The organism is Modestobacter roseus (genome assembly GCF_007994135.1).
Classification (GTDB): Bacteria; Actinomycetota; Actinomycetes; order Mycobacteriales; family Geodermatophilaceae; genus Modestobacter; species Modestobacter roseus.
In genome coordinates, this window is the sequence record NZ_VLKF01000001.1 from 1,832,450 (window position 1) to 1,890,120 (window position 57,671).

The following is a 57,671-nucleotide window of genomic DNA, read 5'->3' on the forward strand; positions in this document are numbered from 1 at the left end:
GGTCGACGTGGCCGCCGTCGCCGACTTCGTCGCCCGCTACGGCCGGGAACCGGTGCGGGTGGACGCCATCGACGCGGGCTCGGTGACCGCGCTGTCGCCCTCCGGTGTGGAGCTGCTGCTGGACCACCTGACGGTCGCGGAGCTGGCCGGACGCCGGGTGCCGCTACGCGGCTCGACGCCGGTCGACCGGGCGCTGACCGCCGCGGGGACTGCCGGCCGGTGGTGAGCCGGCCCGCCGTCGGCCACGATGGGCCGGCCCGACCGACTACCGAGCCCGACCCGCAGGAGGCCCCGTGACCGACCGCCCACCGCTCCCGCCGTTCACCCGGGAGACCGCGCTGCAGAAGGTGCAGGCCGCCGAGGACGCGTGGAACTCCCGGGACCCGGAGCGGGTGTCGCTGGCCTACACGGAGGACTCGCAGTGGCGGAACCGCGACACGTTCCTCACCGGCCGCGCGGAGATCGTCACCTTCCTCACCGACAAGTGGGCGCGGGAACTGGACTACGTGCTGCGCAAGTCGCTGTGGGCCTTCACCGACGACCGGATCGCCGTCCGGTTCCAGTACGAGTGGCACGACGCGTCCGGGCAGTGGTGGCGCAGCCACGGCAACGAGAACTGGGAGTTCGACGCGCACGGGCTGATGCGCCGCCGGGAGGCGAGCATCAACGACGTCGCGATCAGCGTCGACGACCGTCGCTGGACCGGCCCGCGCACCGACGCCGAGCGCGGTGTGGAGATCCCGTTGCGCTGACCACCCGAGGGCGTGCCCGCCGGTCGCCCGGGTACGGGCCGGTCCGTGGAAGAACTGCTCGCGGACGCCGTCAACGTGCTGGTCGTCATCGTCGAGGCCTGCGCCGCCCTCGTGATCATCGTCGGCGCGCTCTGGGCGTTCGGACGGTTCGTCTGGGTCGCGGTGCGTCAGCGCGACGACCGGTCGTTCGTGTCGGTCCGGCTCACGCTGGGCCGCTTCCTGCTGCTCGGACTGGAGTTCCAGCTGGCCAGTGACGTGCTCCGGACGGCGGTCGCGCCCAGTTTCGAGGAGCTCGGCAAGCTCGCCATCGTGGCGACCATCCGGACCGCGCTGAACTGGTTCCTCGGCAAGGAGATCGCCGAGGAGCGACAGCAGGTCGCCGAGCGGCACGAGGAGTCGGACGGTTCCCCCGACGGCGACCGGCGGGAACGGGCCACGTGAGCCTGACCGCGGTGACCCTCCCGGCGGCGCAGCTGCTCTCGGCGCTCGCCCTCGTCACCGGTGCGCTCACCCTCGCCGTCACCCACCGCCCGGCACTGGCCCTGGGGGTGCTGCTGGACCTGCTGCTCGCCGCCGGGCTGCTCCGCCTCGCCGGCGACCCGGACTGGCAGGGCATCGCGACGGCGGCGGCCATCGTCGCGCTGCGCCACCTCGCCGGCGCCGGGCTGCGGGTGGGTGCGCGGTCCTGGCGGCCCGGGCCCGCGCGTCCCGGCCACCGACCGTCGGCGGGCCGGCTGGCCCGGCTGCTCCGGCCGCAGTGGCGCACCTGACCTGACCACCGCCGCCCGCCACCTCGGAGGCACCCACGCGGGGCCACCGCGTGGTCAGGACAGGATGCCCAGCAACGACCTGATCGTCGGCGGGCGTGTCCTCGCCACCCCGGCCAGCGCCTCGTCCAGCCGCGGCAGCTCACCCGGGGGCACCAGGTCGGGCCGGACCAGGGAGATGGTGCGCGGTGAGTGCGACCGTCGTGCGCCCACGATGGGCGGCACACCGGCGAACACCCCGGCTCGGTCGGCCTCCCACAGGTCGAGGAGCCCCGCGCAGTGGCGGTCCACGACCTCCCTCGCCGTCGCGTCGGCAGCGAGGTCGGCCATCGACGCGTCGACGCTCCAGCGCTCGCCGCGGCGGTCGGTGGCGGCCCAGTCGCCCCACGGGCTGTCCACCACCCCGAGTGGCTCGTTCACCTCGTAGTAGTGGGCCACCTCGTGGACCTCCAGCAGGCGGTCGCCGGACGGGAAGTCGTCGCCCGTGCGCTGCAGCCACGCGTCGAGCTCCTCCTCGGCCCACGCCTGCACGTCCGCGTACGCCGGGTCGCCGCACCGGTTGCTCAGCTGAAAGGGATCTGTCTCCAGGTCGTACAGCAACCACGGTCCGGCGGAGCTGCGCACGTAGACGTAACGGGCGTTCCGGACGCCGCGGTACGCGGCGAACCCGTGCGACCGCATGGTGGAGAACGGGATGGGAGCGGTCAGCAGCGCGGTCGCCGGCCGGTCAGCGGCCGGCGAGGAGAAGTCGATGCCCTGCAGGCCGGCGGGCACCGGCACCCCGGCCAGGCCGAGCAGGGTGGGCATCAGGTCGGGCGAGTTCACCAGCGCTGAGTCCGTGCCGGTGCGCCGGCGGTCGGGGAACCGGACGAACAGTGGGACCCGCACGGCCTCCTCCCAGGGGCAGAGCTTGTGCTCGAGCCCCTGCGAGCCGGCCATGTCGCCGTGGTCGGAGGTGAAGACGACGATCGTGTCGTCGGCCAGGCCGGTGCGCGCCAGGCAGCTGAGCAGCTCCGCGACGCAGTCGTCGACGGCGGCGATCTGTGCGTGGTAGCCGCGCAGCTCCGCGAGAGCCGCCTCCCGGAGATCGTCGGGCACGTTCGGCCGCACCTCGAGTTCGGCGTCCCGGTACATCGCCTTGTACCGCTCGGGCACCCCTCGGTAGGGGAAGTGCGGTGGCCCGTAGGCCACGGTCAGGAAGAACGGCTCGGATCGATCGACCCGGTCCCGGAGGTACCCGCAGGCGTGCTCGGTCTGGGCGAACGCGTCGTACCCCGCCCACTGCCGCGGGGTGGGGTCGTCGCCCTGGTAGTAGGTCGAGGAGTTGTACTCGTGGGTGCACTCCCCCGCCGCCCAGTACTGGTAGCCGAGGCGCGCCTCGGGCGGGACGAAGTCCTCGCGCCGCTCGCACAGGCCCTGCGGACTGCCGTACAGGTGCCACTTGCCGATGTACCCGGTGGCGTACCCGGCCTCCGCGAAGGTGCCCGCGAGAGTGGGCCCTGCGGTGCGCACCGGGACGTCGTTGACGACCACCCCGTGCGTCGGCGAGTACTGCCCGGTCATGATGCTGGCGCGCGCCGGGCAGCAGATCGGGTGGCCGGAGACGGCTTGGTCGTACACCACGCTCTCGGCGGCCAGCGCGTCCAGCGCCGGGGTCCGGGCGTTGGGGTCGCCGGTGCTGCCGAGCGCCTGGTGGCGCAGCTCGTCGACCAGGACCAGCAGGACGTTCGGACGGTCCGGCATGCGTGCTCCAGTGGTCGGGAGGATGGTGGTCTCGTCCCGCCCTGACAGGTCGGACCAGCTCATCCGGGGTGGTCGACCCGGAAGCCGTGCCGACCGGGGCCCACGACGACCGGCGCCCAGCCGGCCACGGGGAGGGTGACCCGCGCCGAGCAGCCCACCGGGACGAGGACCTCCACCCCGAGCACGCCGTCGTCGATGCGCCAGGCGACCTCCGCCAGCCCGTACGGCGTCTCGTGCCCGGTGCGCGCCCAGGTGATGCCGCCACCCGGCCGCGGATGCACCTCCAGGTGCCGGTAGCCCGGGGACGCGGGCGCCAGGCCGCCCAGCACCCGGTGCACCCAGTCGGCCACCGCACCGAGGGCGTAGTGGTTGAAGGAGGTCATGGTGCCCGGGTTGATCCGGCCGTCGGGCAGCATGCTGTCCCACCGCTCCCAGATGGTGGTCGCCCCCATCGTCACCGGGTAGAGCCAGGACGGGCACTCGGTCTGCCGCAGCAGGGCGTAGGCGTCCTCGAGGGCACCGGCCTCGGTGAGGGCGTCCAGCACCAGGGGCGTGCCGAGGAACCCCGTGGCGATCCGGTGGCGCCGCTCCCGGACGACCCCGACCAGCCGCTCCCCTGCCCGCTCTCGGTGAACCGGGTCGGGGAGGAGGCCGAAGATCAGGGCCAGGGCGTGCCCGGTCTGCGTGTCGCCCGCCACCTCACCATCCGCGCCGACGAACTCCCGCTGCCACGCGCCGGTGACCCGGTCGGCGAGGTCGCCGTAGCGGGCGGCGTCGTCGCGCTCCCCCAGCAGCCCGGCGATCCGGGCCAGCAGGCGGGCGCTGTGCGCCCGGTACGCGGTGGCGACCAGCACCGTGTCGGTGGCGGCCAGCGCGGGCCGGTCCGGCGGCGCGGTGGGGTCCAGCCAGTCGCCGAGCTGCTGCTCGGGCAGGTCCCACAGCAGCTGGTCGCCCAGCCGGACGGTGACCCCGTCGACCCAGCGGCACATGCTGCCGTACTGCCGCCGCAGCACCGCCAGGTCATCGAACCGCTGGTAGAGCACCCAGGGGACGATCACCGCGGCGTCGCCCCAGCCCGCCTGGGCACGCGCGTACTTGGCCAGGAAGCTGCCCGGCTCGAGCTCGACGTACGGGACGAACACCGGCACCGTGCCGTCCGGCTCCTGGTCCGCGGCGAGGTCCTGCAGCCAGGAGGTGAGCAGTCCGGCACAGTCGTGGAGGTGGGCGGCCGTCGGGGCGAAGACCTGGACGTCGCCGGTCCAGCCCAGCCGCTCGTCCCGCTGGGGGCAGTCGGTGGGGACGTCGACGAAGTTGCCGCGCATGCTCCACACGACGTTCTCGTGCAACCGGTCGAGCAGCGGGTCCGAACAGCTGAACCAGCCGGTGCGGGCCAGGTCGCTGGAGTGGACGACCGCGGTGACGGCCGTCGGGTCGAACGCCCCCGGCCAGCCCTGCACCTCGGCGTAGCGGAACCCGTGCAGGGTGAACCGGGGCTCCCACACCTCCTCGCCGCCACCGCGCAGCACGTAGGTGTCGGTGGCGCGCGCGGTGTTCAGCGGCCGTACCCCCAGCTCGCCGTCCTCCAGCACCTCCGCGTGCCGCAGCTGCACCCGCGTGCCGGCCGGTCCGGTCACCCGGATCCGCAGTCGGCCGGCGACGTTCTGCCCGAAGTCGAGCAACAGCGCACCGGACGGCGAGCGCAGCACCTCGGCGACCGGCAGCTCCGCGACTGCGCGCACCGGCGGCCCCTCGGGCGCCACCAGGGTCGCCGGGTCGCGGACGCCCACCCCGCACGGCACCCAGCCGTCGTCGTCCCCGCCCGGGCTCGACCAGCCGGCGCGCTCCGCGGTGGCGTCGTGCCACTCCCCCTCGTAGAGGTCGGCCGCGCGCACCGGCCCGGGCGCCGTCGACCAGGTCCCGTCGGTCGCCACGACGACGCTCCGTCCGCCGGCCAGCGTCACCTCCAACTGCGCGAGCAGCCCCAGCCGGTCGCCGTACACGGCCCGGCGGCCGGGGTGGGGGGTCAGCCGGCCGCGGTACCACCCGTCGGCGACCGTCGCCCCGATCACGTTGTCCCCGGCCCGGAGCAGGGAGGTGACGTCGTGCGTCCGGTAGCGCAGCCGCGTGCCGTAGCTGGTCCAGCCGGGCGCCAGCGTCTCGTCGGCGACCCGGACCCCGTTGAGCTCGGCCTCGTGCACCCCGTGGGACGTGATGTGCAGACGGGCGGACTCCACCGGTCCCGGCAGGGTGAACCCCCGGCGGAACAGCGGGGCGCCACCCTCGGCGTCGAACGGTGAGGTGATCAGCCGGGCCGACCAGTCGGCGGGGTCCAGCAACCCGGTCTCCACCCGCACCGGGTCACTCCAGCCCGAGACGCCGCCGTCGGCCCCCGTCACGCGCACCTGCACCGACCGCGCCTCGCGGGAGTCGAGCGGTGCGCCCGGCCACGGCACCAGGACCGATTCGGCCGAGTCGACCCGATCGATCGTGGCCCGGCCCGCCTGGTCGACGACGCGCAGCTCGTACCCGGCCTGCACCCACCCGTCGGGCGCACGGACCACCTGCCAGGACAGTCGCGGTCGCCGCTCCCCCACCCCGAGCGCGTCGCGGTGGTGCTCGAACCGCACGGCCGACACCTCCACGGCGCCGTCCGCTCCCGGGTGCTGCTGCCCCGCCGTCACGGGGCGGCCTGGTCCAGCGCCGGCCAGTCGTCCTGCTGGAGCAGGCGCCGCCGCTCGTCGCGGCGGGCGGCCTGCCGCACCGGGTCGGCCACCGGAGCCGCCATCTGCAGCCGCTGGGTGTACGGGTGGTGCGGTGCGTCGGAGACCTGGGCGGCGGTTCCGACCTCCACCAGCTCGCCGTGCCAGAGCACCGCGATGCGGTGGCTCACCGCCCGGACCACCGCCAGGTCGTGGGTGATGAAGAGGTAGGAGACCTCCGTCCGCTGCTGGATCTCCAGCAGCAGGTCGAGGATGCGTGCCTGGGTCGACAGGTCCAGCGCGCTGGTCGGCTCGTCGCAGATGATCAGCTTGGGCGACAGCGCCAGGGCCCGGGCGATCGCGATCCGCTGCCGCTGGCCACCGGAGAACTCCCGGGCCAGCCGGGAGCCGGCGTCGGCGGGCAGGTGCACCGCGTCCAGCAGCTCACGCACCGTCTCCCGGCCCGTCCTGACCCCGTTGGCCAGCAACGGCTCGGACAGCACGTCCTCGATCGTCATCGCCGGGTTGAGCGAGGAGTACGGGTCCTGGAAGACCACCTGCACGTCCCGCGCCATCGAGCGCCGCTGGGCGCGGCTGAGCCGACCGATGTCCCTGCCCTCGAACAGCACCTGCCCCGCGGAGACCGGGGCGAGCCCGAGGACGGCCCGGCCCAGCGTGGTCTTGCCCGAGCCGGACTCACCCACCAGCCCCACGGTCTCGCCGCGGGCCACGTCGAGCGACACGCCCTTGATGACCTGCGCCGGCGGGCGGCGGAACCCGCGCACCGGGTAGCTCACGTGCAGGTCGCGCACGGACAGCAGGGGTTCGGCTCCCGCGCCGGGAGCGGGCCCGGCGTTCACCGGCCGCCCGTCGCCGGCGCCAGGGGCGCACGCAGCTGGCCGCGGTCGAGCGTGGAGCCCAGCAGCATCTGCGTGTACTCGTGCTCCGGAGCCGCGAACAGCTCCCGCACGGGCCTGGTCTCCACGATCCGCCCCTCCTTCATCACGCTCACCCGGTCGCAGATGTCCGCGACGACGCCCAGGTTGTGGGTCACCAGCACCATCCCGAGGTCCCGTTCCCGTTGCAGTTCCCGCAGCAGCTCGAGGACGTCGGCCTGCACGGTCACGTCCAGCGCCGTCGTCGGCTCGTCGGCGATGATCAGCTCCGGCTCACCGGCCAGGGCGCCGGCGATGAGCACCCGCTGGGCCATGCCCCCGGACACCTGGTGCGGGTACAGGTCGAAGGCGCCACGCGGGTCCCGGATGCCGACCCGGTCCAGCAGGGCCACCAGCTCCTCCTTCGCCTGCCGCCGGCTGACGTCGGTGACCGCCCGGAGGCCGTGGGTGAGCTGCTGGCCGATGGTGAACGTCGGGTCGAGGTTGGTCATCGGCTCCTGCGGCACGTAGCCGATGCGCCTGCCCCGGGCGTCCCGCAGCGCGGCGGGGTCACCGACGAGGTCCCGTCCGGCGAACTCGATCCGCCCGGCCAGGACCACCGCCTCCCGCGGCAGGATGCCGAGGATCGAGTAGGCGATCTGGGACTTGCCCGAGCCGGACTCCCCCACCAGCCCGTGCACCTCGCCACGCTCGACCGCCAGGTCCACCCCGTGCACCACCTCGCGCACCGAGGTGGCCGAGTCCGGGTAACCGACGACCAGGCCGCGGACCTGCAGCAGCGGTGCGGGTGCCGCGGGGCCGGCTGCCGTCTGCGCGTCCGGGCCCGGGGCGGCCGGGGGCGTCTGGCGGGCGGCGCGCAGCCGCCGGACGACGTCCTCGGGCAGCGGTCCGGGGCGGGAGGCGGACGCCTGCAGCGTGTCGCGCAGCACGTTGCCCAGCAGGACCAGAGCGATCGTGGTGACGCCGATCAGCAGCGCGGGCCAGAGCACGTTGGACCGGGCCACGTAGATGTTGTTGAAGGCGGCCTCGAGCATGCCGCCCCAGGACGGCTCCCCCGGGCTGCCCAGGCCCAGGAACTCCAGCATCGCCTGGATGGAGATGCCGATGGCCAGCACGAAGGCGCTCTGCACGACGATCGGCCCGCGGACGGCGCGCAGGACGTGGCGCGAGATGATCCGGGTGTCGGAGAGCCCGGCCACCTGCGCCGCGTCGACGTACAGCTCCTTGCGGACGTTGCGGACCAGCGAGCGGACCAGCCGGAAGAAGCCCGGCGCCACGAGCACCCCGAAGGCGGCCATGGCGAGCAGGATCGACGGGCCGATCACGGTGTACAGCGCGATGAGCAGGACCAGTCCCGGCGCGGCCAGGACGATGTCGGACACCCAGTTGGCGACCGCGTCCACCTTGCCGCCGAAGTAGCCGGCGAGCAGCCCACCGGTCACCCCCAGCAGCAGGGAGACCAAGAGCACGACCGAGATCGCCTGCAGGGTCCCCGTCGTCGCGACCAGCAGGCGGGAGAGCACGTCGCGCCCGGACTGGTCACCGCCGAGCAGGAAGTCGCTGGTGAACGGCGGGGCGTTGGTCAGCTCCAGCCGGCTGGCGTTCGGGTCGAACGGCGCCAGCCAGGGGGCGAGCAGGCCGGCCAGCACGACCAGCAGGAGGACCACCGAGCAGACCAGGCCGACGGGGTTGGTCAGCACGCGGCGCAGCAGTCCCCGCGGGGTCGGCTCGGCGGGGGCGGTCTCCTGGGGTTCCAGGACCGGGACCGTGCTCATGACACCCTCGCTCGCGGGTTGATCCAGCCGTTGACCACGTCGACCGCCGTGTTGACGACGACGACGACCAGGACGAAGAAGAGGACGACCCCCATCACCGTGGGGATGTCGCGTTGCAGGGCCGACGTCTGCGACAGCAGGCCCATGCCGGGCAGCGCGAAGATGCGCTCGATCACCACGACGCCACCCATCAGCTGGATGACCTGCAGCGAGAGGATCGTCAGCCCCGGACTGCCCGCGCTGCGCAGCGCGTGCCGGAAGACGACCATCCGCTCCGGGATGCCGCGGGCCCGGAGGGTGCGGACGAAGTCCTGGCCCATCACGTCGATCATCGCGCCGCGGAACTGCTGGGCGGACTGGGCGACCGCACCGACCAGCACGGCGGTCACCGGGAGCACGAGCGACGAGGCCCACCCGCCCACGCTCTGGTCGGGCGAGACGTAACCGGTCGCGGGGAAGACCCCAAGCCAGATGGCGAAGAGGAACACCAGGGCGATCGCCACGATGAACCCGGGCACGGCCGTGCCGAGCACACCGGCGACCTGCAGGAACCGGTCGACCCAACCGCCCCGCACCGCGGCGGCCACGCCCATCAGCACGCTGAGGCCGGCGGTGAGCAGCATCGCGATGAGCACCAGAGCCAGGGTCACCGGGATCCGGGTGAGCAGCAGGTCGAGCACGGGCTCACCGGTGTAGTAGCTGGTGCCCAGGTCACCGGTGAGGGCGTCGCCCAGCCACTCGAGGTACTGCAGGACCACCGGCTGGTCCAGCCCCAGCGCGGCCACCCGGTCGGCGACCTGCTCCGGGGTGGCGTCCGCGCCGAGGACCTGCCGGGCGATCTCGGTGCCGTTGGCGAAGATGGCGCAGAAGACCAGCGCCGTCACCACGAGGGTCAGGACGACGCCGGCGAGCAGCTTGCGCCCGAGGTACTTGAACATGCCAGCTCCGGCTGTCGGGGACGTCGATCGGCAGCGGCACCGCGGCGCTGCGGCGGCGCCCCCAGGGGCACCGCCGCAGCGACCGGGTCACCGGAAGGTGTGCAGGTACGGCGTCGAGCTGCCGACGACCGGCTCAGCCGTCGTGCCGTCGGTGGTGGCCCAGGTGCTGGTCACCAGGGCCCACGGAGCGAACCACGCGTTCTCGACGACCCACTCGTTGACCGCCTGGTAGGCCTCGGCCGCGTCGTCACCGGTGGCCTGGTCCGCCGCCGCGATCAGTGCGGAGAGCTCCGGGTCCTCGGTGCGGTCGGTGTTCCAGTTGGACTGGGGCCGCAAGCTCTGCTCGACGTCGAAGGGCGGGGTGATCGCCGGCAGCGCGAAGTAGAACACCGGGAACTCGTTGCCCAGGATCGCGGGGACGACCTGCTGCGGCGGGACGCTGACCAGGTTGACCCGGATGCCGATCTCGCCCAGCTGCTGCACGACGATCGGCGTGGCGAAGCCGAACCGGGCGATGTCGGGGTAGGGCAGGTCGAAGCCGTCGGCGTACCCGGCCTCGGCCATCAGGGCCCGGGCCGCCTCGACGTCGAACGGGTAGCGGTCGGCCAGCTCCGGCACGAAGGCGTCGCCGTCCGGACGGAAGATCTGCTCGGTCACCTCACCCTGCCCCTGGTACAGGGCCTGCAGGATCGCCGGACGGTCGAACACCATGTTCATCGCCTGGCGCACCCGCGGGTCGGCCAGCGCCGGGACGGTGCTGCCGTCCCGGTCGGCGATGTGGAGTCCGGCCCACAGCGCATCGCTCTGGACCAGGCCCAGCCCGGCGGCCTCGGCCTCCGCGACCGTGGTGGCGGTGATCGGCGCCGCGTTGACCTGCCCGGACCGCAGGGCGTTGAGCCGCGCGGTGACGTCGTCCATCAGCCGCATCCGCACCGTGTCGTACGGGTAGCCGTCAGCGTTCCAGTAGTCCTCGTTGCGGGTGAACGCCCAGGTGTCACCACTGGTCGAGTTCGCCGCGTCGTAGACGTAGGGCCCCGAGCCGACCGGGGCGGTCGCGGCGTCGGGCGCCCCCAGGGACGCCGGCGCGGCGAGCGCCCCCTGGCTCTGGGTCATCAGGAACGGGAGCAGCGGCTGCGGCGTCGCGGAGGTGACGGTCAGCGTCAGGTCGTCGACCACCTCCACCGTCATCCCCTGCAACCGGGCGGCGGCAGCCCCGCCACCGTCCCGGACGTACTCGATGCTCGCCTTGGCCGCCTCGGCGTCGACCGGGCTGCCGTCGGTGAAGGTCATGCCCTCGCGCAGGGTCATGGTCAGGGAGGTGTTGTCCTCACTGAGCTCGAAGTCCTCGGCGGCGTTGGGCACCGCCTCGCTGTCGGCGTCCAGCTTCAGCAGGGTGTCGTAGACCGCCTGCCACGGGAGGCCGGCGGCGCTCCCCCCGACCAGCGCGGCCGGGTCGAACGAGGTCGGCGGCGTGTCCAGGGCCAGCGTCAGCGTGCGCGCCCCCTCCCCGCCGTCACCGCCCCCTGAGGAGGTGCCGGCGCTGGTGCACCCGGCCACGGCAACGGCGACCGCCGCCGTGGCGGCCACGAGGGCACCGCGCCGGCACCGGCGTCGCCACGGTGAAGCCGTCGGTGATCCGCCCGGCGTCGGATGGGTCGAGAACTGCACGCGGGCCACTGGCCGCACCTCCACGAGTCGTGTCCACACTTCGTTGTGAAACGTTCAAAACTCTTGACGCAGCTTATGTGTCCGCGACCACAGTGCGCAATCCCGTTCGGCTTCGTTGCTGACTCGTGATCGAGCAGTCACCTCTTGGTACGTTCCAGTGCCGCGCCGCACCGGGCTCAGTCGTCCACCGCACCGTGCACGCGGCGTTCGGCCGCGTCCCAGCCGGCCGGGTCACCGGTGGGGCGGTAGGTCCGGGTCGCCTGGGTCTCCCGCAACAGTGCCCGCAGCTCGGGCAGCCCCCCGGCCAGCACGCCCGCGGCACGGGCCTGCACCAGCACGTTGCCCAGCGCCGCCGCCTCGACGGGGCCGGCGACCACCGGCAGCCCGCAGGCGTCGGCGGTCAGCTGGCAGAGCAGGGTGTTCCGCGCGCCACCACCCACCACGTGGACCACGTCGACGTCGCGGCCGGTCAGCCGCACCGCCTGTCGCACGGTGCGCCGGTGGGCCAACGCGAGACTGTCCAGGATGCAGCGCACGGTCTCGGCCTGGCTCGACGGCGGCGCCTGCCCGGTCTCGGCGCAGACCTCGGCGATCCGGGCCGGCACGTCTCCCGGCGGCAGGAAGCGTGCGTCGTCCGGGTCGACGACGGCGGTGAAGGCGGGCACCTGCGCGGCCGCGGCCAACAGCTCCGCCAGGTCGGCGGGCAGCCCGGCGGCGGCCCAGGTGCGCAGCGACTCCTGCAGCAGCCACAGTCCCATCACGTTGCGCAGGTACCGGACCGTGCCGTCGACGCCGAGCTCGTTGGTGAACCCGGCGACCCGGCTCGCGTCGGTGAGCACCGGCCGGATCAGCTCGACCCCGACCAGCGACCACGTGCCGCAGGAGACGTAGGCGAACCGGGCGCCGTGGGCGGGCACGCCGACGACCGCCGACGCGGTGTCGTGCGAGCCGACCGCGGTCACCGGCACCGGCCCGGTCAGCCCGGTCTCGGCCAACACCTCGGGGGAGAGCTCGCCGATCCGGTCCCCCGGGCGCACGAGCGGCGGGAAGAGGTGGCGGGGGAGCTCCAGCCGGTCGATCAGCCCCCAGGCCCACTCCCCCGTCGTGCTGTCCAGCAGCCCCGTCGTCGAGGCGTTGGTGACCTCGGCGCCGACCGAGCCGGTGAGCCAGTACGCCAGCAGATCAGGGACCAGCAGCGCGTGCCGAGCTCGCCCGAACCCGGCCCGCCGGCGCATCGCGGCCAGCTGGAACACCGTGTTGAACGGCAGGTGCTGCAGGCCGTTGACCCGGTACAGCTCCCCCGGGCCGGCAACCGCGTGCACGGTCGGCACCGCCGTGGCGTGCCGGGCGTCCCGGTAGTGCACCGGGTTGCCCAACAGCTCGCCGTCGGCGTCGAGCAGGCCGATGTCGACCGCCCAGCTGTCGATGCCCACGCCGTCCAGCCTGCCCGCGGCGCGCAGCCCGTCCAGCACCCCTGCGTAGAGGCCGAGGACGTCCCAGTGCAGCGTGCCCGCGGCGCGCACCGGCCGGTTGGGGAACCGGTGCACCTCGCGCAGGTCCAGCTGCCCGGGCGCGACCCGCGCGACCATGACCCGGCCGCTGGAGGCGCCCAGGTCGACGGCGGCCAGGGTCAGCTCGCCCGCGGTCACCGCAGGAAGGCGGCGGCCACGCCGGAGTCGACCGGGACGTGCAGCCCCGTCGTCCGGGTGAGCTCGCCGCCGGTCAGCGCGAAGACGGCGTCGGCGACGTGGTCGGGCAGCACCTCGCGCTTGAGCAGGGTGCGCTGGGCGTAGAACTGGCCCAGCTCCTCCTCCGGGACGCCGTAGACCGCGGCCCGCTTGGCGCCCCAGCCACCGGCGAAGATCCCCGAGCCACGGACGACGCCGTCGGGGTTGATGCCGTTGACCCGGATCTGGTGCTCGCCGAGCTCGGCCGCCAGCAGCCGCACCTGGTGGGCCTGGTCGGCCTTGGTCGAGGAGTAGGCGATGTTGCTCGGGCCGGCGAAGACCGCGTTCTTGCTGGAGATGTAGACGACGTCGCCGCCCATGCCCTGCTCGATCATGATCCGGGCCGCCTCGCGGGAGACCAGGAACGAGCCCTTGGCCATCACGTCGTGCTGCAGGTCCCAGTCGGCCTCGGTGGTCTCCAGGAGCGGCTTGGAGATCGACAGCCCGGCGTTGTTGACCACCAGGTCGACCCCGCCGAAGGCGAGCACGGCCGCCCGGAACGCCGCGGCCACCGCCTCGGCGTCGCTGACGTCGGCCGCCACGCCCACCGCGACGTCGGCCGAGCCGATCTCCGCCGCGGCCTCGGTGGCCTTGCCCAGGTCCAGGTCGGCGACGACGACGCACGCGCCCTCGGCGGCCAGCCGCTGGGCGATCGCCTTGCCGATCCCGCTCGCCGCACCGGTGACCAGCGCGACCCGGGTGGCCAGCGGCTCGGGCTTCGGCATCCGGGCGAGCTTGGCCTCCTCCAGCGCCCAGTACTCGATCCGGAACTTCTCGCTCTCGTCTATCGGCGCGTAGGTGGAGACCGCCTCGGCACCGCGCATCACGTTGATCGCGTTGACGTAGAACTCCCCCGCCACGCGGGCGGTCTGCTTGTTCGCGCCGAAGCTGAACATGCCGACGCCGGGCACGAGCACGATCGCCGGGTCCGCCCCGCGCATCGGTGGGGAGTCCGGGCTCGCGTGCCGCTCGTAGTAGGCCGCGTAGTCGGCGCGGTAGGCCTCGTGCAGCTCCCGCAGCCGGGCGACGACGTCCTCGACCGGCGCGGACGCCGGCAGGTCGACCACCAGTGGGCGGACCTTGGTGCGCAGGAAGTGGTCGGGGCAGGAGGTGCCCAGCGCGGCCAGCCGCGGGTGCTCGGCCGACGCCAGGAAGTCCAGCACGACGTCGGAGTCGGTGAGGTGCCCGACCTGCGGCTTGTCGGTGCTCGCCAGCCCGCGCACGACGGGGAACAGCGCGGCCGCCTTGGCCCGGCGCTCGGCTTCCGGCAGCGCCTCGTAGCCGGGCAGCGGCGCACCGAAGGGCTGCGGGCGGCCGCGCTCGGCGAGGAACTGCTCCGCCGTCCGGATGATCTCCAGCGAGTTGGCCTCGCACTCCTCGCTGGTGTCGGCCCAGGCGGTGATGCCGTGGCCGCCCAGGACGGCCCCGATGGCCTGCGGGTTCTGCTCCGCGATCTCCGCGATGTCCAGGCCGAGCTGGAAGCCGGGACGGCGCCACGGCACCCAGACCACGCGGTCGCCGAAGCACTCCCGGGTCAGCGCCTCACCGTCGGCGGCGGTGGCCAGCGCGATGCCGGAGTCGGGGTGCAGGTGGTCGACGTGCGCGGCGCGGACCAGCCCGTGCATCGCGGTGTCGATGGACGGCGCAGCGCCGCCCCGGCCGAACGCGCAGTGGTCGAACGCGGCGACCATCTCGTCCTCGCGGTCGACGCCGGGGTAGACCGCGACCAGCGAACGCAGCCGGTCCAGCCGGAGCACGGCCAGGCCGCCCTCCTGCAGCGTGCCGAGGTCACCGCCGGAGCCCTTCACCCAGAGCAGCTCGACCGGCTGCCCGGTCACCGGGTCGATGTCGGTGCCGACTGCGGAGGTGTTGCCGCCGGCGTAGTTGGTGTTCCGCGGGTCCGCGCCGAGGCGGTTCGAGCGGGCGAGCAGGTCACTGACCACGGGGTTCGTCATCTCGTCGTCCTCCAGTTGTTCACGCGCCCCAGGAGGCCTGCTGGCCTCCGACGCGCTCGGTGGCGATCTGCTCCTGGTGCCCGGACGCGGCGTAGGCGCGGTAGGGGTCACCGGCCAGGCCCTGCGACTCGCGCAGCTCGGCGAGCAGCGGGCGGACGTCGGTGTTGTAGGCGTCCATCAGCGCCGCGTTGGCGCCGAGCACGTCACCGGACTGCTGGGCGGCCCGCAGCGCCTCACGGTCGACCAGCAGCGCCTTGGCGGTGGCCTCCTGCACGTTCATCACCGAGCGGATCTGGCCGGGGATCTTCGGCTCGATGTTGTGGCACTGGTCGAGCATGAAGTTGACGCCGGAGTCCGGGCGGAGCGCGTCGGCCCGGACGATCTCGTTCATGATCCGGAACAGCTGGAACGGGTCGGCCGCGCCCACGATCAGGTCGTCGTCGCCGTAGAAGCGGGAGTTGAAGTCGAAGGCGCCGAGCCGGCCGACCCGCAGCAGCTGGGCGACGATGAACTCGATGTTGGTGTTCGGCGCGTGGTGGCCGGTGTCGAGGACCACCTTCGCCTGCTCGCCCAGGGCCAGGCAGTGCAGCAGCGAAGTGCCCCAGTCGGGGACGTCCATCGTGTAGAAGTACGGCTCGTAGAGCTTGTACTCGAGGATCAGCCGGTGCTCGGGGTCCAGCTCGGCGTAGATCCGCTGCAGCGACTCGGCCAGCCGGTCCTGCCGGTCGCGGATGTCGTCCTGACCCGGGTAGTTCGTACCGTCGGGCAGCCAGATCTTCAGGTCGGTCGAACCGGTGGCCCGCATGACGTCGATGCACTGCACGTGGTGGGCGACCGCCTTGGCCCGCACCGCCGGGTCGGCGTGGGTCAGCGAGCCGAGCTTGTACTCGTCGTCCTGGAACAGGTTCGAGTTGATCGCGCCGATGGCCACGCCCTCGTCGGCGGCGTGCTGCGCCAGCTTGCCGAAGTCGTCGACCAGGTCCCACGGGACGTGCAGCGAGACCCGCGGTGCCGCGCCGGTGTACCGGTGCACCACGGCGGCGTCGCTGATCTTCTCGAACGGGTCCCGCGGGACGCCGGGGGTGCTGAACACCTTGAACCGGGTGCCCGCGTTGCCGAAGGCCCACGACGGGAGCTCGATGGTCTGCCGGCCCAGCGCGGCGAGGGCGCGGGAACGCAGGTCGTCCTGCACGTGCGACTCCGTTCGACGGCGCCGGGCGGCGAGACGGTGATGGACTCAGCCGGCGCATGAAACGTTCCATAGGCGGGTGTGGCGCAGCTTACGAACGGCCGCGCTAGGCTGTCAATCGACCGACCGGCAAGCTGTTGAGACGATTCACGCGCTTCGCCGCCTCGCGCCACCCGCCGATCGGAGGACCCCCTGACCGCGAGCATCCGGGACGTCGCCGACCGGGCCGGGGTCTCCCTCGGCACCGTCAGCAACGTCCTCAACCGCCCGGACGTCGTCAGTGCGGGCACCCGGGAACGGGTGCTCACCGCGATCGCCGAGCTGGGGTTCGTCCGCAACGAGTCCGCCCGGCAGCTGCGTGCCGGGCGCAGCAGGACCATCGGGCTGGTCGTCCTCGACATCGCCAACCCCTTCTTCACCGACGTGGCGCGGGGGGTGGACGAGGTCGCCGGCGCCGCGGGCCTGGCGGTGATCCTGTTCAACTCCGACGACCGCCCCGAGAAGGAGGCCCGCCACCTCGACGTGCTCACCGAGCAACGAGTGCAGGGCCTGATCATCACGCCGACCGCGGAGCTCTCCCCCCAGCTCGACGCGCTCCGGCAACGCGGCGTCCCGGTGGTCCTCCTCGACCGGCGGGCCGACCACCCCGACCAGTGCGCACTCGCCGTCGACGACGTCCTGGGCGGCCGGCTGGCGGCCGACCACCTGCTGGAGCGCGGTGACCGCAGGATCGCCTTCATCGGCGGTTCGACCGGGTTGCCCCAGCTGCGCGAACGGCACGACGGCGTGGTGGCCGCCGTCCGCGAGGGCACCGGCACCGACGACGCGCTGACCGTCGTCACGCCCGAGTCGCTCACCGTCCAGGGCGGCCGCGAGGCGGCGTCCCGGATCATCGGCATGCCGGCCGGCCGGCGCCCCACCGCGGCCATCTGCGCCAACGACCTGCTCGCGATGGGCGTGCTGCAGGAGATGGTGCGACACGGCATCGCGGTGCCCGAGGAGTTCGCCATCGTCGGCTACGACGACATCGACTACGCCGCGGCAGCCGCCGTCCCGCTGACCTCGGTGCGCAAGCCGCGCAGGGAGCTGGGCCACCGCGCCGCCGAACTGCTCCTGGACGAGGCCGCCCGGGGCGCCGAGCACGTCCACCAGCAACCGGTCTTCGAGCCCACGCTCGTCGTCCGCGAGTCCAGCATGGCCCGGCGTCCCCGGGCCGGCACGAGCTGAGCGGAGGTCCCAGGTGAAGATCTCGCTCTTCGCCACCTGCCTGGTGGACACGATGACGCCGTCGGTGGCGGCGGCCACCGCGGCGCTGCTACAACGCCTCGGCCAGGACGTCGTCGTCCCGCCGACGCAGGCCTGCTGCGGTCAGATGCACGTCAACACCGGCTACCGGCGCGAGGCGGTGTCCATCGTCGCCAACCACGTGCGCGCCTTCGCGGGCGCCGAGGTGATCGTCGCGCCGTCCGGCTCGTGCGTCGCCTCGATCCACCACCAGCAGGCCGCCGTCGCCCGGCGTGCCGGCGACGAGGCGCTGGCGCAGGCCGCCGAGGAGCTGGCCGGCCGCACCTACGAGCTGTCCCAGTTCCTGGTCGACGTGCTCGGGGTGACCGACGTCGGCGCCTACTACCCGCACCGGGTCACCTACCACCCGACCTGCCACTCGCTGCGGATGCTCGGGGTCGGCGACCGGCCACTGCAGCTGCTGCGCGCGGTGCGCGGGCTGGAGCTGGTCGAGCTGCCCCGCGCCGACCAGTGCTGCGGGTTCGGCGGCACCTTCGCGGTGAAGAACGCCGACACCTCGACCGCGATGCTCACCGACAAGATGGCCGACGTGCTCGGCACGCACGCCGAGGTGTGCACCGCCGGTGACGCCTCCTGCCTGATGCACATCGGCGGCGGGCTCTCCCGGCTGCGCGCCGGCACCCGCACCGTGCACCTGGCCGAGATCCTCGCCGCCACCGAGCACGACCAGGCGCTGGTCACCGGGACGGTGACGTCGTGACCGCGACGTTCCTCGGCCTGCCGACGGCCCCCCGGGGGGTCGGCCACCTGCGCGGCGACGAGTCCTTCCCCGACGCCGCGCGCGGCGCCCTGCGCGACGGGCAGCTGCGGGCCAACCTCGGCCACGCGACGAGCACCATCCGGGGCAAGCGGGCACGGCTGGTGGCCGAGGTGCCCGACTGGGCACAGCTGCGCGCCGCCGGCAAGGCGATCAAGGCCGCCACCATGGCCCGGCTCGACGACCACCTCGAGGAGCTCGAACGCCAGGTCACCGCCCGCGGCGGCGTCGTCCACTGGGCCCGCGACGCCCACGAGGCCAACGAGATCGTCACCCGGCTGGTGCGTGCGACCGGCACGACCGAGGTGGTCAAGGTCAAGTCGATGGCCACCCAGGAGATCGGCCTCAACGAGGCCCTCGAGGCGGCCGGGCTCGACGTCTTCGAGACCGACCTGGCCGAGCTGATCGTGCAGCTGGGCGAGGACGAGCCCTCGCACATCCTGGTGCCGGCGATCCACAAGAACCGGGCCGAGATCCGGGAGATCTTCGCCCGCACCATCCCGGGGGTCGACCCGGGCCTGACCGACGACCCCCGCCAGCTGGCGATGGCCGCCCGGGAACACCTGCGCGAGCGGTTCCTGCGCGCCCGGGTCGCGGTCAGCGGCGCGAACTTCGCCGTCGCCGAGACCGGCACGCTCACCGTGGTGGAGAGCGAGGGCAACGGGCGGATGTGCCTGACCCTCCCGGAGACGCTGATCACCGTGATGGGGATCGAGAAGGTGGTGCCCACGTGGCGCGACCTGGAGGTCTTCCTGCAGCTGCTCCCCCGCTCCTCCACCGGCGAGCGGATGAACCCGTACACCTCCACCTGGGCCGGGGTGACGCCCGGCGACGGCCCGCAGGAGTTCCACCTGGTGCTGCTGGACAACGGCCGGACGGCGGTGCTCGCCGACGAGGTGGGCCGGGAGGCGCTGCACTGCATCCGCTGCTCCGCGTGCCTGAACGTGTGCCCGGTCTACGAGCGGGCCGGCGGCCACGCCTACGGCTCGGTGTACCCCGGCCCGATCGGCGCGGTGCTCAGCCCGATGCTCACCGGCGTCGAGGACAACGCCTCGCTGCCCTACGCGTCCTCGCTCTGCGGCGCCTGCTACGAGGTCTGCCCGGTGGCGATCGACATCCCCTCGATCCTGGTGCACCTGCGCGCCGAGCACGTCGAGGCGCAGGATCGGCCGACGGCCGAGGGGATGGCGTTCAAGGCCCTGGGCAGGGCGATGTCGCACCCGTGGCTGTGGCACCTCACCCAGCGGGCGGCCCGGCTGGGACGCCTGGTCGCCCGAGGGCGGGCGACGCTGCCCAACGCGTTCCCACCGCCTGTCTCCGGGTGGACCCGCAGCCGCGACCTGCCCACGCCGCCGGCGAGGACGTTCGTGCAGCAGTGGACCGAGGAGCACCGGCAGTGAGCTCTCGCGAGGAGGTGCTGGGCCGGATCCGGACCGCGCTCGGCGAGACCCGGGCGCCCGTGCCGGAGGTGCGGCGCGACTACCGCCGGGCGGAGGACTCGGCGACCGAGACCGCCCCGCTCGACCTGCTCGTCGAGCGGATCGAGGACTACCGCGCCGACGTGCTCCGCTGCGCGGCCGACGACGTCGGGGCGACCGTCGCAGCCGCGCTCGACCGCGGGCTCGGTGCCGGCTGGACGACGTCCGGTGTCGTCGTCGCCCCCGGGCTGCCGGCGGCCTGGCGGCCGGCCGGCTGCGACGTCGACGACGAGCGCCCCGCCCCCGAGCTGGCCGAGCGCGCGGCGTCGGTAACCGCCGTTGCCGTGGCCATCGCCGAGACCGGCACGCTGGTGCTCGACGGCTCCCCCGCCTGCGGCCGGCGGGCGCTGTCGCTGCTGCCCGACGTGCTCGTCTGCGTGGTGACCGCCGACCAGGTCGTGTCCGGGGTGCCCGAGGGCATCGCCCGGCTGGACCCGCTGCGGCCGCTCACGATGATCAGCGGCCCGTCGGCGACCAGCGACATCGAGCTGGAGCGCGTCGAGGGCGTGCACGGACCGCGCAGCCTGCTCGTGGTCCTCGCCGACTGACCTCGGGACGGACGGTCACCGCCGCCCCACCTGCGGACGGGCCACCGCCCACCGCATCGCCGGCGCAGTCGGCTACTCGTGCACCGCCCAGACCTCGGCCGGGCCGCGGGGCGTCTCCACCACGCGCCGGGGCTCGACCCGCTCGTAGACCCCGAGCCAGCGGGGGCCGTCGTAGACGAGCAGGGAGGAGGCCAGGGCGTCGGCGGGCAGGTCGTCGACCTGACCGTCACGGGGACCACCGAGGTGGAGGATCAACGGCACCGCGGCAGTCTAGACAGGTGCGTTTACGCTGTAAACCAGCCCGTCCAGCGGGTGGTCACCCGCCCACGTAGGCCGCCAGGTGCTCGCCCGTCAGGGTAGCGCGGGAGGCGACCAGGTCGGCCGGGGTGCCCTCGAACACCACCCGGCCGCCGTCGTGGCCGGCACCGGGCCCGAGGTCGATGAGCCAGTCCGCGTGCGCCATCACCGCCTGGTGGTGCTCGATCACGATCACCGAGGTGCCCGAGTCGACCAGCCGGTCGAGCAGGCCGAGCAGGTGCTCGACGTCGGCCAGGTGCAGGCCCGTGGTCGGCTCGTCGAGCACGAACACCCCACCCTTCTCGCCCATCTGCGTCGCCAGCTTCAGCCGCTGCCGCTCGCCGCCGGAGAGGGTGGTGAGCGGCTGGCCCAGGGTCAGGTAGCCCAGCCCCACGTCGGCCAGGTGGCTCAGCACCTGGTGCGCCGCCGGCGTGCGCGCCTCCCCCGCGCCGAAGAACTGCTCCGCCTCCGCGACCGACATCGCCAGCACCTCGCTGATGTCCCGCCCACCCAGGCGGTACTCCAGCACCGAGGCCTGGAACCGCTTGCCCTCGCACTCCTCGCAGGGGCTGGCGACGGCGGCCATCGTGGCCAGGTCGGTGTAGACGACCCCGGCGCCCTTGCAGGTCGGGCAGGCGCCCTCGGAGTTGGCGCTGAACAGCGCCGGCTTCACCCCGTTGGCCTTGGCGAACGCCTTGCGGATCGGGTCGAGCAGCCCGGTGTAGGTCGCCGGGTTGCTGCGCCGCGAGCCGCGGATCGGCGTCTGGTCGACCGTGACGACGCCGTCCCGGCCGGACACCGAGCCCGAGATTAGCGAGCTCTTGCCCGACCCGGCCACCCCGGTCAGCACCACGAGCACTCCGAGCGGGATGTCGACGTCGACGTCCCGCAGGTTGTGCGTCGCGGCACCGCGGACCTCGAGCGCCCCCGAGGGGGCGCGCACCGCCAGCTTCACCGCCACCCGGTCGTCGAGGTGGCGACCGGTGAGGGTGCCGCTGGACCTCAGGTCCTCGACCGTGCCCTGGAAGCAGATCGTGCCGCCGCCCGACCCGGCGCCGGGCCCGAGGTCGACGACGTGGTCGGCGATCGCGATCGTCTCCGGCTTGTGCTCGACCACCAGCACCGTGTTGCCCTTGTCGCGCAGCCGCAGCAGCAGGTCGTTCATCCGCCCGATGTCGTGCGGGTGCAGGCCGATCGTCGGCTCGTCGAAGACGTAGGTGACGTCGGTGAGCGAGGAGCCGAGGTGCCGGATCATCTTTGTCCGCTGCGCCTCACCGCCGGAGAGCGTGCCCGCCGGCCGGTCGAGCGAGAGGTAGCCCAGCCCGATCTCCACGAACGCGTCCAGGGTCTCCCCCAGCCCGCCCAGCAGCGGCGCGACCGACGGCTCGTCCAGGTCGCGCACCCACTCGGCGAGGTCGCTGATCTGCATCGCGCAGACCTCGGCGATGTTCTTCCCGCGGATCCGCGAGGAGCGGGCCTCCGCGCTGAGCCGGGTGCCGGCGCACTCCGGGCAGGTGGTGAAGACGACCGCCCGGTCCACGAACGCCCGGACGTGCGGCTGCATCGCCTCCCGGTCCTTGCTCAGCATCGACTTCTGGATCTTGGGGATCAGGCCCTCGTAGGTCAGGTTGATCCCGTCGACCTTGATCTTGGTCGGCTCCTTGTGCAGCAGGTCGTGCAGCTCGGCGTCGGTGAACTCGCGGATCGGCTTGTCCGGGTCGAAGAAGCCGCAGCCGCTGTAGATCCGGCCGTACCAGCCGTCGGCGCTGTAGCCGGGGACGGTGAACGGCCCCTCGTTCAGCGACTTGCTGTCGTCGTAGAGCTGGGTGACGTCGATGTCGGTGACCCGGCCCATGCCCTCGCACCGCGGGCACATGCCGCCGGTGATGCTGAACTCGCGACGCTCCTTGACGGTCGCGCCGCCCCGCTCGAAGGTCACCGCGCCCGCGCCGCTGGCCGAGGCGACGTTGAAGGAGAACGCCTGCGGCGAGCCGATGTGCGGCTCCCCCAGCCGGCTGAACAGGATCCGGAGCATCGCGTTGGCGTCGGTGGCGGTGCCCACCGTGGAGCGCGGGTTGGCGCCCATCCGCTCCTGGTCGACGATGATCGCCGTCGTCAGCCCGTCGAGCAGGTCGACCTCGGGGCGGGCCAGCGACGGCATGAACCCCTGCACGAACGAGCTGTAGGTCTCGTTGATCAGCCGCTGCGACTCCGCGGCGATCGTGCCGAACACCAGCGAGCTCTTCCCCGAGCCGGAGACGCCGGTGAAGACCGTCAGCCGGCGCTTCGGGATCTCGACGCTGACGTCCGCGAGGTTGTTCTGCCGCGCGCCGATCACCCGGATCAGGTCGTGCCGGTCGGCCGCGTGCTGCCCTCCGGACGGGACGTCGGTGCTGGTGGCCGTGCTCATCGGCTCTCCTCCTGCCCGGCTCGGGCCCGGGCTGCTCAGCGCAGCTGCTGGATGCGGATCATGTTGCCCGCCGGGTCGCGGACCGCACAGTCCCGGAGACCGTAGGGCTGGTCGGTCGGCTCCTGGACGACCTCGGCCCCGGCGGCCGCCAGGGCGCCGAAGGTGGCGTCGAGGTCGGGAGTGGCCAGGTTGACGCCGAAGAAGCTGCCCTTGGCCAGCAGCTCCTCGATGGTGCGGCGCTCGTCGTCGGTGAGGCCCGGGCCGGCGGCCGGGGGGTGCAGCACGATCGCCGTGTCGGGCTGACCGGGCGGGCCCACCGTGATCCAGCGCATCCCCTCGTAGCCGACGTCGAGGCGGACCTCGAAGCCGAGGGTGTCGCGCCAGAACAGCAGCGAGGCCTCCGGATCGGTGTGCGGCAGGAAGCTGGAGTGGATGGTGAGCGTGCCCGCGGGGTCCGCGTCGGTGGAGGTCATGTCGATCACGCTAGGGACGCCGTGGGTGCGGGCGCTTCTCGATTCCTGACCGGTCTGGTCGCCTGCTTCGCCACGCACGACGGCAGCCCGGCCAGGGCATCGGACAGGGCCCCGGCCGCCTCCCGCCGGTAGACGCTCGGCGGCACCCCGACCAGCTCGGTGAAGCGGGTGCTGAACGTGCCCAGCGACGAGCAGCCCACCGCGAAGCACACCTCGGTGACGCTCAGGTCGCCTCGGCGCAGCAGCGTCATCGCCCGCTCGATCCGCCGGGTCATCAGGTAGGCGTAGGGCGGCTCCCCGTAGGCCGCGCGGAACGCCCGGCTCAGGTGCCCGGCGGACATGTGCGCACCCCGGGCGAGCGCCTCGACGTCCAGCGGCTGGGCGTACTCGCGGTCGATGCGGTCGCGGACCCGGCGCAGCCGGGCGAGGTCGGCCAGGCGCTGCGCATCCGGCGATCGGCCCGTCACCTCCGAGACCGTGCCACACCAGCGGGCCGTGGGGTACCGGTCACGCGCCGGTGAGGACGACGAGCCGCTGGGTCGCCCGGGTCATCGCCACGTACCGGTCGACCAGCACGACCAGGCCGGACGCCAGGCCCTCGGCCAGTGCCGGGGGCGAGCGACCGGACCGGGGACGTGCCCGGGTACGTCGGGTCGCCGCGCCGGGCACTCCCGTCCCCGCGGCACCGTCACGTCCCCGTCATCCCCGTCGGGGGGCGCGAGACCGTCCCGTGTCAGCTCCGTGACGAACGCCTCCCGGCGCGGATGAGGCCCGTCCGGCCGGGCACCGCGGGGTCGACGGACACCACTCGCCAGCTCGTCCGGGGCGGAGGGAGGACCCCCATGCGCACGACCTGGCTCCGCGCCGCCGCCGCTGCGCTCGCGGCGGTCCCGGCGCTCGGTCTCACCGCCTGCGCGGACGCCGCCGGCATCCCGGCCGGCTCCGCCGTGGAGGACCTCACCGCGGCCGACGCCTTCGACGGCACCTCCGTCGAGGGCGCCTACGACGCGCGCTTCCGCGCGGACCTGCCCCTGCACGTCGGGCAGCAGGCCCGCCTGTCCGCCGTCGTCGCCGAGGTGATCACGTCCCGGGTCGTCACCATCACGTCCACCCGGCCCTCCGTCGTCGAGCCGCTGCTCGTGGTCGGCGCGACCGCCGGTGACCGGCTCGCGCCGGGAACCGTCGTCCTGGTCACCGGCCTGGTCCGGGAGAGCTTCACCGTGCCCGACGCCGAGGACGAGCTCCGCACCGACCTGGACGACGCCCTGTTCCAGGCGTGGATGCGCGAGCCCTACGTCCTGGCGGACGACGTACGACCGCTGCCGGGCACCGGCTGACCCCGCCCCCTCCTCACGGTCGAGGAGGCCCGTGTCGACGCTGGTGCCGTGCAGGGGCGTCGACCCCGAGGTGCCGGGCGACGGTTGGGGAACGGCGGGCCGGGCACACTCCTCGTCGTGTCGCGATCCGTCCTGATCATCGAAGACGACCCGCGCATCCGGCGGATCATGCAGATGACGCTGCAGCGCGAGGGCCTCGAGGTGACCGAGGCGGGCAGCGGCGAGGCCGGGTTGGGGCAGCTGGGCGAGCGCGACTTCGACGTCGTCCTGCTCGACCTCATGCTCCCCGGCAAGGACGGGTTCGAGGTGTGCCGGGAGATCCGCCGCACCTCCAACGTCCCGATCATCATGGTGACCGCACGGTCGGACAGCCACGACGTCGTCGCCGGCCTGGAGGCGGGCGCCGACGACTACGTCTCCAAGCCGTTCGTGGCCAAGGAGCTCTCCGCGCGCATCCGCGCGCTGGCCCGGCGCACCCGCGCCCCGGAGCCCCGGGTGCGGATCTCCGTCGGCGGCCTGGAGATCGCACCCTCCGAGGGGACGGTCACCCGCGACGGCGAGCCGGTCAGCCTGACCCGCACCGAGTTCAAGCTGCTGTGCGAGCTGGCCGAGGAGCCCGGCCGGGTGCTCAGCCGCGAGGAGCTGCTGGAACGGGTCTGGGGCTACGACTACTTCGGCGACTCCCGGCTGGTCGACGTGCACGTGCGGCGGCTGCGCAAGAAGGTGGAGGCGGACCCGGCGCAGCCCACCGTGGTCACCACCGTCCGCGGCATGGGCTACCGCATCCCGGCGTGACGACGGCCGTCGGGCGGTCACCCAGCCCCGTCCGCACCCTCCGGGGCCGGGCCACGCTCGCCTTCACCGTCGTCACCACCGTGCTGTGCACCCTGCTCGCGGTCGCGGTCTGGTACGCGGTCTCCCACTACCTGCTGGTGCAACGCGAGCGGACGACGCTCGTGCAGGCGGCTGAGAACGCCTCGCAGGTGCAGCGCGCCCTGGGCACCCAGGGCCTCGCCGTGCCGCAGGTCCTCGCCCAGCTCCCCCGCGAGACGGGCTCGGTGTCGCTCTACGTCGACAACGGCCAGTGGGTGACGACCTCCCTGCTGGTCGGCCGGGAGGCGGTACCGGCCAGCCTGACCGGGCCGGTGCTCGACGGCGTCCCGGCCCGCCAGCGGATCGACGTGCAGGGCGAGACGATGATGGCCGTCGGCGTCCCGCTGGCCGGGCTGGACGAGGCGTACTTCGAGGTCTTCCCGCTCGACGAGCTGGACAGCACCTACCGCGTGCTCGCCGCGGGGCTGGCACTGTCGGTCGTCGGACTGGTCCCCCTCCTGCTCGTGGTCGGCTGGTGGGTCACCGGACCGGCGCTGCGCCCGCTGGACCGCCTGGCCGCCGCAGCCGGGTCGATCGCCGCCGGGGACCTGTCCACCCGCATCGACCCGCAGGACGACCCCGCCCTGCGCCCGATCGCCTCCTCCTTCAACCGGACCGCCGCCCAGCTGGAGGACCGGGTGCGCACCGACGCACGGTTCGCCGCCGACGTCAGCCACGAGCTGCGGACGCCGCTGACCGCGATGCTCGGCGCACTCGACCTGGTGGAGCTCACCGCGGACGGGCTGCCGCCCGACGGGCGGGAGGGGCTGGACCTCCTGCGCGCGGAGATGGTCCACTTCGAGCGGCTGATCGCCGACCTGCTGGAGATCTCCCGCGCCGACGCGGGCAACGCCGACCTCGTGGTGGAGGAGGTCCGGCTGGCCGCTCTCGTGACGGAGGCGCTGGCCCGGCGGCGCCTGGCCGGCCGGGACACCGCCTGGCTCCACGTCGACGCGGAGGCCGCGGACGTCGTCATCCACGCCGACAAGCGCCGGCTGGAACGGGTGCTGGGCAACCTCATGGACAACGCCGACACGCACGGCGGCGGCCTGACCGGCGTCACGGTCGCCCGCGGTGCCACCACCGTCTGCGTCCTGGTGGACGACGACGGCCCGGGGGTGCCGGCCGGGGAGCGGCTGCGCGTCTTCGACCGGTTCGCCCGCGGCACCGGCAGCATCCGCACCCACACCGACGGCGCCGGGCTCGGGCTCGCCCTGGTGGCCCGGCACGTGCAGGCCATGCGCGGCACCGTGACCGTCGGCGAGAGCCCTTCGGGCGGCGCCCGGTTCGTCGTCGAGCTGCCCGCCGGGCCGGTGTCGTGAGCGCCCCCATGCGCCTGCGGGTGCTCGGGGTGGCGCTCGCGGCGGCCTTGCTGACCGGGTGCGGCGTGTCCGCCCAGGACACCGCCGAACCGCTGCGGACCGGGGTGCCCCTGGTCACGCAACCGGGCGCCGGCGGGCCCGCCACCGGCCAGCGTCTCACCGTCTACCTGGTCCGCGGCGCCCGGCTCACGGAGGTGGAGCGACGCATGGACGCCCCCACCGTGGCCGCCGCGCTGGATCAGGTGGTGGACGGGCCGACCCGTGCCGAGGCGGCCGACGGCGTGCGCACGGCGCTGGCGCCGGAGGTGGTGGGCGTGGAGGTGGTGCTGCCCGACGGCACGACCACGGTGGCGGTCACCCGGGGGTTCACCTCGATCACCGGAGGGAACCAGCTGCTCGCCGTGGCGCAGGTCGTCTGGACGCTCACCGGCCTGCCCACCGTCACCCGGGTCCGGTTCACCGTGGAGGGGATGCCGGTCGAGTTGCCCACCGACACCGGCCTGTCGACCGGGCCGGTCGGCCGGGGCGACTACCTGTCCGTCGCACCGGCCGAGCGGACGCCCAGCGGGACCGCGCCCAGCGGGACCGCGCCCAGCCAGACCGCACCCAGCCAGACCGGGCCCAGCCAGACCGCACCCAGCCAGACCGGGCCCAGCGAGACCGCGCCCGCCGACCCGGAGGACTGACCGCGGCCCGCCGTCACTCCTCGGGAGCAGTCCGTCGGAGAGCGGGGCGGCTCCGCCGGGGCCGGGCAGCGACCGGAGCCGCTCGTCCAGCAGGCAGTCGATGCGGCGGCTCCGGGCGGCGATGGCCACCACCAGCGCGGCCTCCATGTCCAGGAGCTCGGCCTGGCGCCGCCGCACCTCGGCCAGCTCGCTGAGCGCGCCCCTGGTGACCCGGCTCAGGGCGCGCAGCTCTGCGTCGGTGCCGTCCACGGGACGGTGGTGGGACTCGGGCACGGCAGGCTCCTCGACGTCGGCGGGATGCGACCCCCGTCGCGTGCCCCACCGCGACGGATCACCCCGGGGATGCCCACACTGCCGGGCCGGAGCGGACCCGCACCCGACCTGACACGGAAGTGCAAGACCAGCGCCACAGGACCGCAACCGGGACCCCGGCGCCGGGCACGGCCGGCCCCGCCCCCGAGGTCCGCGACACCGCCGATGGTCAGCGGCCGGCGGCCTCCCCCGCCAGGTCCCCCGCAAGGTCCCCCGCCAGGTCCTGGGCCAGCGCCCGCAGCGTCGCCGCCGGCAGGATCGCGGCCCGGGCCAGCGCCAGCAGCCCCATGGTGGGCGGGAGGGACAGCTGCTCCGTCTGGGTCAGCTGCGGGGCGTGCCGTTCCACCACCGCCCGTGCCCGGTGGTCCTGGAGCAGCCGGAGCAACGGCTCGGTGAGCAGGTCGACCGCCGGCAGCTCGGCCAGCGGCGGCAGCGGCTCGGCGACCGCCGCGGCCCGGTCGGCCTGGGCACGCACCAGCAGGTGCTCGGGCCCGGCCTCGCCCTCGAACGGGATGCCCAGCCGCTGGAACTGGCTGGCCGGCGCGTCGTTCTCGTGCATCAGCCGGGCCAGCAGCCGCAGCATCCGTAGCTCGACGTCGTCGTCCTGGAGGGGGTGCTGCTGGCCGGGGTCGGCCGCCAGGTCGAACAGCAGCGTGCCGTGCAGCCACGGGTTGCTCCGGGCCGCACCGGCCGGTACCCGCATGGTCCGCAGGCCCTTGGTGAACGCGAACGGCTCGGCCGGCTCCCAGGCCGCGAGCTCCCCCACCCCGAACCGGCTGCGCATGTGGGTGGGCATCAGCGTGTGCTCGTCCAGCGGGGTGTTGGCCGCCTCGACCGGCGCCCGCATGTAGACGTGGCGGCCGTCGGTGACGTTGACGTGCCCGCCGTGGGCGCCGAAGAGCGCGCCTTCCCGCGACGAACGCTGCGCCAGCAGGTCGGCGAGGTCGTGCCCCTGCACGTCCGCGGGCGGCTCCTGGCCGAAGAAGCGCAGCAGCGTCGGCGCGATGTCGATCGTCTGGGCCAGCGCGCCGCAGCGGGTGCCCCGCTCGCCGGTGCGCGGGTCCCACAGGAAGAACGGCAGCCGCACCAGCTCGTTGAACCAGGGCATCGCCGACTTGGCCCACCAGCCCCGCTCACCGAGCAGGAAGCCGTGGTCGGTGTTGACGATCAGCATGGTGTCGGCCCACATGTCGTGGCCGTCCATGAAGTCCAGCAGCCGGCCGAGCGACGCGTCGCACATCGAGACCAGCGCCGCGTACTCGTAGCGCGCGTGCGCCACCTGGTCGGCGGGCTCGGTCACCTTCTGGTAGCCGGGCCAGTCGAACTGCGGGCCGTCGTAGTCGTGCGCGTAGCGCTTCTTGTGGTCCTCGTGCGTGAAGAACGGCTCGTGCGGGTCGAACAGCTCCAGCTGCAGCAGCCAGCGGTCGGCGTCGACGTTGGTCTCCAGGAAGTGGATCCCGGCGTCGACCGTGCGGGTCTGGTTGTGGTCGGCCTCGGTCGGCATGTAGCTGCGGTTGATCGCGTCCTGCCGGTGCATCGCCCGGAAGACCGGGTGCACCGACGGGTCCTCCGCCGGGTCGTCCGGGCGGGGGACGACGCCCTTCCACGGGTCGCCCTCCTGGCCACGGAAGAACTCCCAGGTGGAGTAGCGGGTGTGGTAGTTCCCGCCGCCGTCCTCGAAGTAGTGCTGGTGGTCGGTGGCCAGGTGGGTGTGCACGCCGGCCTGCTTCAGCAGTTCCGGCATCGAGTCGTCGAAAGGCTCCAGCGGACCCCAGCTGCGGTGCAGGAAGTTGTACCGGCCGGTGTGCATCTCCCGGCGGGCCGGCATGCAGGGCATCGACCCGGCGTAGAAGTCGTCGAAGGTCACCGTCCGCTCCGCCAGCCGGGCGAAGTTCGGTGCGTCGACGAAGGTGTCGCCGTAGGGCGGGAGCATGTGCCGGTTGAGGCTGTCGAACATCAGGACGATGGCGCGCACGGTGGGCTCCTGGGGTGGGTCGGTCAGTCGTCGGAGAGCGGGAGGGCGGCGCGCACGTCGCCGAGCCCGCGGGCGAGCAGCAGCTCGCCGGCCGCCGGGAGCAGGGCCCAGGTGGCCGTCGCGACGTCCCAGCGCCGCCACATGCGCAGGTCGGTCGGCACCTCGACGTCCCGGCTCTCCCCCGGCGCCAGGGTCACCGCCTGCCACCCGGCCAGCCGCACCGGCTGCCCCGGGTCGGCCGGCCGCAGGTAGACCTGCACCACCTCGCGGCTGCGCCGCAGACCGGTGTTGGTCACCGTGACCGCCGCGCCGGGGCGTTCGGCCCCGGCGACCAGGCGGGCGTCGGTGTAGTCCCAGGTGCCGTAACCCAGGCCGTGCCCGAACCAGAACGCCGGGGCGGGGGCCCGACCGGCCGCGTGCCCGCGGTGACCGAGGAAGGCACCCTCGGCGTAGACCAGCCGTCCGTCGACCGGCGTGACCGACCAGGCGGGGGCCGCGCCGTCGGCCACCGGCCAGGTGGTGACCAGCCGCCCGGCGGGCTCCCGGTCGCCCAGCAGCACGGCGGCGACCGCGTGACCGGCCTCCTGCCCGGGCAGGCCGGCGACGAGCACGGCGTCCACCTCGTCCACCCACGGCATCAGCACCGGGGTCGCGGCGTTGACCACGACGATGGTGCGCCGCGCTGCCGCGGCGACCGTGCGCACCATCGTGTCCTGGTCACCGGGCAGGGCGAGGGTCGACTTGTCGACCGACTCGGTCTCCTGCTCCTCGGTCAGCCCGACGACGACCACGGCGACGTCGGCGTCCCGGGCGGCCGCGGCCGCCTCGGCGAGCACGACCGCCGGGTCCCGCGGAGCCGGGCCGGCCACCAGGCCGAACAGCCCGGCGCCCGCCATCCGGCCCGGACGGCCCAGGCCGCTGGCCGCGCGCAGGTCCACGACGGCCTCGACGAGCGCACCGTCGGGCACCTCGGCCAGGACGGTGCCCGACGGCGGCCGGAGGATCGCCTCGCCGGCGTCGTCGGTGCTGAGCCGGAGCTCGATGCGGCCGACCTCGGCGCCGGCCACGGTGAACCGCCAGCTGCCCACCCCGAGGGCGCCCAGCTGCAGCGGCCCGCCGTGCGGGACGACGGCCCGGAAGCGGGCCTCGGCCACCGGCGCGGGCAGGTCGTCGTCGACGCCGATCATGCTCGTCGCGGCCCGCTCGTGCCGCTCCTCGATCACCGCGCCGTCGGCGCCCAGCAGCACCACGTGGACGCCACCGTCGCCGGTCTCCGGGTCCCGCACGCTGCCGGCCCGGGCGGCGACCGCCCGGGTGCGCACCTCGACGCCGTCCACGACCCGGACCGCCGACCCGAGCAGCGCGGTCAGCCCGTCGGCGACGCTGACCTGGTGCGGTGGCGTCACCTGGGCCGAACCGCCGCCCATGCAGACGGTGTCGACCGCGTGCCGCCCGATGAGCGCCACCGTCGTCCCGCGCTCCAGGGGCAGGGTGGCCCGCTCGTTGCGGACCAGGGTCATGCCCTGGGCCGCGAGCCGGGTCAGCTGCTCCCGGCGCAGGTCGCCGTCCGGGCGCGGCAGGCCGGCGGTCACCTGGCGCGGCGCGCCCAGGGCGCCCACCCGCTCGGCGAGGAGAAGCACCCGGTGCAGGTGGTCGTCGACGACCCGCTCCTCCACCTCACCGGCGGAGACCGCCGCGACCAGCGCGTCGCCCCACGGCCCCACGGGGCCGGGCATGACCAGGTCCAGCCCGCCGTTGGCCGACGCCGCGGTGCTGCGGGTGGCGAACCAGTCGGAGACGACCAGCCCGTCGTAGCCCCACTCGCCCTTCACGACGCCGTTCAGCAGCCCGTCGTGCTCGGTCGCGGACACCCCGTTCACCCGGTTGTACGCGGCCATCACCGACCACGGGTGCGCGTCGGCCACGGCCATCTCGAACGGCAGCAGGTACACCTCGCGCAGGGTGGCGTCGTCGACCACGCTGTCCACCGAGTGCCGGTCGGTCTCGGACTCGTTGGCGACCACGTGCTTCAGGCAGGCGCCGACACCGCGCTCCTGCAGGCCCCGCACGTAGGCGGTGGCCAGCCGGCCGGAGAGGTACGGGTCCTCGGAGAAGGCCTCGAACACCCGGCCGCCGAGCAGGCTGCGGTGCAGGTTGATCGTCGGGCCGAGGACGACGTGGACGTCCTGCGCCCGGGCCTCCTCGGCGAGCAGGCGCCCGGTCTCGTGCAGCACCTCGTCGCTCCACGCCGAGGCCAGCAGCGTGGCGTTCGGGAGGAGCGCCACCGGTGGGCCGCTGGTGAACGTGAGCCCCCGCACGCCGGTCGGCCCGTCGGACAGGTGGACCTCCGCCAGGCCGATGTCCGCCTCGGCGTGCAGGCCGTACATCGTGCTCCCGGTCAGCAGCCGCACCTTGGCCTTGAGGTCCAGCCGGGCGATGAGGGCGGACAGGTCGGGGCGGGTCTGGTCCGGGTGGTGCATGGGGGTGCTTCTCCCTGCGTTCGGGGCCGGGGTCACGGGATCGCTCAGTCGAGCTCGTCGTCGCGCTGGGCGAACAGCGCGGCCATCCGGGTGCGGCGCTCCGGCGTCCAGGACTGCTCGGAGGCGTGCCAGGAGACCGGGGTGGCGCCGATGGCGGTGGACAGCTGGCGCTCGAGGTCGTCGGCCAGGTGCGCACGGCCGGTCGCGCGGAGGTGCTCGGCGTACATGACCGGGTCGTTGTAGTAGGTCGGCCCGACCTGCAACGTGGTCTGCATCGGGTCCGGCAGCGCGCCGGGGCGGCCGGCGTAGGTGTGCCACCACTCGGCCAGGTGGGTGCGCATGGTGCCGGCGAGCTCGGGCTGCTCCTCGACCAGGTTGCGGGTCAGGTGCGGGTCGGCGGTCACGTCGTAGAGCTGCTCCCAGTCGACCTTCATGACCCCGGGGTGGTAGGTCCGGATGTACATGTGGTCCCGGGTGCGCACCGCCCGCTGGTAGGTGTGCGCGCCCTGGCTCAGCACCAGGTACTCCCGGGAGCCGATCTCCTCCCCGCGCACGGCGTCGGCGAAGGACGCGCCCTGCCAGCCCGTCGGGGTCGGCAGGTCCAGCAGGTCGCACAGCGTCGGCGCCAGGTCGATGTTGTAGAGCAGGCTGTCGCAGTGCCGGGCCGACTCGGGCAGGTCGTCGGTGACGCCGGGCCAGTAGACGACCAGCGGCAGCCGCAGCACCGCCTCGTTGGCGTGCCCGTGCTCGCCGTAGGAGCCGTTCTCGCCGAAGGACTCACCGTGGTCGGCGCTGACGATGATCGCCGTCTCGTCGGCGATGCCGAGCTCGTCGAGGGTGGCCAGCAGCTCACCGAACAGCTGGTCCCAGTACATGATCGTGCCGTCGAAGCCGTTGATCAGGTGCTCGAAGTCCGCCCGGGTGCGGATCTGGTCCGGCGCGTTGTGCGGTGTCGGCGACGTCCGCGGCACGACGCTGTAGTGCAGGTCGACGGCGCTGCGCGGCCCGTAGACCTCCTGGTGCCCGTCGATCGCCTCCTGGTCCGGCCAGGCCGGCGGCGGCCCGGAGGCCGCGGCCTTCTCCGTCCAGCCCGGCTCGGTCAGGTACGGGGTGTGCGGCTCCCAGTAGGTCAGGTGCAGGTACCAGTCGTCCTCGTCGGCGTGCCGGCGGATCCAGTCCAGCCCGACCCGGTTGATGGCGCTGCCGTCCTCGTCGTTGATCTCGTTGGTCGCCCGGATGGACTCCCGGAAGTTGCCCAGGAAGTGGTAGGCGCGGTGGCGCTCGGCGAACATCGAGACCGCGGCGGTGTACCAGCCGTGGGCGCCCAGCTGCTGGCCCAGCAGCGGCCGCTGGGGGTGCGGCTGGTGGCCGGAGTCCAGCCGGTACCGGGCGGCCTCGCCGAAGTGCCCGATCACGCCGTTGCTGATCCCGAAGGACCCGCTGGTCAGCGCGGTGCGCGAGGGCAGGCACGGGGAGTCCGAGCAGTAGTACCGGTCGAAGGTCACCCCCCGGTCGGCCAGCGCCTGCAGGTTGGGCGTGGTGGGCCGGGCGTAGCCGTAGGGGGTGGTGTGGTCGGCGCGGAGCGTGTCGACGTCGATGTAGATGATGCGCATGGCGGGTCTCCAGTGCTGGGGAGCGGATGAGGCGGGTCCGGCGGCGGGAGGTCACACCGCCGGACCCGCGGTCACGAGGGGCTCAGTCGGCGTCGCGGGCGCAGCGGAAGCCGGTGTTCCCACCGGCGCTGCCGAGTTCGTTGCGGGTGCGGGCGGCCACCCGGTAGCGGTTGCAGTAGCTGTCGTGGCACAGGTACGAGCCGCCGCGCATGACCTTGCCGGGACCGGTCGCGGGTCCGGCCGGGTCGCGGACCAGGGCGGTCGGGTGGTCGGTCCCCCACCAGTCGGCGCACCACTCCCAGACGTTGCCGGCCATCTGGTGCAGCCCGACGTCGTTGGGCGGGAAGGCGTCGACCGGCGCCGTCCCGGCGAACCCGTCCTCGCGGGTGTTCTTCACCGGGAAGCGGCCCTGCCAGATGTTGGCCCGGTGCTCCCCGCCCGGGGTGAGCTCGTCGCCCCAGGGGTAGCGCCGCTGGTCGAGCCCGCCGCGGGCGGCGTACTCCCACTCCGCCTCGGTGGGCAGGCGCTTGCCCGCCCAGGTGGCGTAGGCGGCCGCGTCGTCCCAGGAGACGTGGACGACCGGGTGGTCGCCCCGGTCCGCGATCGAGCTGCCCGGCCCCTCGGGCCGGCGCCAGTCGGCGCCAGTGACCGCCGCCCACCACGGGGTGACGTCCGGCCGGGGCGAGACCCGGCGCAGCTCACCCGGCAGGAAGCCCGCGAACACGTAGGACCAGGTGAAGCGTTCCGCCTCGGTGACGTACCCGGTGGCCGCCACGAAGGCGGCGAACTCGTCGTTGCGGACGGCGAACCGGTCGATGAGGAACGGCGACAGCTCGACGTCGCGGACCGGCCCCTCCCCGTCGGAGGGGAAGCCGTCGGTGTCCGCGGTCCCCATCCGGAAGGTGCCCCCGGGCAGCGGCACCATCGCGTCCAGGCCCACCACCGCCCCGGCCGGCGCCGGCTGCGGAGCCGGTCCGGGTGCCCGCCGCCCGGGGGGCGCGGAGTCCGCCCCCCGGGTCGGCGCGCAGCAGGAGCCGCTCACGACCCCGACCCCGCGCGGGCCAGCTCCCCCGGGAAGTGGCACGCGGCCAGCTGGCCGGTCGCGGTCGGTTCCAGCGCCGGGGCCTGCTCGATGCAGATCGTCCGGTCCGGGTGGTGCAGCGGCCCGATCGGGCAGCGGGTGCGGAAACGGCAGCCCGACGGCGGGTTCTTCGGGCTGGGCAGGTCACCGCCCAGCACGATCCGCTCCCGGTCCCGCTCCGCGGTGTCCGGCACGGGCGAGGACGCCAGCAGCGCCGCGGTGTAGGGGTGCTGCGGGTTGCCGTAGACCGCCTCGGCGTCGCCCATCTCCACGAACGTGCCCAGGTACATGACCACCACCCGGTCCGACAGGTGGCGCACCACCGACAGGTCGTGGGCGATGAACAGGTAGCCCAGGTCGAACTCGTCGCGCAGCGACTCCAGCAGGTTGATGATCTGCGCCTGGATGGAGACGTCCAGCGCCGACACCGGCTCGTCGAGGATGAGCAGCTTCGGCCGCGCCGCCAGCGCCCGGGCGATGCCGACGCGCTGGCGCTGCCCGCCGGAGAACGCGTGCGGGTAGCGGTCCAGGTGCCGCGCGTGCAGCCCGACCCGCTCGACCAGGCTGCGGGCCTCGGCGTCCCGTTCGGCGGCGGGCACGCCGCGCACCGCGAGCGCCTCCTCCAGCGACTGGCGGATGGTGCGCCGGGGGTTGAGCGAGGCGTAGGGGTCCTGGAAGACGTACTGCACCGTCTCCCGCAGCGCCTGGGACCCGGCGGCCTCCTTCGACCCGACGACGTGGTCGCCGACCGTGATCGACCCGGACGCGGCGGGGTTGATCCCGACGATCGTGCGGGCCAGCGTGGACTTCCCGCAGCCGGACTCCCCGACCAGGCCGAGGGTCTCCCCGCTGGAGACGGTGAGGCTCACCCCGGCCACCGCGTAGACCGGCTCGTGCTTGCGGAACAGGCTCCGCTTGTCGCCGGCGACGTCGACCTCGAGGTCCTCGATCTGCAGCAGCGGCCGCGACTCGCTGCTCCTGGCCGAGCCGGTCGTCTCGTCGGCCCGCAGCGGCGGGATCTCCACCCCGCGCTGGGTGACGTGGCAGGCAGCCAGGTGGTGCTCCCCCTCCCGGGGCAGCAGCTCGGGGACCCGCTCGGCGCAGACGTCCTCGGCCAGCCGGCAGCGCGGCTGGAAGGGGCACCCCGGCGGCAGGTGCGCCGGGTCCGGCGGCGCGCCGGGGATCGCCGGCAGCCGGCGGCCGGCGGACTGCTCGTCGATGCGGGGCATCGCGGCGAGCAGGTCGGCGGTGTAGGGCAGCTGCGGACGACGGAAGATCGTCTCCACCGGCCCGCGCTCCATCACCCGGCCGCCGTACATGACCACGACGTCGTCGCACATCTCGGCGACCACGCCCATGTCGTGGGTGATCATGATGACGGCGATGCCGAGCTCGTCGCGCAGCTGACCGAGCAGGCGCAGGATCTGCGCCTGGATGGTGACGTCCAGCGCGGTGGTCGGCTCGTCGGCGATGAGCAACGAGGGCTTGCTGGCCAGCGCGACGGCGATGACCACGCGCTGGCGCATGCCGCCGGAGAACTGGTGCGGGTACTCGTCCAGCCGCCGGTCGACGTCGGGGATGCCGACCTGACCGAGCAGCTCCCGGGCCCGCTCGCGCGCCACCTTCTTGTCCGCGCCGTGCACGACGAGCGCCTCGGCGATCTGGTCACCGACCGTCATCACCGGGTTCAGGGCGGACTGCGGGTCCTGGAAGACCATGGCGATCTCCTCGCCGCGCAGCTCCCGCATCCGCTTGTCGTCCAGGCCGAGCAGGTCGGTGCCGCGGTAGCGGACCTCCCCGGCGGTGATCTCACCGGGGGCGCGGACCATCCGCAGGATCGACCGCGCGGTGACCGACTTCCCGGAGCCGGACTCGCCCACGATGCCGAGGACCTGCCCGGGACGCACCGTGAAGCTCACGTCGTTGACCGCCCGGACCACCCCCTCGGCGGTGCGGAACTCGGTGCGCAGGCCGCGCACGTCGAGCAGGACGTCGGTGTCGGCGGGCACCGCGGCGGGCTGACCCACCGCGGTGGCGCCCGAGTGCTTCGAGGACGTGGTCATCGCCGGTTCGCCACCTGGTTGAGAGCGTCGGACAGGAGGGTGAAGGCCAGCGCCAGCAGCAGCAGCATGACGCCGGGGCCGATGACGTAGCTCGGCAGCGTCTGCACGTACCGGGCGCCGACGTTGAGCATCGCGCCGAGGGACGGGTTGGGCGGGTTGATGCCCAGGCCCACGATGGACAGACCGGCCTCGATGAAGATCGCGACCACCATGAAGACCGACGCCTGCACCAGCAGCGGATCGACCACGTTGGGCAGGATGTGCCGCGTCATCACGGTGGAGCGCTTCACGCCGAGCACCCGCGCGGCCATCACGTACTCCCGCTGCTCCTCGCTGAGCAGGCCGGCGCGGGCCATCCGGCCGAAGCCGGGCAGCCCGGCGACGACGATGGCCAGGAAGAGCGCCAGCCACCCGGTGCCGATGACCAGCACGATCATGATCCCGAGGATCAGCCCGGGGAAGCCGAGGATGATGTCCAGGATCCGCTGGGTCACCGACCCCAGCGTCTTGGACAGGTAGCCGGACAGGCCGAGGGCGGTGCCGATGACCATGCTGACCGGGACCGCGGTGAGGATCAGCGAGAGGTCGGTCCGCAGGCCGTAGACCGTGCGGGTCAGGATGTCCCGGCCGAACTCGTCGGTGCCCAGCCAGTGGGCGCCGGACGGACCGGCCAGCGCGCCCCGGGCCTGCTGGTCGTACCCCCCGGGGAAGATGACCGGCGCCAGCACCGCGACCCCCACCAGCAGCAGGAGCAGGACGGCGGCGGCCATCCCCTTCGGCGTGCGCAGCGCGCTGGCGTACCGCGACCACGCGCCACCACCGGTGCGGCGCCGCCGGCGCCCGGCGGGTGCGGTGGGGACGGGCCCCGAGGCGGGGTCGCCGGGGAGGTCCCCCGGGCCGTTGCCCGACGTGTCGATTGCCTTGGTCATGTCGATCAGCCCAATCGGACTCGGGGGTCGAGCGCGGCCAGCACGATCTCGGTGAGCAGCTGGCCGGCGACGGCGATGAAGACGGCGAAGACGATGAGCACCTGGACGACGGTGTAGTCGGCGCTCTGCGCCCCGGAGACCGCCAGCTGACCCAGGCCGTTGCGGGCGAAGATCGCCTCGATCACCACGGCGCCGGCGAGCAGGTCACCGAAGCGGATCCCGATCGCCACCACCGCGGGGCCCAGGCTGTTGCGCAGCACGTGGCGCAGGCTGATCCGCCGCGGCGGCACGCCCTTGCTCACCGCCAGGTCGATGAACTCCTCCTGGCGGATCGCCAGCATCCGGGTCTGCACCAGCCGGGCGACGCCCGCCGACATCGGCAGCGCCAGGGCCAGGGCCGGCAGCACGAGGTACTGGATGCCGATCTCCGGGTTCTCCAGCACCGACACCTCACCGCTGGTGGGCAGCACCCGGAACGCCACCCCGAACAGCAGGATGAACAGCAGGCCGACCAGGAACGGCGGCGCCGCGAGCAGACCGGTGTTGGTGCCCTCGACCAGCACCCGGGCCCACCGGGCACGGGCCGAACCGGCCAGCACCCCGAGCCCGATGCCGAACACGATCAGGAACAGGCCCGACAGCAGCGCGAGTTCCAGCGTGCTGACCAGCCGGTCCCCGATCAGCTCGGCGACCGGGCGGTTGAACCGCAGGGACTGGCCGAGGTCGCCGGTGAGCACCCCGCCGATCCAGTCGAAGTACTGGGCGACCAGGGGACGGTCCAGGCCCAGCTCCGTCCGGATCGCCGCGATCGTCTCCGCCGACGCGTCCGGGCCGGCCACGACCGCCGCCGGGTCGCCGGGCACCAGCCGGGGCAGCAGGAACGCGATCACGCTGGTGGCGACCAGCACCAGCGCGACCGACGGGATCCGCCGGATCAGGTAACGGCCCATGTCAGCCGACCCGACCCGGGTCGTGGGACGGGCGGACGACCGCCGGCACGTGCCCACGGCCCCTCGGGGCCGGCCGGATCCGTCCGCCACCCGGCCGGGTGGCGGTTGCGGGCTTGCTCACGAGTGCACTCCTCATCGGGAAGGGACGACGTCCGGGCCGCGGCGCGGCAGGCCCTGGCCGGGTGCGCGGCGCCGGCGGTCACCGGCACCGCGCACCCGGCCAGGCGGATGGCTCACTCGGTGAAGCAGGTCCGCGTCGGGAGCCAGCCACCGATCGGGACCTCCACGCCCTGCACGTCGGCGGACTGCACGGAGACACCCGGCGCCGACACCATCGGGTGCAGGAACGCCTGGTCGTTCATGTACTCGGTCAGCTCCGCGACCGCCGCGACGCTCTCGTCCTCGCTGGTGGCCTGGATGACCGCCTGCGCCAGCTCCTCGTACTCGGGGGTGTTGAACTGGCGGTGGGCACCTTCGAGCCGGAGGTCGGCGTTGGTCTGCAGCAGGAAGGCCGGCGAGCCGTTGATGCCACGCAGCGACAGGAAGGTGCCGCCCGCGCCGCTGGCCAGCCGCTGCTGGTAGTCCGGCGGCGCCAGGGCGTCCAGCGTCGGCCGGAGACCGACCTCGGTGAGGTTGTTGGCGATGATCTCGTACTCCGCGGCGATGGCCGGGAGGTTGATGATGGTGATCGGCACCTCCATCCCGGCGGCGCCCGCCTCCTCGATCAGCTGCCGCGCCTGGTCGGGGTCGTACTCGTAGGCGTTGGCCAGGTCCTCGGGGTAGGTCGCCGTCCCCGGCGCCCAGTACAGGCCCTCGGTCGTGCCCAGGCCGCCGAAGACCTGCTCGTTGATCCGGTCCCGGTCGATCGCGTACCCGATGGCCTGGCGCACCGTCTGGTCCTCGACGCCGTCCAGGACGATCGGGTACGTGCCGAAGACCGTGTCGAAGAGCTCGAACTGGTCGCTGCCCTCGGTGATCGAGAGGGCGTCCTGCACGGTGAGCCCGTAGGAGATCTGCGTGCGGCCGGAGCGCGCCGCCGAGACCTGGGCGGTCGAGTCGGGGATGACGGTGATCTCGATCTGGTCCAGGTAGGGGCCGTCCTCGGCCCAGTAGTCGGCGAAGGGCGTCAGCGTCATGCCGGCACCGGGCGTGTAGCTGTCGACCTGGTAGGGGCCCGTCCCGACGATCGAGGAGCCGTCGGCGAGGCCCTCGTAGGTCTCGGAGTCGACGATGGGCGTCAGGGCCAGGGTGCTGGCCAGCGTGTCGGTCAGCGGGGTGGTCGAGGTGATGGTCACCTCGTGCTCGCCGGTGGCCTCCACCGTCCAGTTGGCCAGGACGGACTTGACGTCGGAGACGGTCGCCGGCTCCTGCGCCTTCTGGAGGGTGAAGACGACGTCGTCGGCGGTGAACGCACGGCCGCTGTGGAAGGTGACGCCCTCACGCAGCTGCAGGACTGCGGACAGGCCGTCGTCGGCGATGTCCCACTCGGTCGCCAGCGCCGGCTCCGGGTCGTCCAGGGCACTGGTCCGCACGTTGATCAGCGGCTCGAAGACGGCGCGCGCCCACAGCAGGTTGGTCGCGGACTGGGTGAGCACGCGGGTGGTCTCCGGAGCCGAGCTGGCGGCGGCCACGAGCGTGCCGCCCTGCTGGCACTCCCCGCTCCCCCCCGAGGCGGTGGCCTCCTCGGCCTGGTTCACGGCCGAGCTGCAGCCGGCGGCGAGCAACGACGCCAGCGCGACAGCGGCGACTCCCGCCTGGCGACGACGGGGGGTGGTGGACTTCCGCATGGACAGACTCCTCGGTGAGTTCTGAGCTGGGACGGTCGGGCGACGAGCCCCGGAGCGAGAGGTGGGCACGGGCCCGGCGGTGACGTGGACCACGTGATGCAGACAACTTACCGAGCGTTCGGTAAGGAGCAAGAGTTATCCGGCGCGAAGTCGCGTTGTCACCGAACCGTTATGTGCCGCGCGGACCGCTCAGTCGACAGCGACAGCGACGGCGACGGCGTCGCTGGGCGCGTGCCCGAGCCGCCAGGCGCGCACCCAGACGCGCTCGACCGCCGGCAGCTCCACCGGGCCGCTGTACAGCCGCCAGTACCGGCCGTCCTGCTCCGGCGCGCCGATGGCGCCGGCGAGGAAGCCCGCGGGGACCGTCTCCCCCACCGGGTCGGTGGTCCAGCCGATGGATGCGCCGGGCGTGCTGCAGGCCGCGACCAGCCGCCCGTCCTCGATCGCCACCCGCGGCGCATCGGTCGAGCGCGCCCGCCCGCCCGGCCGCCACTGCTCGAGCAGCTCGTCCTCGGGCAGCTGGCCCAGGTCCCCGTACTCCTCCAGCCACCGGTCCAGCGCGCCCCGCAGCCGGTCGAGCACCGCGGCGTGGGCCGGGTCGGTGGCCAGATCGGTCGTCTCGTGCGGGTCCGCCTGCAGGTCGTACAGCTCCTCGGCGGGCTTGCTGGCGGCCACCACCGAACGCTGCAGCGGGGTGAGCACGTCGCGCACCTGCCCGGCGGCGAGCTGGTTGCCCTCCAGGGAGTGCAGCCGCCGGAGCTCGGCCCAGGTGGCCAGGTGGTCGGGGTACTCGCAGTGCTGCATGCCCGAGCGGTCGGGGTGCAGGTTGCGGATGTAGCGGTACCGCGCGTCGCGCACGGTCCGGCAGGTGTCCTCCTGCACGTCCATCCGGTCCCGCCCGCCGAAGGCGTACTCGTTCTGCACCAGGAACCCGCCGTCGCGGGCGAGGAACGGCGTGGCCTGCACGTGCTCCGGCACCGGGATGCCGCAGACCTCCAGCATGGTCGGCGCGAGGTCCATCAGCTGGATCAGCTCGGTGCGCCGCTGCCCGGGGGCGAGGACGCCCGGCCAGCGCACGATCAGCGGCTCACGCAGCCCGCTCTCGTAGGACCAGCGCTTGCCGCGCGGCATGCCCAGCCCGTGCTCGCTCCAGAAGACGACGACGGTGTCGTCGGCCAGCCCGTCCTCCGCCAGCTGGTCGAGGATCTCCCCCGCCCAGTGGTCCATCTCGGTGATCAGGTCGGCGTAGCGCGCCCAGGCCCGCCGGAAGACCGGGGTGTCGGGGTGGTACGGCGGCAGCGGCGCCGCCGCGGGGTCGTGCCGCTGCTCGGGCCGCACGTGGGACGTCCGTGCGGCGAACGCCTCGTCGTCCAGGTAGATCTGCGACTCGTGGGTGATCATGCCCTGGAAGGTGGCGAAGAACGGGGTGTCGCCGGTCGGCCGGTTGCGCCAGTGCGCCGTCTCGCTGCAGTCGTCGAACGCGGTGCCGGGCGTCTGCACCTGGAAGTCGGTGAACCAGTTGTTGGTCGTGTAGTAGCCGGCCGCCCGGAAGTACTCGGTGAAGAGCTTCACCTCCGGCGGGGGCACTGCCTTCGTCCGCATGTGCATGGTCCCGATCGAGACCGGGTGGCAGCCGGTGTAGATCGCCGACCGGGACGGCGCGCACACCGGCGCGCTGGCGAAGGCGTTGTCGTAGACGACGCCCTCGGCGGCCAGCTGGTCCAGCCGGGGGGTGACGGCGTACTCGGCACCCGGGTACACGCCCTGGTAGCACCCGAGGTGGGGGTTGATGTCGTGGGTGCTGATCCAGAGCACGTTCGGTCGCCGCACTGCGATCGCCTTCTTCCCGGTCGTCTCGCCTGCCGCCGGCCCCGACGCCGACGACGTGACGCAGGCAACTTACCGATCACTCGGTAAGTGGCGCCAGAGGGGTCGTGACGGGTCAGCTGCCGACGACGAAGGCGAGCGCGAGGACGCCGATCAGCACGCCGGAGCAGGCGAGCGCGGCGATGGGCACGCCCGCCTGGCGCACCCCGGTGAGGTCGCCCCGGGTGGTGAGCGACTCGTGCACGACCCGGTAGCGCCGGCGGGCCGCCACGGCGACGAGCGCCGCCTGAGCCAGCCCCACCACGGCGGCGAGCAGCGCGAGGACGCCGAGCACCGGCACGGCCAGCCGGCCGGCGCCGACCGCGCCGACCGCCATGGCCAGCGCGGTGCGCCGCCAGGCCAGCGCGGTGCGCTCCGCCTGCAGGCCGGTGTCGAACACCCGGCCGGACGGCGGGCTCACCGCAGGACGAGCCCGATCAGCACGAGCAGCCCCGCCACCGTCACCCCGACGGCGGTGAGCAGCCCCAGCCGGGGCGACGGGAGGGGCCGGGACTGCCGCATCGCCCGCTCGGTCGCCACCCAGCCGAGCCACGCCTGCACGGGCGCCAGCAGGCCCAGCACGATGAACACCAGCGCGCTGGCCAGCCGGACGCCCTCCGCGATGGGCAGGTCGAGCGCCTCCAGCGCCACCCCGGCGGCCAGCAGCGCGAGCGAGGTGCGCATCCAGGCCAGGAAGGTGCGCTCGTTGGCCAGGCTGAACCGGGGATCGGGCTCCTCGCCCGTCGCGTAGAGCCGACGAGGGAAGCGCCGGTCGGCTCGCTGCCCCACCACGCTCCGATCAGGCATCCGCCGACAGCCTCCGCCCACCTGCCGGCGCCGCGTCCTCGCCACCTGCCGACCACCGCTCCAGGTATGCGCGGAAGCGGGCGCACATGTCGACCGGCGGACGCATGAGCCACTGCAGCTGCAGGCCGTCCATCACCGCCATCACCTCGGTGGCCACGTGCTCCGGGTCGAGCGCGCGGTCGACCCGGCCCTTCCGCTGGTCGGCCGCGATCCGCTCCGCCATGATGCGCCGGATGCGCTGGTACCGGTGCTGGAAGAACTCGTGCGCCGGGTGTGCCGGGTCGAGGCTCTCGGCAGCCGTCACGGTGTACAGCCGGACCAGCTCGGGCCGGCGCGCGTTGAGCTCGCACAGCGCCATGAGCCACTCGACCACCGTCGGATCGCCGTCGCGGAAGGTCTCGTCGAGGTAGCGACTGTCCTCGTCGTCGCGCTCCTCGAGCACGGCGAGGATCAGCGCCTGCTTGTTCGGGTAGTGGTGCAGCAGCCCGGGCTGGGAGACCCCGACCCGGGTTGCGACGTCGGCCAGGCTCGTGCCGTGGAAGCCGGTCTCGGCGAAGGCCTGGGCGGCCGCGGCCAGGATCTGCTGACGGCGCTGCGTCCGCGGCAGGCGAAGCCCCTCGATGCGTTCAGCCACCACTGCACAAACCCCTTGTCACCGACGGATCGACGTACGGGCTCGACGCCCCCGTGATGGAGATCATGCCATGGAACGGCTCACTTACCGACCAATTGGTAAGCAGATCCGTTTCCGAATCGAGGGCGCGGGTCCGGCCACTACCTACCAAGCGCTCGGTAGGTCAGCTACGGTGGGCCAGATCACTCCCCGCCGTCCGGCCCCGGCGCCGGCCTGACCGAACGGACCACATGACGCACACCCCGGCACCCGCCGACCAGGCCCTCCGCGAGCAGGACCTCGCCGACGCGCTCGCGGCGCTGACCCTCGAGGAGAAGGTGCAGCTGCTCACCGGCCGCGACTTCTGGACGACCTGGCCGATCGAGCGGATCGGGTTGCGCCGCATGCTGGTCTCCGACGGCCCCTCCGGTGTGCGCGGCGAGGTCTGGGACGAGCGCGACCCCTCGCTCAACCTCCCCTCCGCGACCGCGCTGGCCGCGGCCTGGGACGTCGACGTCGCCCGCCGCTACGGCGCCGCCGCGGCGGTCGAGGCCCGGCGCAAGGGCGTCGACGTCGTCCTCGGCCCCACCATCAACCTGCACCGCTCCCCCCTGGGCGGCCGGCACTTCGAGGCCTTCAGCGAGGACCCGGTGCTCACCGGTGAGCTCGCCGCCGCCTACGTGACCGGGGTGCAGGACAACGGCGTCGGCGCGACCCCGAAGCACTACGTGGCCAACGACTTCGAGACCGACCGCTTCACCGCCGACGTCCGGGTCGACGAGCGCACCCTGCGCGAGGTGTACCTGCTGGCGTTCGAGAAGGCCGTCACCGAGGCGCACGCCTGGGTGGTGATGAGCGCCTACAACTCGGTCAACGGCGCGACGGTCACCGAGAACGAGCTGCTGGAGACCCCGCTGAACAGCGAGTGGGGGTTCGACGGGGTCGTGATCAGCGACTGGACGGCGGTGCGCAGCCTGGCGTCGGCGACGTCGTCCCAGGACCTCGTCATGCCCGGCCCGGACGGCCCGTGGGGCGACGCGCTGGTCGCCGCGGTGCGCGCCGGTGAGATCGACGAGTCCGTGGTCGACCGCAAGGTGCTGCGCCTGCTCGCCCTGGCCCAGCGGGTGGGGGCGCTCGGCGACTCCTCCCCCGCCGAGCCGGTCTGGGTCGAGGACGGCATCGCGTTCGCCCGCGAGGCGGCCACCGAGGGCACCGTGCTGCTGGAGAACCGCGGGGAGCTGCCCTGGGACGCCACGGCGCTGCGCTCGGTGGCGGTCATCGGCAACAACGCGGCGGCCGCCCGCACCCAGGGCGGCGGCAGCGCGACCGTCGTCCCGGAGTCCACCGTCTCCCCGCTGGCGGGCCTGCGGGCCGCGCTGCCGGGTGTGGACGTCGGCTGGTCCCTCGGCGCGGTCGTGCAGAGCGGGGTCGTCGAGCTGCCGCTGGCCGAGCTGACCAACCCGGTCAGCGGCGCCCCGGGGCTGCGCGCCCGGTTCCTGGCCGCGGACGGCACGGAGCTGTTCGGCGAGGACCGCCGGGCGAGCGACCTGGTCTACTTCGGCGGTGACGCCCCCATCGAGGCCGCGGTCACCTTCGAGCTGCGCACCCGCTGGACCCCCACCGAGTCGGCCACGGTGCGACTGGGCTTCTCGCTCGTGGGCCGGGCCCAGCTGCTCGTCGACGGCGAGCTGCTGCTCGAGGAGACCCTCGTCCCGGTCGGCACCGACCTGGGCGCGGCGTTCCTGAGCCCGCCGACCGCCTCCGCCGAGGTGCGGCTGACCGCGGGTACCCCGCTGGACGTCCGGCTGGTCCTCGACCTGAGCGACCGCACCGGGTTCAACGCGCGGGCGCTGTCGCTGTGGCTGGGCACCGAACCGGCCGACGCCGACCCCGACGCGCTGATCGCCGAGGCCGCCCGCGCCGCGGCGGCCGCCGACGTGGCGCTGGTGGTCGTCGGCACCAACTCGGTGGTGGAGTCCGAGGGCTACGACCGGGACTCCCTGGCCCTGCCCGGCCGGCAGGACGACCTGGTCCGCGCCGTGGCCGCCGCCAACCCGCGCACCGTCGTGCTGGTGAACGCCGGTGCGCCGGTGCTCATGCCGTGGCGCGACCAGGTCGCCGCCCTGCTGATCGGCTGGTTCGGCGGGCAGGAGTTCGGCAACGCGGTCGCCGACGTGCTGCTCGGGGTCGCCGAGCCGGGCGGCCGGCTGCCCACCACCTGGCCGGCCGCGGAGGCCGACGTGCCCGTGCTCGACTGCACGCCCGTCGACGGGGTCGTCGAGTACGCCGAGGGCATCCACCTCGGCTACCGCGCCTGGCTGCGCTCCGGCGTCGAGCCGGCCTACTGGTTCGGCAGCGGGCGCGGCTACGCGGACCTCGAGCTCACCGGCGTCGACGCACCGGACGAGGTCTCCCCCGGCGAGGTGGTCACCGTGACGGTGCAGGTGGCCAACACCGGGCAGCGGGACGGCAAGGAGGTCGTGCAGGTCTACGCCGAGCGCCCGGACTCCGCGGTCGACCGTCCGGTGCGGTGGCTGGTCGGCTCGGCCGCCGTCCGCGTCCCGGCCGGGGAGACCGCCCGGGTCGACGTCCCGGTGGACACCCGGTACCTGGCCCACTGGGCCGAGGGCTGGCAGTACGAGCCGGGGGCCCACCGGCTGCGGATCGGCACGTCGGCCGTGGCGCTGCCGGAGGAGCGGACCCTGCGGCTGCGGGGCTGACGCGGGTCAGGTGCGCGCGCCGCGCCAGCGGAGCACCTCGAGCGCGGCCGCGACGGCGACGGCGTCCTCGGCCAGCGGGCGGGGCAGCAGCGTGTCGGCGCGGGCCAGCCGGCGGAGCACGGTGTTGCGGTGGGTGAACAGCCGCGCCGCCGTCCGGGAGGCGTTGCCCAGCTCCCGCACGTAGGCCAGCACCGTGTCGCGGGTGTCGGCGTCCGCCGCGGCCAGCCCGCCGAGGGTGTCGGTGAGGAACTCCTCGACCCGGACCGGGTCGCTGGTGAGCAGCGCGACCAGCTGGACGTCGGCGTACCGGGCGACCTGCTGCGGTGAGGTGAGCCGGGCCAGCATCTGCTGGGTGGTCGCCGCGTCCAGGTGGCTGCGGCGGAAGCCGTCGACGTCGGCACCCGGCCGCCCCACGGCCACCCGGACGTCGGGTGACCCGGCCAGCCCCGCGGTCACCGCCGCCACGTCGGGGGCCCGGCCGACCGGGAGCCACACCCACAGCGCCGCCGCACCGGCGACCACCGTCAGCCGCCGGGCGGCGCCGCTGGCCCGCATCGTCGCCTCCGCCGCCGCCTCCAGCTGGTCCGGGCCCGCCTCCCCGGCGGTCCGCCACACGATGACGGCGGTGTGCGGCCCGGTGAGCTCGTAGCCCAGCTGCGCCTCGGCCCGGGCCCGGGTCAGCGGCGCCCCCTCCAGCAGCAGCGACACCGTGGCCCGGCGCTCGGCGTGCGCACCACGGGTCAGCTCGGCGCGCTCGGCGGCCATCCGGGCCGAGACCGCGGCCACGGTGTCGTCGATGAACGTGGTGATGGAGCGGGCCGAGACGTCGAGCAGCTCGCGCAGCTCCGCGGTGTCGGCCGTCAGCTGGAAGCAGATCGCCATCCACCGGCGCCAGGCCACCGCCTGCGCGGTGCGGTAGGCGTCCAGACCACGGTGGTCCAGCCCGCGCCGCACCAGGTCCCGGGCGCCGTCGAGCACCTCCGGGCCGAGCTGCACCGGCACGCGCTCGCCGGGCCGCTGCACGTTGGTGGCCGCCCAGTGCAGCAGGTTGGCGAGGTTCGCCCGGCGGGCGCCGTCGGCGAGCACCGGGTCGTCGGCGACCGGCCGCATGCCCGGGCCGCTCAACGCCGCGTCGTGCAGCTCGGTGACCCAGTCGGCCCGCGGGTCCAGCGCGATCTCGGCCCCGCGCCGGAACAGCTCGCGGACGGCCGGGGAGGGAACGGACCAGTCGGTGCTCACCGGGGCAGTCTGCACCTGGCGATCCGGGGGGCTGGTGCAGATCGCGGTGGCGCGGTGCGAGCCGGGTCACGCACAGTCGAGGGACCGGAAACCGATCTCGGAGCGACGATGCAGGAGCGACGATGACCACCCCGACCACGGTCGAGCACCTCGACGTCCTGATCGTGGGCGCCGGCATCTCCGGCATCGGCGCCGCCTGGTACCTGCAGCGCGACCACCCGCAGCGCACCTTCGCGCTGCTGGAGGCCCGGGGCGCGACCGGCGGCACCTGGGACCTGTTCCGCTACCCGGGCGTCCGCTCGGACTCCGACCTGCACACCTTCGGCTACGAGTTCGCCCCCTGGCGCGAGCCGCGGTCGATCGCCGGCGCGGACCGGATCCTCGCCTACCTGCGCGGCACCGCCGCCGAGCACGGCATCGACCGGCAGGTGCGGTTCCACTCCCGCGTCGTCACCGCGGCCTGGTCGTCGGAGCAGGCCCGGTGGACCGTCGAGGTCGAGCACCCCGGCACCGGCGAGCGGACCACGCTGACCTGCGGCTGGCTGTTCTGCGCCGGCGGCTACTACCGCTACGACGAGGGCTTCACCCCGCACTTCGAGGGGCGCGAGCGGTTCGGCGGCCAGCTCGTGCACCCGCAGCACTGGCCCGAGGACCTGGACACCACGGGCAAGCGCGTCGTCGTCATCGGCAGCGGGGCCACCGCGGTCACCCTCGTCCCGGCGCTGGCCGAGACGGCGGCGTCCGTCACCATGCTGCAGCGCACGCCCAGCTACGTCATGCCGGTCCCGGCCGAGGACAAGCTGGCCAACCGGCTGCGCCGGGTGCTGGGCGAGGAGCGCGCCCACCCGCTCATCCGCCGCACGAACATCGCCAAGGGCCGGCTGGTCTGGCAGTTCTGCCAGCGGCACCCGGAGCGGGCCCGGAAGCTCATCCGCTGGGTCAACGCCAGGCAGCTCCCCGAGGGCTATCCGGTCGACGAGCACTTCAACCCGCCGTACGGGCCGTGGGACCAGCGGCTGTGCGCCGTCCCGGACGGCGACCTGTTCCGCGCCATCCGGGAGGGGCGGGCCGAGGTCGTCACCGACCGGATCGACACCTTCACCGAGACCGGCGTCCGGCTGGCCTCGGGCCGCGAGCTCCCCGCCGACGTCGTCGTCACCGCGACCGGGCTGAACCTGCAGGCGTTCGGCGGGATCGCGCTGACCGTCGACGGCCACCCCGTGCACCTGGCCGACACCGTCGTCTACAAGGGCATGATGCTCTCCGGCGTGCCCAACTTCGCCTTCGCGGTCGGCTACACCAACAGCTCGTGGACGCTGAAGATCGGGCTGCTCTGCGAGCACTTCACCCGGCTGCTCGCCCACCTGGACGCGCACGGGTACGCCAGCTGCCGGCCCGAGCCCGCCGACCCGGAGATGCCCACCCGGCCGTTCCTGGACTTCGCGGCCGGCTACGTGCAGCGGTCGGTCGACCAGCTGCCCCGGCAGGGCGACCGGATGCCCTGGCTGACCTCGATGGACTACCGGGCCGACCGCACGCTGCTCCGGGCCGACAGCGTCGTCGACCCGGAGCTCCTCTTCACCCGCGCCGGCGACGCCGAACGGGCAGCCGCGTGAGCGCCGCGGACCTCGACCGGTTCGTCGACCTGCCGGCCGGCCCGCGGCTCTGCTTCCGGGTCGACGGGGCGGACGAGGCCGTCCCGCTGCTGCTGATCGCGGGCCTGGGCATCGACCTGACCTCCTGGCCGCAGCGGATGGTCGACGGCTTCACCGCCCGCGGGTTCCGGGTCGTCCGGTTCGACAACCGGGACATCGGCCGGTCCAGCCGGGTCGACGCCCCGCCCCCGGGCCGGCTCCGCCAGCTGCTCGCCCGGCCCCGGCCCGGCGCCTACGACCTCGGCGACATGGCCGCGGACACCCACGGGCTGCTCGACCACCTGGGCATCGACCGGGTGCACCTGGTGGGCATGTCGATGGGCGGGATGATCGCCCAGACGCTCGCCGCGCGGCACCCGGACCGGGTCGCCAGCCTCACCTCGATCTTCTCCACCACCGGCGACCGGCGGGTCGGCCAGCCGGCCCGGTCGACGCTGCTGCGCCTGGCCAAGGCCCCGGCGCGCACCGTCGAGGAGTCGGTGGAACGGCACGTCGGGCTGCTCCGGCACATCGGCTCCCCCGAGTTCGCCCCCGACGACGACCTGGAGCGCGCCTGGGCGCTGGGGCTGTGGGAACGGGGTGGCGGCGCCCGCGCCCGGGCGGGCGTGCCCCGCCAGATCAGCGCCATCCAGGCCTCCGGCGACCGGACCGCGGAGTGCGGCCGGATCACCGCACCCACCCTGGTGGTGCACGGCTCGGCCGACCGGATGGTGCACCCGACCGGCGGCCGGGCCACCGCCGCGGCGATCCCCGGCTCACGGCACGTGGAGATCACCGGCATGGGCCACCACCTGGCCCCCGGGGTCGTCGACCGGCTCGTCGACCTCACCACCGACCTCGCCCAGGGCACCGGCCTCGCGCCGGGCCGGACAGGAGCACCCCGATGAGCAGCGTCTCCGGCAGCGTTTCGGGAAAGGTCGCCGTCGTCACCGGCGCGGGCTCGGGCATCGGCCGCCAGCTGGCGTTCGAGCTGGCCCGGCGGGGGGCGCGGCTGGCGGTCTCCGACGTCGACGAGGCGCGCGCGGGCGAGACCGCCGACCGGGTCCGGGCGCTGGGCGCGCAGGTGCACCGGGCCCGGCTCGACGTCGCCGACCGCGCCGCGGTGCTGGCCTACGCCGACGCCGTGGCCGGGCACTTCGGCGTCGTCCACCAGGTCTACAACAACGCCGGGGTCGCCGGCGGCACGACGGTGCTGGACAGCGACTGGGCCGACTACGACCGCATCTGGGGCATCAACCTGTTCGGCGTGCTGCACGGCACCAAGGCGTTCCTGCCGCACCTGATCGCCTCCGGCGACGGGCACGTGGTGAACGTGTCCAGCCTCAACGGGATCATGGCGCAGGCCTCGATCAACGCCTACAGCGCGAGCAAGTTCGCCGTCCGCGGGTTCACCGAGGCGCTGCGCACCGAGATGCTGCTGGCCGGTCACCCGGTGCAGGTGACGGTGGTGCACCCCGGCGGGGTGCGCACGAACATCGCCACCGCTGCCTTCGAGCACTCCCGCGGCGTCGGCGCGGTGACCGCCGCCGACGAGGCCCGGATGCGCACCTACAACGAGAAGCTGCTGCGGATGCCACCCGAGCAGGCCGCCCGGATCATCGTGACCGGCGTCGAGGCGGGCCGGCCCCGGGTGCTGGTCGGCAACGACGCGAAGCTCGTCGACCTGCTGGTTCGACTGGTCCCCGCCTCGTACCCGCGGCTCGCCGCCCGGCTGCAGCGGCGCGCCGAACGCGGCTGACGGCGCCCGCCGTCAGCCGCGCGCGGTCGTCGCCGTGGTCTTCGCCAGGTGCAGCCAGGTGTCGACGACGGTGTCCGGGTTCAGCGACATCGACTCGATGCCCTGCGCGACGAGCCACTCGGCGAGGTCGGGGTGGTCACTGGGGCCCTGCCCGCAGATGCCGACGTACTTGCCCCGCTCCAGGCAGGCCGTGATCGCCATCTCCAGCACGGCGAGGACGGCGGGGTTGCGTTCGTCGAAGCTGCCGGCCACCAGGCTGGAGTCGCGGTCCAGGCCGAGGACCAGCTGGGTCATGTCGTTGGAGCCGATGGAGAACCCGTCGACGTGGTCGAGGAACTGGTCGGCCAGCAGGGCGTTGGACGGCAGCTCGCACATCATCACCACCGACAGGTCGTTCTCCCCGCGGCGCAGGCCGTGCTCGCCGAGCAGGCGCACCACCCCCTCAATCTCGGCCACGGTCCGGACGAACGGGATCATGATCTTGACGTTGGTCAGCCCCATCTCGTCCCGGACGTACCGCAGCGCCTCGCACTCCATGGCGAAGCAGTCGGCGAAGTCCGCCGACAGGTACCGCGACGCCCCGCGGTAGCCCAGCATCGGGTTCTCCTCGTGCGGCTCGTAGGCCTCCCCGCCGAGCAGGTTGGCGTACTCGTTGGACTTGAAGTCGCTCATCCGCACGATCACCGGCTCCGGCGCGAACGCCGCGGCGATCATCGACACGCCCTCGGCGACCCGCTGCACGAAGAAGTCGCGGGGTGAGGGGTAGGCGGCGATCCGCTGCTCGATCTCCCGCCGCAGCGGGGCGTCGAGGGTGTCCAGCTCCAGCAGCGCGCGGGGGTGGATGCCGATCTGCCGGTTGATGATGAACTCCAGCCGGGCCAGCCCCACGCCGGCGTGCGGCAGCCGGGAGAAGGCGAACGCCTGCTCCGGCGTGCCCACGTTCATCATGATCTTGGTGGGGATCTCCGGCATCGCGTCGAGCTCGGTCTCGGCGACCTCGAAGTCCACCTCACCGGCGTAGACCAGGCCGGTGTCACCCTCGGCGCAGGAGACGGTCACCGGGTCGCCGTCGTGCAGCGTGCGGGTGGCGGTGCCGGTGCCGACGACGGCGGGGATGCCGAGCTCGCGGGCGATGATCGCCGCGTGGCAGGTGCGGCCACCGCGGTCGGTCACGATCGCCGAGGCGCGCTTCATGATCGGTTCCCAGTCCGGGTCGGTCATGTCCGCGACCAGCACGTCGCCGGGGGCGAAGGAGTCCATCTGGTCGATGTCGCTGAGCACCCGGACCGCGCCCGCGCCGATCTTCTGCCCGATCGCCCGGCCCTCGACCAGCACCTCCCCGGTGCCGGTGAGCCGGTAGCGGGCGGTGGTGCTCCCGGCGCGGGACTGCACCGTCTCCGGGCGCGCCTGCAGGATGAACAGCTCCCCGGTCCGGCCGTCCTTGCCCCACTCGATGTCCATCGGCCGGCCGTAGTGCTCCTCGATCCTGAGCGCGTGGCGGGCCAGTTCGAGCACCTCGTCGTCGGTGAGCGACAACTGCCGGCGGTCGGCGGGGTCGACGTCGACGAACTCCGTCGTCCGGCCCACCTCCGCGTGCTGGGTGTAGACCATCTTGGTGGCCTTCTCCCCCACCCCGCGCTTGAGCACCGCCGCGCGTCCGGCCCGCAGCGCCGGCTTGTAGACGTAGAACTCGTCGGGGTTCACCGCCCCCTGCACGACACCCTCGCCCAGCCCGTAGGCCGAGGTGATGAAGACGGCGTCGTCGAAGCCCGACTCGGTGTCCATGGTGAACAGCACGCCGGACGCGCCGACGTCCGAGCGCACCATCCGCTGCACGCCCGCCGACAGCGACACCGCCTCGTGGTCGAAGCCGTGGTGCACCCGGTAGGCGATGGCCCGGTCGTTGTACAGCGAGGCGTAGACCTCCCGCACCGCCTGCAGCACCGCGTCGATCCCACGCACGTTGAGGAAGGTCTCCTGCTGGCCGGCGAAGGAGGCGTCGGGCAGGTCCTCGGCCGTGGCCGACGACCGGACCGCGAACGAGGCCTCACCCCCACCAGCCTCGGCGTCGTCCCCGGCGAGCTGGGCGTAGGCCGCGCGGATGTCGGCCTCCAGCGCCGGCGGGAACGGCTGCTCGACCACCGCCCGGCGGATCTCGGCGCCGGCCGCGGACAGCGCCCGGACGTCGTCGGTGTCCAGCGAGCGCAGCCGCTCGGCGATCCGGGCGGCCAGCCCGGTGTCGCCGAGGAAGCGCTGGTAGGCCGCCGCCGTGGTGGCGAAGCCGTCGGGCACCCGGACCCCGGCGTCGGCGAGGTGGGAGATCATCTCCCCGAGCGAGGCGTTCTTCCCGCCCACGACCTCCAGGTCACCCAGCCCCAGGTCGGCGAACCAGCGGACGTTGTCGGTGTCGGTGCTCATGGTCATCAGGCGGTCCCTCGTCGTCGGGGGTCTCGGGCGGAGGTGCGGCCGGCGGAACGCCGTTGCCGGGCCAGCGTCTGGATCACCACGGCGGCGATCTCCTCGACCGAGGCCGCGGAGGTGTCCACCGTGGGCAGCGCGTGCGTCTCGTACATCGCCGTCGCCCGGCGCAGCTCGAACCGGCACTGGTCCTCCGAGGCGTACCGCGAGTCCGGGCGCCGCTCCTGCCGGACCCGGCTGAGCCGGGCGACCGTGGTGGTCAGCCCGAAGCAGCGGTCGCGCAGGTCGCGGACCGGGCCGGGGAGGTCGGTGGTCTCCAGGTCCTCGTCGACCAGCGGGTAGTTGGCGACGAACAGGCCGTGCTGCAGGGCCAGGTACATCGCGGTCGGGGTCTTGCCGCAGCGGGAGGGCGCCAGCAGGACGACGTCGGCCCGGTCCAGCCCGCGCGGGCTGAGGCCGTCGTCGTGCTCGATGGCGAACTCGATCGCCGCCATCCGGTCGTTGTACCGCCGGACGTCGCCGACGCCGTGCAGCCGCCGGGCCTCTCGCAGCCCGCGCGCGCCCAGCTGCTCCTCGACCAGGCTCATGTGCAGGCCGAAGAAGTCGATGATCGGGGCCCGGGTCTTCAGCAGCTCCTCGCGCACCTCGTCGACGGCCGCGGTGGTGAACACCAGCGGCGGCACCGGCCCGGCCATCGCCTCGTCGAGCTGGGCGACGACCTCGCGGGCCATCTCGACGGTGGAGATGAACGGGATCAGGGTGCGCTCGAAGTGCACGTCGGGGAACTGGATGAGCAGCGCGTTGCCCATCGTCTCGGCGCTGATCCCGGTGCTGTCGGACAGGAAGAACACCGGCACGACGGCGTCCGGGTCGACGCAGGACGCGGCGACCACACCGGCCGGATCAGGCGTCACGTCAGCACCCCGGGTCTTCCGCGTCGTTGCAGAGGAGAGCGAGCTCGGGCAAGAGCATCACACGCAGGCCCCGAACGCGCGGCCCGGACTCCGCTGCCCGGAAGGGTCGCCGCGCCGGGCACCGGCGCGCTGCGGGTCCCACGGTCAACACCTGACGAACAGGACCAGTCCGTCTCGTTGGCGTTTCGTCTTCTCTCCCGCCCCATCGACCCCTACTGTCGGTTCCAGCACGGACGCGCAGCGTTGCCACCGACGAGTGACAGCCCGGTCCGTCTCCCGCCACCGAGAGGAACACCCCGTGACCCTGCCCCAGCGCTCCCCCGCTCCGGCACTCGCCCGCACCGCCGTCGCCACCTCGCCGCGCCCTGCTTCTCGAGGTGCCGCACCCCACGGGTACGCGCGGCCCACGGTGCCCGGCCCCCGGACGGCGCTGCGCCCGGCGCAGCCGATGCGCCCGGCGCCGGTCCAGCCCATGGGCCAGCGCCCGGCGACCCAGCCGCCGGCGCCGCGCGCGGTCGCCCCGTTCCTCACCGTCGCCGAGGTCGCCGGGATCATGCGGGTGTCGAAGATGACCGTCTACCGCCTCGTGCACGGCGGGGAGCTCGCCGCGGTGCGGGTCGGCCGGTCCTTCCGGGTGCCGGAGCCCGCCGTGCGGGCCTACCTCGCCGAGGCGCGCACCGACCTGGACTGAGCCACCCGCTCGACCCCTGTCGTCGGGGCCCGGCCGCACCTGCGGCCGGGCCCCGACGTCGTCCGCGGGCCGGCACGTGGGCCAGGTCGCCGGGCGCGCAGGTCGTCCGGCCGGACCCGGAGGAGCGCGACGTGCGGGGCCACCGGCAGCCGGGTGCGCCGCACCGGGTGCACGGCACCGTCGCCCCCTCGCTGCCGCGCCGGGTCGCGGCCCGGGCGGTGATCGACCTGACCGGTCGCCTCGGTCAACCGATGACGACGACGAGACCCGGGTGCTCCCGGCAGGCGGCGAGCGCGCGCGCCAGTTCGGACTCGACCGCCGTGGCCGGCACGACCACCACCGGCACACCGGAGGCCTCCAGCGAGGCGACGACCGTCGCGGTGGACCCGTTACCGACCTCCCTCGCCGGTGCAGCTCTCGTCCCGCCCTGCCCGGCGCGGCCTGCGGCGGTGCGGCGGCGCCCCATCTCCTGGGCGGCCGGGTCCGGCTCGTACGCCAGCTCGGCCATCACCGCGGCAACCCGCCGCCGGGTCGCCGGCGCCACCGTGCCGCTCCCGTTCAGCACCCGGGAGACCGTCTGACGGGACACCCCGGCACACCGCGCGACGTCCTCCACCGTCGGCCGCCGGCCACCCCGGGGCGGCTCGGCCAGGGCCGTCATCCCCGCAGCTCCCCGCTCACGACGGGAAGGGGAGGAAGACCCGCATCGTGCTCGGCCCGCGCTGGGCCCACCGGTGGTAGGGCACCAGGGGGAGCCGGACGCGCCGCACCGGCAGGAGCTCGGGCGGCGCGGAACGGTAGGTGGCACCGAAGCCGCCAGGCCCCGCAGCCGGCGTGCGCACCAGCACGGCGTCGACGACGGCGCCGTCGCCGGAGCTCCGCGGGAGAGCGCCTGCGGCGACCCGGACGTCCTCGACCGACGCACCGTCGGGCAGGTCGACCGACTCCAGGCACAGCACCACCGGCCCGCGTTCGACCGCCACGCTCCCCCGGACGGCGTCGATGCGCGGGTCCGGCCAGGTGAACCGGGGTGCCACCGGCAGGGCCAGCGCCACCCGGTCCCCGGGTCGGAACGTCCGGTGCACCTCCGCCCACCCGGGAGCCACCGGGCGGGCGCCGCCACCGTCTTCGACCGTCGCGCCGTCCGCCCAGCCCGGGACCCGCAGCCGCAGCCGCACCGGTCGTCGAGGAGCCCGGGTCACGGTGACCACGACGGCGCCGTCGACCGGGTAGCCGGTCTCCACCCGGAAGCCGAGCACGCCGTTGCCGAGGTCGACCTCGGCCTCCCCCGCGGCGTACTGAAGCAGCTCGACGGCGTCCCCGCTCACCGACAGGGCGTAGCCGTTCCAGCTCGCCAGCGAGCGGGCCACATTGGTCGGGCAGCAGGAGACCTCGAACCAGGGGGCCCGGCCGCCACCCTCGGCCCGGGGGTTCGCCGTGTCCGCGCTGACGTCGCTGGCCGGGACGCGCTGCTGCAGCGGGTTGGCGTAGAAGAAGGCCCGCCCGTCCTCGGCCGGCGAGGTGGCCAGCACGTTGTAGAAGGTGCGTTCCATCAGGTCCGCGTACGCGGGGTCACCCGTGGCCAGGAACAGACGCCAGCTGACCATGTTGGAGGCGACGCCGGCGCACGTCTCGCAGTACGCGCGGTCGGCCGGCAGCTCCCAGTCCTCCCCGAAACCCTCGTCCTGGTGCCGGGAGCCCATCCCGCCGGTGACGTAGGTACGCCGCTCCACCGACCGCGCCCACTGCCGCCGGACGGCGTCGAGCAGCTCGTCGTCGCCGGTGTCCACCGCCACGTCGACGGCTGCCGCCGCGAGGTACAGCGCGCGCACGGCGTGCCCGCGCCACGCATCCGCCTCGCGGACGGGGACGTCGTCCTGGAAGTACGCCGAGCTCAGCAGCGGGATCGGCGTGAGCAACCCGTCCCCGCGGCGCTCGACGAAGAGCTGGGCCTGCGCCACGTAGCGGGGCTCCCCCAGTGCTCGGCCGAACTCGGCCAGCCCCAGCTCGATCTCGGGATGACCGCAGATCGCGTTGCGCGCATCGGGACCGAACTCCCGGCACACGTGGTCGGCTGCCCGCCGGGCGACCTCCACGAAGGAGTCGGTCCCGTGCGTGCGCAGTCGAGCGACGGCTGCCTGGAGGAGGTGTCCGGTGCAGTAGAGCTCGTGCCCCTCCTCGAGGTCGCTGTACCGCTTGGCCTGCCCGACGTGCCCGAAACAGGT

48 protein-coding genes (2 of these 48 running past the window's edge) are annotated in these 57,671 nt (G+C 73.9%); 17 read left to right on the forward strand and 31 right to left on the reverse strand.

All coding sequences use genetic code 11. The features are described 5' to 3' along the window. From JD78_RS08780 to JD78_RS21740, 4 genes are all read left to right on the forward strand, one after another. Nucleotides 1-226, forward strand: partial view of a hypothetical protein gene (locus JD78_RS08780; RefSeq protein WP_153358902.1) — the 3' portion only. Its footprint begins 89 nt before the window's first position; 226 of the gene's 315 nt are visible here — the last part of the coding sequence; its start codon lies beyond the left edge, outside the window; the stop codon is at nt 224-226. Between the two features lie 67 nt (nt 227-293). Next, complete coding sequence (locus JD78_RS08785) at nt 294-752, forward strand: nuclear transport factor 2 family protein (protein ID WP_153358900.1); 459 nt, start codon at nt 294-296, stop codon at nt 750-752. A gap of 45 nt (nt 753-797) precedes the next feature. Beyond that, a complete protein-coding gene (locus JD78_RS08790) occupies nt 798-1,193 on the forward strand; it encodes a DUF1622 domain-containing protein (RefSeq protein WP_153358898.1) in 396 nt (131 codons plus the stop codon). Further along, entirely contained in the window at nt 1,190-1,522 is a 333-nt protein-coding gene (locus tag JD78_RS21740) for a hypothetical protein (RefSeq protein ID WP_208104053.1), read from the forward strand. The genes JD78_RS08790 and JD78_RS21740 overlap by 4 nt, the downstream gene beginning before the upstream one ends. Before the next feature lie 54 nt (nt 1,523-1,576). Here the strand turns inward: JD78_RS21740 and JD78_RS08800 are convergent, their stop codons facing one another. From JD78_RS08800 to rhaI, 9 genes are all read right to left on the reverse strand, one after another. After that, on the reverse strand, nt 1,577-3,262 hold the full coding sequence (locus JD78_RS08800; RefSeq protein WP_166521094.1) for a sulfatase family protein: 1,686 nt from the start codon (nt 3,260-3,262) through the stop codon (nt 1,577-1,579). 59 nt (nt 3,263-3,321) lie between these two features. Next, entirely contained in the window at nt 3,322-5,889 is a 2,568-nt protein-coding gene (locus JD78_RS08805) for an alpha-L-rhamnosidase (protein WP_208104054.1), read from the reverse strand. 50 nt (nt 5,890-5,939) lie between these two features. Beyond that, complete coding sequence (locus JD78_RS08810; protein WP_208104055.1) at nt 5,940-6,821, reverse strand: ATP-binding cassette domain-containing protein; 882 nt, start codon at nt 6,819-6,821, stop codon at nt 5,940-5,942. Continuing rightward, nucleotides 6,818-8,632: a dipeptide/oligopeptide/nickel ABC transporter permease/ATP-binding protein gene (locus JD78_RS08815; protein ID WP_208104056.1), complete on the reverse strand. Its 1,815-nt coding sequence runs from the start codon at nt 8,630-8,632 to the stop codon at nt 6,818-6,820. The genes JD78_RS08810 and JD78_RS08815 overlap by 4 nt, the downstream gene beginning before the upstream one ends. Then, entirely contained in the window at nt 8,629-9,570 is a 942-nt protein-coding gene (locus JD78_RS08820) for an ABC transporter permease (protein ID WP_153358890.1), read from the reverse strand. The genes JD78_RS08815 and JD78_RS08820 overlap by 4 nt, the downstream gene beginning before the upstream one ends. Before the next feature lie 87 nt (nt 9,571-9,657). After that, a complete protein-coding gene (locus JD78_RS08825; protein ID WP_153358888.1) occupies nt 9,658-11,157 on the reverse strand; it encodes an ABC transporter substrate-binding protein in 1,500 nt (499 codons plus the stop codon). 257 nt (nt 11,158-11,414) lie between these two features. Then, nucleotides 11,415-12,887, reverse strand: a complete 1,473-nt coding sequence (locus JD78_RS08830) for a rhamnulokinase (RefSeq protein WP_228395047.1) — start codon at nt 12,885-12,887, stop codon at nt 11,415-11,417. Then, nucleotides 12,884-14,920, reverse strand: coding sequence for a bifunctional aldolase/short-chain dehydrogenase (locus JD78_RS08835; protein ID WP_153358886.1), 2,037 nt, complete (start codon nt 14,918-14,920; stop codon nt 12,884-12,886). The genes JD78_RS08830 and JD78_RS08835 overlap by 4 nt, the downstream gene beginning before the upstream one ends. 19 nt (nt 14,921-14,939) lie before the next feature. Then, nucleotides 14,940-16,112 carry an L-rhamnose isomerase gene (rhaI, locus tag JD78_RS08840; protein ID WP_153358884.1) on the reverse strand — a complete coding sequence of 391 codons (1,173 nt, stop codon included), beginning with the start codon at nt 16,110-16,112 and terminating at the stop codon, nt 14,940-14,942. A 201-nt stretch (nt 16,113-16,313) separates the two neighbouring features. On the opposite strand from rhaI, the gene JD78_RS08845 reads away from it, so the two are divergent. The 4 genes from JD78_RS08845 to JD78_RS08860 are packed head-to-tail and all read left to right on the forward strand — an operon-like array spanning nt 16,314 to nt 20,197. Beyond that, nucleotides 16,314-17,336, forward strand: a complete 1,023-nt coding sequence (locus JD78_RS08845; protein WP_243731123.1) for a LacI family DNA-binding transcriptional regulator — start codon at nt 16,314-16,316, stop codon at nt 17,334-17,336. A gap of 13 nt (nt 17,337-17,349) precedes the next feature. Continuing rightward, entirely contained in the window at nt 17,350-18,114 is a 765-nt protein-coding gene (locus JD78_RS08850) for a (Fe-S)-binding protein (RefSeq protein ID WP_153358880.1), read from the forward strand. Beyond that, complete coding sequence (locus tag JD78_RS08855) at nt 18,111-19,571, forward strand: LutB/LldF family L-lactate oxidation iron-sulfur protein (RefSeq protein WP_153358878.1); 1,461 nt, start codon at nt 18,111-18,113, stop codon at nt 19,569-19,571. Before JD78_RS08850 ends, JD78_RS08855 begins: the two co-directional genes overlap by 4 nt. Next, on the forward strand, nt 19,568-20,197 hold the full coding sequence (locus tag JD78_RS08860; protein WP_153358876.1) for a LutC/YkgG family protein: 630 nt from the start codon (nt 19,568-19,570) through the stop codon (nt 20,195-20,197). Before JD78_RS08855 ends, JD78_RS08860 begins: the two co-directional genes overlap by 4 nt. A gap of 72 nt (nt 20,198-20,269) precedes the next feature. On the opposite strand, the gene JD78_RS08865 is transcribed toward JD78_RS08860, so the two are convergent. The 5 genes from JD78_RS08865 to JD78_RS08885 are packed head-to-tail and all read right to left on the reverse strand — an operon-like array spanning nt 20,270 to nt 24,046. Next, nucleotides 20,270-20,458, reverse strand: coding sequence for a hypothetical protein (locus JD78_RS08865; RefSeq protein WP_153358873.1), 189 nt, complete (start codon nt 20,456-20,458; stop codon nt 20,270-20,272). A 55-nt stretch (nt 20,459-20,513) separates the two neighbouring features. Further along, complete coding sequence (locus JD78_RS08870) at nt 20,514-22,904, reverse strand: ATP-binding cassette domain-containing protein (protein WP_166521095.1); 2,391 nt, start codon at nt 22,902-22,904, stop codon at nt 20,514-20,516. Nucleotides 22,905-22,939: 35 nt separating this feature from the next. Continuing rightward, nucleotides 22,940-23,377, reverse strand: coding sequence for a VOC family protein (locus JD78_RS08875; RefSeq protein ID WP_153358870.1), 438 nt, complete (start codon nt 23,375-23,377; stop codon nt 22,940-22,942). 5 nt (nt 23,378-23,382) lie between these two features. Continuing rightward, the gene (locus JD78_RS08880) at nt 23,383-23,844 is read right to left on the reverse strand and encodes a helix-turn-helix transcriptional regulator (protein ID WP_153358868.1); all 462 of its coding nucleotides are present in this window, start codon (nt 23,842-23,844) and stop codon (nt 23,383-23,385) included. A gap of 40 nt (nt 23,845-23,884) precedes the next feature. Further along, a complete protein-coding gene (locus tag JD78_RS08885) occupies nt 23,885-24,046 on the reverse strand; it encodes a hypothetical protein (protein ID WP_153358865.1) in 162 nt (53 codons plus the stop codon). 173 nt (nt 24,047-24,219) lie between these two features. On the opposite strand from JD78_RS08885, the gene JD78_RS08890 reads away from it, so the two are divergent. The 4 genes from JD78_RS08890 to JD78_RS08905 all read left to right on the forward strand — a co-directional run bounded on the left by JD78_RS08890 (nt 24,220) and on the right by JD78_RS08905 (nt 27,595). Then, on the forward strand, nt 24,220-24,714 hold the full coding sequence (locus JD78_RS08890) for a hypothetical protein (protein ID WP_153358864.1): 495 nt from the start codon (nt 24,220-24,222) through the stop codon (nt 24,712-24,714). A gap of 117 nt (nt 24,715-24,831) precedes the next feature. Beyond that, nucleotides 24,832-25,509 (forward strand): response regulator transcription factor, encoded by a 678-nt coding sequence (locus JD78_RS08895; RefSeq protein ID WP_153358862.1) that lies wholly within the window; start codon nt 24,832-24,834, stop codon nt 25,507-25,509. Further along, nucleotides 25,506-26,909 (forward strand): HAMP domain-containing sensor histidine kinase, encoded by a 1,404-nt coding sequence (locus tag JD78_RS08900; protein ID WP_153358860.1) that lies wholly within the window; start codon nt 25,506-25,508, stop codon nt 26,907-26,909. Before JD78_RS08895 ends, JD78_RS08900 begins: the two co-directional genes overlap by 4 nt. Next, nucleotides 26,906-27,595, forward strand: a complete 690-nt coding sequence (locus JD78_RS08905) for a GerMN domain-containing protein (protein WP_153358858.1) — start codon at nt 26,906-26,908, stop codon at nt 27,593-27,595. The genes JD78_RS08900 and JD78_RS08905 overlap by 4 nt, the downstream gene beginning before the upstream one ends. Before the next feature lie 481 nt (nt 27,596-28,076). On the opposite strand, the gene JD78_RS08910 is transcribed toward JD78_RS08905, so the two are convergent. From JD78_RS08910 to JD78_RS08965, 12 genes are all read right to left on the reverse strand, one after another. Further along, the gene (locus tag JD78_RS08910) at nt 28,077-29,882 is read right to left on the reverse strand and encodes a sulfatase (RefSeq protein WP_153358856.1); all 1,806 of its coding nucleotides are present in this window, start codon (nt 29,880-29,882) and stop codon (nt 28,077-28,079) included. 23 nt (nt 29,883-29,905) lie between these two features. After that, nucleotides 29,906-32,362 (reverse strand): beta-glucosidase family protein, encoded by a 2,457-nt coding sequence (locus tag JD78_RS08915; protein ID WP_153358854.1) that lies wholly within the window; start codon nt 32,360-32,362, stop codon nt 29,906-29,908. A 44-nt stretch (nt 32,363-32,406) separates the two neighbouring features. Beyond that, the gene (locus tag JD78_RS08920; RefSeq protein ID WP_153358853.1) at nt 32,407-33,975 is read right to left on the reverse strand and encodes a sulfatase family protein; all 1,569 of its coding nucleotides are present in this window, start codon (nt 33,973-33,975) and stop codon (nt 32,407-32,409) included. Between the two features lie 82 nt (nt 33,976-34,057). Then, entirely contained in the window at nt 34,058-35,017 is a 960-nt protein-coding gene (locus JD78_RS08925; protein WP_228395046.1) for a formylglycine-generating enzyme family protein, read from the reverse strand. Further along, complete coding sequence (locus tag JD78_RS08930) at nt 35,014-37,119, reverse strand: dipeptide ABC transporter ATP-binding protein (protein ID WP_153358851.1); 2,106 nt, start codon at nt 37,117-37,119, stop codon at nt 35,014-35,016. Before JD78_RS08930 ends, JD78_RS08925 begins: the two co-directional genes overlap by 4 nt. Continuing rightward, nucleotides 37,116-38,048 (reverse strand): ABC transporter permease, encoded by a 933-nt coding sequence (locus tag JD78_RS08935; RefSeq protein ID WP_153358850.1) that lies wholly within the window; start codon nt 38,046-38,048, stop codon nt 37,116-37,118. The genes JD78_RS08930 and JD78_RS08935 overlap by 4 nt, the downstream gene beginning before the upstream one ends. A gap of 5 nt (nt 38,049-38,053) precedes the next feature. Then, a complete protein-coding gene (locus JD78_RS08940; protein ID WP_153358848.1) occupies nt 38,054-38,998 on the reverse strand; it encodes an ABC transporter permease in 945 nt (314 codons plus the stop codon). A gap of 233 nt (nt 38,999-39,231) precedes the next feature. Then, nucleotides 39,232-40,785 carry an ABC transporter substrate-binding protein gene (locus JD78_RS08945; protein WP_153358846.1) on the reverse strand — a complete coding sequence of 518 codons (1,554 nt, stop codon included), beginning with the start codon at nt 40,783-40,785 and terminating at the stop codon, nt 39,232-39,234. Between the two features lie 189 nt (nt 40,786-40,974). Further along, nucleotides 40,975-42,615, reverse strand: a complete 1,641-nt coding sequence (locus JD78_RS08950) for a sulfatase family protein (protein WP_153358845.1) — start codon at nt 42,613-42,615, stop codon at nt 40,975-40,977. Nucleotides 42,616-42,727: 112 nt separating this feature from the next. Continuing rightward, entirely contained in the window at nt 42,728-43,072 is a 345-nt protein-coding gene (locus tag JD78_RS08955) for a DUF202 domain-containing protein (RefSeq protein ID WP_153358843.1), read from the reverse strand. Then, a complete protein-coding gene (locus tag JD78_RS08960; RefSeq protein ID WP_153358841.1) occupies nt 43,069-43,458 on the reverse strand; it encodes a YidH family protein in 390 nt (129 codons plus the stop codon). Before JD78_RS08960 ends, JD78_RS08955 begins: the two co-directional genes overlap by 4 nt. After that, a complete protein-coding gene (locus JD78_RS08965) occupies nt 43,451-44,092 on the reverse strand; it encodes a TetR/AcrR family transcriptional regulator (RefSeq protein ID WP_208104057.1) in 642 nt (213 codons plus the stop codon). The genes JD78_RS08960 and JD78_RS08965 overlap by 8 nt, the downstream gene beginning before the upstream one ends. 230 nt (nt 44,093-44,322) lie before the next feature. On the opposite strand from JD78_RS08965, the gene JD78_RS08970 reads away from it, so the two are divergent. Continuing rightward, complete coding sequence (locus JD78_RS08970) at nt 44,323-46,791, forward strand: beta-glucosidase family protein (protein ID WP_153358837.1); 2,469 nt, start codon at nt 44,323-44,325, stop codon at nt 46,789-46,791. A gap of 6 nt (nt 46,792-46,797) precedes the next feature. Here JD78_RS08970 and JD78_RS08975 read toward each other — a convergent pair whose 3' ends face one another. Continuing rightward, complete coding sequence (locus JD78_RS08975) at nt 46,798-48,030, reverse strand: PucR family transcriptional regulator (RefSeq protein ID WP_194290427.1); 1,233 nt, start codon at nt 48,028-48,030, stop codon at nt 46,798-46,800. Nucleotides 48,031-48,152: 122 nt separating this feature from the next. Between JD78_RS08975 and JD78_RS08980 the strand changes: the two genes are divergently transcribed. Genes JD78_RS08980 through JD78_RS08990 form a run of 3 tightly spaced genes read left to right on the forward strand, consistent with a single transcriptional unit; the run spans nt 48,153 to nt 51,423 of the window. Continuing rightward, entirely contained in the window at nt 48,153-49,646 is a 1,494-nt protein-coding gene (locus tag JD78_RS08980) for a flavin-containing monooxygenase (RefSeq protein WP_153358833.1), read from the forward strand. After that, entirely contained in the window at nt 49,643-50,572 is a 930-nt protein-coding gene (locus JD78_RS08985) for an alpha/beta fold hydrolase (RefSeq protein ID WP_153358831.1), read from the forward strand. The genes JD78_RS08980 and JD78_RS08985 overlap by 4 nt, the downstream gene beginning before the upstream one ends. After that, nucleotides 50,569-51,423: an SDR family NAD(P)-dependent oxidoreductase gene (locus JD78_RS08990; protein ID WP_153358829.1), complete on the forward strand. Its 855-nt coding sequence runs from the start codon at nt 50,569-50,571 to the stop codon at nt 51,421-51,423. Before JD78_RS08985 ends, JD78_RS08990 begins: the two co-directional genes overlap by 4 nt. A 12-nt stretch (nt 51,424-51,435) precedes the next feature. Here JD78_RS08990 and ppsA read toward each other — a convergent pair whose 3' ends face one another. Both ppsA and JD78_RS09000 read right to left on the reverse strand, forming a co-directional pair. Next, a complete protein-coding gene (gene ppsA, locus JD78_RS08995; RefSeq protein ID WP_153358827.1) occupies nt 51,436-53,847 on the reverse strand; it encodes a phosphoenolpyruvate synthase in 2,412 nt (803 codons plus the stop codon). Continuing rightward, nucleotides 53,847-54,755, reverse strand: a complete 909-nt coding sequence (locus tag JD78_RS09000; protein ID WP_228395045.1) for a pyruvate, water dikinase regulatory protein — start codon at nt 54,753-54,755, stop codon at nt 53,847-53,849. Before JD78_RS09000 ends, ppsA begins: the two co-directional genes overlap by 1 nt. A gap of 298 nt (nt 54,756-55,053) precedes the next feature. Between JD78_RS09000 and JD78_RS22955 the strand changes: the two genes are divergently transcribed. Continuing rightward, nucleotides 55,054-55,446, forward strand: a complete 393-nt coding sequence (locus JD78_RS22955; RefSeq protein ID WP_228395044.1) for a helix-turn-helix domain-containing protein — start codon at nt 55,054-55,056, stop codon at nt 55,444-55,446. 244 nt (nt 55,447-55,690) lie between these two features. On the opposite strand, the gene JD78_RS09010 is transcribed toward JD78_RS22955, so the two are convergent. After that, nucleotides 55,691-56,107: a LacI family DNA-binding transcriptional regulator gene (locus tag JD78_RS09010; protein WP_153358825.1), complete on the reverse strand. Its 417-nt coding sequence runs from the start codon at nt 56,105-56,107 to the stop codon at nt 55,691-55,693. A 16-nt stretch (nt 56,108-56,123) separates the two neighbouring features. Continuing rightward, nucleotides 56,124-57,671, reverse strand: partial view of a glycoside hydrolase family 127 protein gene (locus JD78_RS09015; protein WP_153358823.1) — the 3' portion only. The gene runs 396 nt beyond the window's last position; the window shows 1,548 of its 1,944 coding nt (coding positions 397-1,944); its start codon lies off the right edge, out of view — the gene reads right to left on this strand; its stop codon occupies nt 56,124-56,126.

Bases quoted from the DNA above. Each gene is read 5' to 3' on its own strand.
- JD78_RS08920 (WP_153358853.1), bottom strand. From the start codon at position 33,975: ATGCGCATCATCTACATCGACGTCGACACGCTCCGCGCCGACCACACC.
- ppsA (WP_153358827.1), bottom strand. From the start codon at position 53,847: ATGACCATGAGCACCGACACCGACAACGTCCGCTGGTTCGCCGACCTG.
- JD78_RS08945 (WP_153358846.1), bottom strand. From the start codon at position 40,785: ATGCGGAAGTCCACCACCCCCCGTCGTCGCCAGGCGGGAGTCGCCGCT.
- JD78_RS08980 (WP_153358833.1), top strand. From the start codon at position 48,153: ATGACCACCCCGACCACGGTCGAGCACCTCGACGTCCTGATCGTGGGC.
- JD78_RS09010 (WP_153358825.1), bottom strand. From the start codon at position 56,107: ATGACGGCCCTGGCCGAGCCGCCCCGGGGTGGCCGGCGGCCGACGGTG.
- JD78_RS08875 (WP_153358870.1), bottom strand. From the start codon at position 23,377: ATGACCTCCACCGACGCGGACCCCGCGGGCACGCTCACCATCCACTCC.
- JD78_RS08990 (WP_153358829.1), top strand. From the start codon at position 50,569: ATGAGCAGCGTCTCCGGCAGCGTTTCGGGAAAGGTCGCCGTCGTCACC.
- JD78_RS08930 (WP_153358851.1), bottom strand. From the start codon at position 37,119: ATGACCACGTCCTCGAAGCACTCGGGCGCCACCGCGGTGGGTCAGCCC.
- JD78_RS08935 (WP_153358850.1), bottom strand. From the start codon at position 38,048: ATGACCAAGGCAATCGACACGTCGGGCAACGGCCCGGGGGACCTCCCC.
- JD78_RS08870 (WP_166521095.1), bottom strand. From the start codon at position 22,904: ATGAGCACGGCCACCAGCACCGACGTCCCGTCCGGAGGGCAGCACGCG.
- JD78_RS08800 (WP_166521094.1), bottom strand. From the start codon at position 3,262: ATGCCGGACCGTCCGAACGTCCTGCTGGTCCTGGTCGACGAGCTGCGC.
- JD78_RS08890 (WP_153358864.1), top strand. From the start codon at position 24,220: ATGCGCACGACCTGGCTCCGCGCCGCCGCCGCTGCGCTCGCGGCGGTC.
- JD78_RS08835 (WP_153358886.1), bottom strand. From the start codon at position 14,920: ATGACGAACCCCGTGGTCAGTGACCTGCTCGCCCGCTCGAACCGCCTC.
- JD78_RS08915 (WP_153358854.1), bottom strand. From the start codon at position 32,362: ATGCACCACCCGGACCAGACCCGCCCCGACCTGTCCGCCCTCATCGCC.
- JD78_RS08940 (WP_153358848.1), bottom strand. From the start codon at position 38,998: ATGGGCCGTTACCTGATCCGGCGGATCCCGTCGGTCGCGCTGGTGCTG.
- JD78_RS08815 (WP_208104056.1), bottom strand. From the start codon at position 8,632: ATGAGCACGGTCCCGGTCCTGGAACCCCAGGAGACCGCCCCCGCCGAG.
- JD78_RS08820 (WP_153358890.1), bottom strand. From the start codon at position 9,570: ATGTTCAAGTACCTCGGGCGCAAGCTGCTCGCCGGCGTCGTCCTGACC.
- JD78_RS08960 (WP_153358841.1), bottom strand. From the start codon at position 43,458: ATGCCTGATCGGAGCGTGGTGGGGCAGCGAGCCGACCGGCGCTTCCCT.
- JD78_RS08970 (WP_153358837.1), top strand. From the start codon at position 44,323: ATGACGCACACCCCGGCACCCGCCGACCAGGCCCTCCGCGAGCAGGAC.